The organism is bacterium (assembly GCA_008933615.1).
Taxonomy (GTDB): domain Bacteria; phylum CLD3; class CLD3; order SB21; family SB21; genus SB21.
Genome location: WBUR01000028.1, coordinates 1 through 54,742 on the forward strand (window position 1 = coordinate 1; position 54,742 = coordinate 54,742).

Consider the following 54,742-nt stretch of genomic DNA (forward strand, 5'->3'; position numbering starts at 1 on the left):
GGTAAATTCGGCTCGACCAATAAAAACATTGGAGTTGACAAAGAACAGATCCGGGTTGAATTAAAAAACTTGTTGGACGATTGCCGCTATTGGATTGAAAATAAGATATTTCCTGAAGATGAGATCGCAATTCGATTTAGTCATCGTATCGTTTCTATTCATCCTTTTGTGAACGGGAACGGAAGGCATGCGCGCCTTACCGCGGACATTCTAGTGAGTCACGGATTTGGCCTGTCTTACTTCACGTGGGGAAGCGTTTCATTAACAGTAAAAGGAACGGCAAGGACCGCTTACCTCAAAGCATTACGCGATGCGGATGAAAATGATTACAAAGAGCTGATTGAATTTGCGAGAAAGTAGATTGAAAAGATTGTCTCAAACGACCAGGTTTGTTTTCGTTTTTCCACCCGCTCTCATTTCTGATCATTTATTCTCCGACAACTCCTTAAACAGCATCAATTGTTTCCGGTGCATGATAAGGTTTGCCCAAGGCAAGAAATAACGCATAAAAAACCCCAACGGCCCGCGATTGAATTTTCGTTTGATTTTGACGAGAAGCCGTGAAGAGTGGTCATCGATGGAAATGATCCGGTAGCTAAGCAAAATATCACCGAAAAGAAATTTTCCGAATGAACGAGATTTTACACGCAGCGTAAGGTCGTAAGAAGGATTGAATTGCACGACATCAAAAATATGCATCATGGTCTGTCCGAATCGCAGATCAGGCTGATCTTTCAATAAACGGCGCGGACTGGTACGGCCGAGATTATTGATCCAGTCATAACTGTACGGAGCGATTCGCATTTGAGTGAGCCATTGGAATATGACAGCCGGTTCGGCGTGAATGGTTATTCCGCGAAAATAGATTCCGTCAAATGTGTCCGCGACGGCATCGCATGGAAACGGCAGAGATTCTTCCCCAAATAACATTCCCCATGAGGTATGACTAGGCATGGGTCAAAGGCCAATCCGCATTAAGACATTCGAATATTCTTCCACGAAATACCCAAAAAACACAATCACAATAACAAAAGACTTCCCTGAATTGGTTTTCGTGTTGTTTCGTGTGTTTTGTGGAAACATTTGTATTGAACTACACGACCTTCGCATTCTCCACCATGATCTTGGACATGGTTTTTGAAAACGCAACAGGGTCTTTGAGTTTAGAGCCTTCCAGTAATAAAGCCTGATCGTAAAGTAACCTTGCGTATTCTTTCAGTATCGGATGATTTTTATCTTTTTCAAAAACGGCATTCATCGACTCGATCAGCGCGTGCGCAGGATTGATTTCCAAAATTCGCTTGCTTTGCGGCATCGCCTGCCCCATAGCCTTCATCATGCGTTCTAAATTCTGATCCATATCCCCTTCATCGGCAACGAGACAGCAGGCGGAATCTTTTAATCGTCCGGAAACACGAATGTCTTTGATGTCGTCCTTGAGTTCGTCCCGAATAAGATCAATGACTTTTTTGAATTTTTTCTCTGCATCTTTTTTGTCCGAATTATTATCCTTATCGAGTTCTACGTCGCCTTTAGTCACGGATTTGAGTTTCTTGCCTCCGTACTCCAGATCGGGCGCGATAAAATCATCGATCTCATCGAGCATCAGAAGCACGTTATAATCTTTGTCTTTAAACGCCTCCAGATACGGCGACGATTCCATCTCTGCGCGGGAAGTACCGGTCATATAAAAGATAAACTCCTGATCGGGTTTCATCAGATCTACATACTGTTTGAGTGTCGTAAATTTTCCGGATTCTGTCTTGATTGATTCAAACAGTACCAGATCTTTCAAAACATCTTTTCTTTGATGATCCAGATACAAACCCTCTTTGAGTGATTTATGGAATTCTTTGTAAAATTCGAGATACTTCTCAAATTCCGTATTCTTCATATCGGTCAATGTATCCAGGATCTTTTTCGTGACGTTTTTCTTGATCACTTCGATCTGTTTATTCGATTGCAAAATTTCACGCGAGACATTCAGCGGAAGGTCAGACGATTCCACAACCCCTTTGACAAATCGCAGATATATCGGAATGAGTTCCTCGCAATGATCCATAATTTGCACGCGCTTCACATATAGCGTCGGCCCGATCTTGTAATCTTTGTAAAACATATCGAAGGGAGCTTTGGTAGGGATAAACAACAGCGCTGAAAATTCCCGCGTTCCTTCCGCCTTAAAGTGGATTACCTTAGCCGGATCGGAAAAGTCATGGCTGACGTGCTTGTAGAATTCTTTATATTCTTCCGTCGTTATTTCCGATTTATCTTTCAGCCATATCGCTTTCCTGGAATTTAAAACCTGTTCTTCCGTTTTTTTATCTTTTTCAACGTCCATACAGATCGGATGCTCAATATAATCGGAATATTTTTTGACGACGCTCTTGATTTCCCATTCGTCCAGGTATTTTTTGCCTTCCTCGCTCATAAATAAAATCACGTCCGTTCCGCGTGAGTCTTTTTCAAATGTCTCGACGCTGAAAGTTCCGTCTGCTTTGGATTCCCAGCGAACGGCTTTTTCTTTTGCATCGCCCGCTTTTCTGGAAATAACCACGATACGCTCAGCAACCATGAATGCAGAATAAAATCCGACGCCGAATTGCCCGATCAATTCCGGGTTATCTTTAACCTGCTTCTCAGATAACGTACGTAAAAAATCTTTGGTCCCGGAATGGGCTATCGTGCCAAGCGCACGTACGATCTCTTCCTCATTCATGCCAATCCCGTTATCGCTTACGGTCAAACGATTGTCTTCTTTATTGACCTTGATCCGTATTTTCCAGTTATCGTCTCCTCCGAGCAGAACATTATCCGTCAATGCGACATAACGAACCTTGTCAATTGCGTCGGATGCATTTGACAGCAATTCACGCAAGAAAATTTCCTTATGGGAATACAAAGAATGGATCATCAAATGAAGCAATTCTTTGACTTCAGTTTTAAATTCCAACGTTTGAGAAGACATGGAGATCACCTCGTATTTAAAATGTAGAAATTATGATGGTTTAATTTGCTTGGGAAATTATAAAAATGAATGGAAAAAATCAACCGGGCGTAGAAAAAGAAAAATTATGAATTTTCAAAATCTTCCGGATACAGTTTGCGGGCACAGTCCGGGCAAATTCCGTGCGTAAAATCAGCCTCAGAATGCTTTTCAATGTAGATTTCGAGTTGATTCCAATATCCGGTATCATCACGAATTTTCTTACAGGACGAACATATAGGTAAAAGTCCGGATAGCGTCTTAATATTTGCCAACGCATCTTTTAATTCAGTAATCAGGCGTTCACGTTCACGGCTGTTCTTTTTTCGTTCTGTGATATCACGAACAAATGTAATAATATAATGACGCTCGCCTTGAAAAAAATCAGATACGGAAGCTTCCAATTCAACTAAAACTCCGTTGTCGCGTCTTTTGATCTTGAATTCATACAAATTCGGGGCATGTTCTCCGCGGGAACGTTTTCGGCCGTAGTCAAGCAATCGATCCAGATCTTCCGGTGCAGCCAGTTCCGATATGTGCAGTCCGATGAGTTCTGCCGGACCCCGGCAGCCAAAGAGTTTAGCATAAGCCGTATTCATAAAAATGACGCACTCTTCTTCTTCAACCAATATTCCGTCGCGCGAGGTTTCCAATATCTCCTTAAATCGCTCGCGGTCCCGATGAATGAGTTCCTGCGCGATTTTCTGCTCACGTGCCGCCTTCTCAAGCTGAAGTATATCTCGCCGTAACTCCATCTGATCTTCAACTTGATGAGCCAATGCTTTGAGCGCTTTCAGTTGTTCTACTGAAAGTTGCCTTGGCTGGCGGTCAAGTACGCAAAGCGATCCCAGCGCGAGGCCGTCGTAAGATAAAACGGGCACGCCGGCATAAAAACGCACATGTGGCTTTTCCAACACAAGAGGATTGTCAGCAAATCGGCTGTCCAGAAAAGCGTCTTCGACAACAAGCAGTTCGGGTTCAAGAATAGTATGGGCGCAAAACGAAACATCACGACGTAGAACAAGCGGAGGATAGCCGATACTCGATTTGGTCCACTGACGATCCGAGTCGATTAAACTGATCATTGCAGCCGGTGTTTGACAAATATACGAAGCAAGAAAAGCCAAATCGTCAAAATGTTTATCCGCGCTCGTGTCAAGAATTTGATAATCGGTAAGGCGTTCTAGACGTTGAACTTCGTTGGTTGGTTTTTGTATGTTCATGAATAATTTTTTTACGACTAAATAATAACAACCATAAAATCATTTTACTGCCGGGGACGGTTCCGGTTTTTTTGCGCCGATGTAATTATCTAAAGCATACGATCCGGAACCAAACAAAAAATAGATTATTAAAAGCATAAGTACCAGGGAGGCTAACTCCAGCGACTGCCCGACCGTCATCAGGCCTTGCTGCAGGTGAATGAAAAATACGGCGCCGGCAAGAATCGGAATTTGCAGTAGCGCGGCGAGACGGGTCATAAAACCAACGGCGAGCAAAAAGCCGCCTATCAAATGGCCCGCGATGATATACGAGTACATCATGTACACCTGTTGCGCGCCGGCCAATGTGGTAATGGCAGACGGGTCGGACAGAAGAATCAATCCGCGCAGGAATAAAGCGATTCCGAGATAGATGCGCATAATGGTGTAAGCGTAATCGCGACGGACCTCTAGCCAATTTTTTAGTTCATCAAGTCGTTTCATAATTTCTCCTTGGATAAGTTGATAATTTAAACCCAAATCAGTTTGGCTCTCTTGCAATAATGGCGATCAAAGAAGCGATGAGCAGCGCGCTGTATTCCATTCCACCGGTACTATGTCCTACAACGAACCAGCCGTTCTGAAAATGAACCAACACAATACCCATGATCTGGTGAAAAATGAAAATAACCCCAATGATGCGGGTATATTTTCCCAGAGCAAGTAAAGACCCGCCAAGCAATTCAAAAACAGTAATGCCCCACGCGACGGCTACACCCAGCGGAAATCCCTTTGCAATCAGGAACTCTCCAAACCCCCCCACCGTGCCGGCATAGGTACGAATCGCTCCGTGGGCAACAAAGATAATACCTACTGTAATTCGAAGAATTGCAATAGCATGATTCGTTGTAATAAATGGGAACTTCATAATAGCCTTCGATTAATTTAGTTTCGGATGTTTTTTGTGATGATCGGTAGCATCTTGAAATTGTTTTGCAACGGCTAGTACTTTGGCCTCGCCGAAAAGTTGTCCGTTAAAACAAATACTTTTGGGCAATCCTTTTTCATTGAACCCTACCGGCAAAACGACGCACGGATGTCCGGTTAAGTTTGTCAGTAAAAGGTTTTCGCCTTCAAAAGACGGAGAAAGGTAAACATCTATATTCTTCATGACCGACTGCATGTCCTGAATAACCAACGTTCTGATCCGATTGGCCTGAATGTATTCAACTGCAGGAATGAATCGAGAAGCGCGAAATACGTTGGGCCAGGCGTTCTTGATCTGACGAACAAGCAAATCGTCTTTTCCGCTGCGGGTTAATTCATCAAATGCCGCGCCTGCTTCAGCAGTTAAAATTATCGCGAGATCGTTCATCGGATATTTAGGCAGTTCAATGGGAATTAAAGTCGCGCCTAGCTTTTTTAATTCCGCAAAAACCGCATCGTGATAAACTTTATTTATGCTGTCTTTGTCAAAATCCGTTTTCAAATAGCCGATCTTCAACTGGCTCAGTTTGACGGCCGGGTCATAATTAAACGGCGCTTCATATAAGGTTGGATCGATTCCGTCAGGTCCGTAAATCGCGTTGAACACGATAGCGCAATCTTCGACCGTTCGGCAGATCGGCCCGATCTTATCCATAGACCAACTCAACGCCATGGCGCCGTGACGGCTCACGCGGCCATACGTCGGACGAAGGCCCGTCGTCCCGCATTCCGTTGACGGAGAAACAATAGACCCCCATGTTTCCGTTCCGATCGAAAATGCGACCAGTCCGGCAGAAGTTGCCGAGGCGGAACCGGCGGAGGAACCGCTTGAGCCGCGCTCGGTGTTCCACGGATTACGGGTTTTACCTCCGTACCAGACGTCGCCCCATGCCAGCGCGCCCATGGTAAGTTTTGCGATAAGAACTCCGCCCGCATCTTCCAGACGCTTGACCACCGTAGCGTTTTCGTCGATCACTTGATCTTTATAAGGCATAGCGCCCCAGGTAGTTTTGTAACCTTTCACAGATAGCAGATCCTTCACGCCAAAAGGAATTCCATGCAGCGGTCCGCGGTATTTCCCTCCGGCAATTTCTTCATCGGCAAGTTTAGCCTGTTTAAGCGCGAGTTCTTCTGTAATGGAAATGACGCATTCCAATTTTGGGCCGTATTTTTTTAACCGATCTATATACATTTTAGTTAATTGTTCAGAACTCACTTTTCTATTTTTGATTAGATATGCCAGATCCGATACGGAATAAAACGCCAGATCGTCTAAGTTCGCAGGCAAAACAACGGCGCCGGTCTTACTTTGCTTAAACGCTTTCTTTTCGGATTCAAATTTAAATCCAGATGGGATCGGGTTAAACAGAATCGAAGGTAAAACGTTATTTGCGAGAGGAACTTTCCGCATGTTCTGATAATTCCCGAGCTGTTCCTGCAGTCCGTCGATCATGGAGTCGCGCTTTGCGTCTGAAAATTCAAGCCCGATGATCTTTTCGGCTGAAGCGATAAGATCCCTGGTAATGATTGAGGGCGAATTTTGAACTGCCATTCCTGCCAAAAACGCGATTGCTGCAAATGCAAGCGGCAAGAAACATCCGATTTGTTTTTTCATAATGCATTCCTTTAGTTGTGTAATACGAAAATGAAAATAATTTCTCAAATTTCCAAAGAAAATTCCGCGTCGTCTGCCGCATTAAGAGATTTTTTTCGCTTTATTTTCTGTCTGATAAGTGATACCTTGAGCGCGTTTATGAAACGTTACATTATTTAAAAGGAAATGTCTGTTTATGCCTTTAAAATGCGGAATTGTAGGCTTACCGAATGTCGGAAAATCGACTATTTTTAATGCGCTCACAGCGGCCGGCGCGCTTGCGGCCAATTATCCGTTTGCAACCATTGAACCCAATATTGGCGTGGTACTAGTTCCTGACCCGCGCATCGATCAATTATCCGCATTGCTCAAACCGAAAAAGACTTTGTATACGACTGTTAATTTTGTTGATATAGCAGGACTCGTCAAAGGAGCGAATGAAGGCGAAGGGTTGGGAAATCAATTTCTCAGCCACATACGTGAGGTTGATGCGATCGGCCACGTGGTAAGATGTTTTGATGACACGGAAGTGGTGCACGTAGAGGGAAGCGTAAATCCGGAACGGGATATGGCCATTATTGATACAGAACTGGTTCTCAAAGATATGGAAAGCGTACAAAAACGTTTTTCACAGATGGAACGTACGGCAAAAACCGGGGATAAAGACGCCAAAGCCGCATTGGAAGTTTATGGCAAAGTAAAACAGCAATTGGACGACGGCAAACCCGTTCGCCACATGAATCTTTCGGAACACGAACAAAAAGTAATCGCCGATCTTTTTTTGCTGACCGTCAAGCCCGTGCTTTACATTTGCAACGTGAATGAAAACGATGTGCTTAAAGAAAACGATTACGTAAAACAGGTTCGCGCTATTGCGGCCAAAGAGAACGCACGCGTTGTTGTTATTTCCGGAAAAATCGAAGCGGAAATTGTGGAGTTGCCCGAAGAAGAGCGAAAAGGATTTCTGGAAAGCCTCGGGTTAAAGGAGCCCGGCCTGCACAAGCTCATTCATGAAACTTACGCCCTGCTTGACCTTGTCAGTTTCTTGACAGCCGGGCCGGACGAAGTACGGGCCTGGACGATTCACCGTGGAACCAAGTGTCCGCAAGCCGCAGGCACCATTCATACGGATTTCGAACATGGGTTTATTTGCGCCGATGTGATCTGGTGGGAAGATTACGTCAAATACCGCACGGAACAAGCGTGTAAGGACAAAGGCCTGTTGCGCACAGAAGGAAAAGAATATGTGGTTCGTGACGGCGATGTAATGCATTTCAAGTTTAACGTATAATAAGTTTTGATATAATTTTTAGAAACAACGGCGGACTTATAGAGAATAATCCGGCATGGCATTGAAAAAATCATGAATACGCTTCAAATAAATCTCGGCGAACGTAGCTATCCTATTTTTCTCTCTCATGACCGGCTGGAAACGTTACCGGACAATTTTCAGCAGCAATTTGCGGAAAAACAGTTATTTTTTATAACGGATACCATCGTTGCGGGGTATTATGAGAAGAAAATCCGCAACGTATTCAAATCGTTAAGCCGGCGCATTCATGTGATCATTATTCAGGAAGGTGAAGATTACAAAAACCTGACAACGGCGGAAAAAATATTTACCGAACTCATTCAACAGGGCGCCGATCGGAAATCAGTGATTGTTGGTTTTGGCGGAGGAGTGGTTGGCGATATTTCCGGATTCGTAGCTTCCACTTACATGCGCGGAGTTCCGTTTGTACAGATCCCGACCACATTGCTCGCGATGGTGGACAGTTCCGTCGGCGGCAAAGTTGCGGTAAATCATGTTTTAGGAAAAAACATGATCGGCGTTTTTTACCAGCCAAAATTCGTTTTCATCGACGATATTTTCCTGCGAACGATTTCACGACGAGAAATAATTTGCGGACTTGCCGAAATAATGAAATACGGACTCATCCTGGATAAAACGTTTTTTGAATGGACTGCCGCAAATTATGAAAAACTTTTTTCATTCGATAAAGCCGCAGTGGAATACGCTATAAGTCGTTCGTGCGAACTCAAAGCTCAAGTTGTAGAAAAAGACGAAAAAGAAAACGATATCCGTGCGATACTTAATTTCGGACACACGTGGGCCCATGCCCTTGAAAACCTGGGAAATTACCGCATCCTCAAACACGGGGAAGCGGTTTTTTTCGGTATGCTGGCCGCTTCACACGTTTCATGGATGAATTACAGGCTTAATGATAAAGAGTTTAAAGAGATTGAAAAGACGCTCCTGAGCTTTCTCAAAGAAATTCTTGCAGACAAGGACATAACCCAATTCTTGGATTCTGTAACATGGGACCGGGTTTGGAATAAAATGTTGTCAGATAAAAAAGCGTATCAGAATAAATTACGCTGGGTTGTATTAAATCGTATCGGCGAAGCCGCAACCGAAGAAAACATTGACCCGACGCTTGTCGAAAAGAGTTTTGTATACCTTAAGTCGACTATCCAAAAAGCAGATCATGTCATCCACAATTAAAATTCCGTTGTTTCCATTAGGTGTCGTTCTGTTTCCGGCCATGCCTTTGCCGCTGCACATATTTGAAGAACGTTACAAACTTATGATCAGCGAATGTATCGAATCGGATTCGGTATTCGGCGTGGTATATTATACCGGAGAAAACTTTTATCGGATCGGATGCACATCCATGATCAAACAGATTCTGAAAAAATTTGATGACGGACGTATGAATATTCTTGCCGAAGGGCGGGAGCGTTTTTCGATTCACCACATTACAAACGATAAACCGTATCTTCAGGGTGAAGTGGAAATATTTGATGACAAAACATCGGAGAATAAGACGGAATTACGAGATCTCTCGGCCGCCGCATCGCAACTGTACAAACAGACAGTTAAAAATCTCACTCCGCAGGAGAGTCTCGAACTGATCGGGAGCCTTGAGCCTAAAGAATTTTCATTTTTGATTGCGGCCAGTTCCGGATTTAGCCTTAATGAAAAACAAGCCTTTCTTGAAATGACTTCAACCGCGGAGCGGCTGAAGAAATCAACCTCTGCGTTGATGCGCATGAGCGAACGCCAAAAAACAACCAAAGAAATTGAAGGCATGATCAGCGGTAACGGGTATTTGCACAATAAAATTTTATAACGGCGGTTCGGCGTGCAGTTTCTTTCTGTACCAGCCGATAACTTGAAATTTAAGTCATGAATTAATCCGATGCTGTTGTTACGAAAAGATCGCCGATGACCGGAAAAAATAAAATTACGGAAACTAACCCAAAGCACAAAGTCTTCAGGACACAACAGGCCGGCATGGCCGCGCTCTTTGTGACTCTGGCGACTCTGCTGAGCACAGTGCTGGGACTCGTTCGCGGCAAAGTGATGGCGCATTATTTTGGCGCAGGACTTGAGACCGATTTTTATAATTACGGAACCACCATTCCGGACTCTCTTCAGAATATTTTGATCATGGGCGTTACGTCAGCGTCTTTCATTCCGGTTTTTGCGGAACACGTAGCAAACTATTCAAAAGAAGAAGCGAACAAACTGGCGAGCAGTTTCCTGAATATCACGTTGATCGTATTTTCCGCCGTTTGCTTGCTGGTTGGAATTTTCATGCCTCAGATCACGGACGTCTGGCTTACGCAGGATATTCCGATTGAAAACAAAACCGCTATCGTAGAGATCACCCGGCTGTTTCTTTTGGCACAAATCGCATTTGCCATGAGTAAGGTATTTAGCGGTATCTTACAAACACATAAACATTTTACGGCGTATGCGCTCGCGCTTCTCGTTTATAATCCTGCAATTATACTGGGTATGATACTGTTCCATAAGGAACACGGCATTTATTCCGCCGCCTACGGAGCTGTAGCCGGCGCATGTTTAGTTATGGCGGTTAACCTGCTTGACTTGAGGGGAACGGATTATCGATATAATTTTTCTTTCGACTATAAAAGCGCCGGAATAAAAAACATTTACAGTTTGGCAATCCCGAATTTTCTGAATATGGCTCTATTGCAGATAGTTTTCATTGCCTATTCAAAGATTTCAATTGATCTGGAACCGGGCAGTTACTCCGCCTTTCGTTATGCACTGGATTTTGAGAACTTTCCGGTGAATATTTTCGGAATCTCTTTTGTCACCGCGATTTTCCCTTTTCTGGCAGAAAATGCGAGTAAGAAAAATTTTGTTAATTTTAATTACAATATTCAAAACTCCATTCGGCAGATATTATATTTGACGCTGCCGGCAGGAGCCGGAATGGCGGTTTTGTCAACTGAGATCATCGGCCTCATTTTGGGCGGGGGTAGGTTTGGCGCAAACGAAATCGAAGTTACGGCGTCAATTTTATTCTTCTATGCGTTGATCGTTCCGCTTGAAAGTTTATGGTATCTGTATGCCCGCGCATTTTATGCAATGAAAGACACGTGGACGCCGTTTTATTACCGGTTGGCCGGAACCGTGATTAACCTGGCAATAAGTTATATCCTGGCGTATAAAATAGGTCCTTCGGCTTTTTCGATTGGTTTGCTCGTGGCATTCCTTATTCAAATTGGATTATTTACTTTCGGGTTGAAGCGCAAAGTAACGGAATTTGATCTAAAACATGCGGCAACCGTATCTTTGAAACTACTTGGATGTACGGCGGCCATGGTCATTCTGGTTATGTTATGTAATTACTACTTACAGCACACGGCTTGGGTGCAGCCGTACTCCGGCCGTATGCAATACCTGTTGCGTACACTGATCGGCATCGTCATCGGCAGCGTATCGTATATTGGTTTAACGGTTGTATTCAAATGCGCTGATTTTTCTGTGTTAACACGGGTCATGGGAAGAATATTTAAAAAAGATGTAAAATAATTATCCGGAGGTTTTGTGAGCAATATTCTGATCGTTGATGACGAAAAAAACATCCGCCGGTCCGTTGAAATGATTTTGCAGCATGAGGACCATTCCATTTTTCTCGCGGAAAACGGTAAAGAAGCCGTAACAGTCGTCGGCGAGAAGAAAATGAATCTGGTCTTTTTAGATTTGCTGATGCCGGAAATGAACGGTATTGAGACGTTGAAACAAATCAAACTTAATGATCCGGATGTAGTCATTGTAATGATGTCCGGGCACGGCACGATCGAAAATGCGGTTGAAGCGGTTAAACTCGGCGCGTATGATTTTATTGAAAAACCGTTGACCAAAGAAAAAGTTTTGATCACGGCCAAGAATGCATTGGAGCGAGTAAATCTGCGCAACGAGAACCGTAATTTAAAATCCGAAATCTCAAAACAGTTCGAAATGGTCGGTGAAAGCTCCGCCATGCATGACGTTAAAATTCAAATAGCCAAAATCGCGGCAACCAACGTGCGCGTGCTGATTCTCGGAGAAAGCGGGACGGGGAAAGAACTAGTTGCCCGGGCGATTCACGAGCTCAGCCCTAGAAAAATCAAGCCGTTTGTTAAAGTCAATTGCGCGGCCATTCCGGAAGAACTGATCGAGAGTGAACTTTTCGGCGCAGTCAAGGGCGCTTATACCGGTTCCGTAGCCGATCGGGACGGCAAGTTTTCTCAGGCGCATTCCGGAACGATTTTTCTTGATGAGATCGGCGATATGAGTTTAAAAGTTCAGGCGAAAGTTCTGCGCGCACTGCAGGAAGGCGAGTTTGAAAAAGTCGGTGGAACCAAAACGATCAAAGTTGACGTACGCGTTCTTGCGGCAACCAATAAGGATCTTAAGACTGAAGTTCAAAAAGGTACTTTTCGTGATGACCTTTTTTTCCGTTTAAATGTGGTGCCGATAGTCATGCCGGCTTTGCGTCAACGTAAGACGGATATCCCCCTTTTGATTCAACATTTTATTAAACAGTGCTGCGAAGAAAGTGTTTTGAAGAAAAAATCATTTTCTGATTCGGCTGTGAAGCTGATGATAGAGTATGAATGGCCCGGCAATATTCGGGAACTGCGTAACGTGGTCGAACGAATGATGATTTTGGGCGCCGGAGACGTTGTGCAGGGTGAAGAACTGCCGGTCAATTTTTTTAAAAGCGAATCAACCTACATTAAGAACGCAAGCGGGAATAAATCATTAAAAGATTTAAAGGAAGAAGTCGAACGTTCACATATAATAGCGGTGATGGAAAAAAATAACTGGAACGTCACACGTGCGGCTCAGGAACTGGATATTGAGCGAACCAACTTGCACAAAAAATTAAAATATTATAATATTACATCAGAAAAGATATCGGAAAACGAAAACAAACTCTAGATTTTCTTATTTGTAATATTTGTGCATAACAAATAAGGTTCCGCAAAAAAAGAGGAATAAAGACACGAGCAGAATTAACAGCAACATTTCGTTGAATTCAGACATGAAACAGTGCGGTTTTTTAAAAAGTTGAATAGCTTGTGAGTTAGTTAATTATACAAAAGGAATGACCATTCGGTCAGCAGACAATATCGATGCGGCAATGTCTGAATGCATAGCGAGGTATCATCAATATAAACCTATTCAACCGTAACACTTTTTGCCAAATTCCTCGGCTGATCCACATTGCATCCGCGCAAAACGGCCATGTGGTAGGATAAAAGCTGCAAAGGAATGACCGCCAGGATCGGGCTCAAAAAATCATGTGTTTTAGGGATGTAGATCACATGATCGGCTTTTTCATTGATCTCGTTATTGCCTTCAGTCGTAATTGCAATGATCTTTCCGCCCCGCGCCTTTACTTCTTCTAAATTACTCATCACCTTATCATAAATAGCGTCTTTTGGGGCAATGATCACCGTCGGCATATCGTCGTCGATAAGCGCGATAGGGCCGTGCTTCATTTCTGCCGCAGGATAGCCTTCCGCATGAATGTATGAAATTTCTTTCAGTTTAAGCGCGCCTTCAAGCGCAACCGGAAAATTATATCCTCTGCCTAAATACAGAAAATTTCTCTTGTCCATATACGTTTCAGCAATCTCCCGGATATAATCCGAATTCGTCAATATGGACTTAACTTTTTCAGGAATGGCGAGAAGTTCTTCAATGATCTGTTTGCCTTCCACGGCGGACATGTTACGTAAACGGGCAAAAAGAAGCGTGATAAGCGCAATAACCGTAAGCTGTGACGTAAACGCTTTCGTCGAAGCTACGCCGATTTCCGGGCCCGCGTGAATGTAAACGCCCGCATCGGATTCTCGTGCAATAGAACTGCCGACCACGTTGCAAATTCCGAATACGGCCGCGCCGCGGCGCTTGGCTTCACGCATGGCGGCAAGCGTATCGGCGGTTTCACCCGACTGACTGATGACGAAGACCACGGTATTTTTTTCAATGATCGGATTTCGGTAACGAAATTCCGACGCGTATTCGACTTCAACGTTGATACGCGCGAATTCCTCCAGCATGTATTCTCCGACCAAAGCGGCATGCCATGACGTTCCGCAGGCGATAAAAATTATTTTTTTCGCCTTAACCAGCGTATCCATATGTTCTGCCAGCCCGCCAAGCCGCGGCAATCCTTCATCCGGAACCGTACGTCCGCGCATTGAATCAAGAATGGTGCTTGGCTGCTCAAAAATTTCCTTAAGCATGAAGTGGGCGTACCCGCTTTTTTCGATCTGACTGATATCGTAGGTGATCTCTTCGACTTTTTTTACAACGGGCTGATTGTCGATCGTCGTGATCTTAATGCCTCTCGGTGAAAGGATTGCCATCTCATGATCGTCCATGTAGGTCACCTGGCGTGTATGCGTGACGATGGCGGACGCATCGGAAGCAACGAAAAATTCATCCTTGCCATAACCCAATACCAGCGGGCTTCCCTGACGGGCCGCGATGATCTTATCAGGCTCGTGTCTGCATAAAAACACAAAACCGTACGCGCCGGTTATGCAGTACAGGGCTTCGCGAACGGCCTTTTCAAAATCATGGTTAGCTTCATAAAACTCTTCTACTAAATGAACGACGGTTTCCGTATCCGTGTCGGTATGAAAGGTATGCCCTTTGGATTCGAGTTCAATCTTTAAGGAAGCATAGTTTTCAATGATACCGTTATGAATAACGGCAAAGTTACCGGATTCCCCCGTGTGCGGATGCGCATTGGTTTTGTTGGGTACGCCATGCGTCGCCCAGCGCGTATGTCCCATGCCGACGGTACCGTGAAGCTGAACGCCATCGACCAGTTTTTCAAGTTCGCCTAATTTGCCCGCTTCTTTGATTATCTCAAGGCTGTTGTTCTCAACTATAGCAATACCGGCGGAATCGTATCCGCGATATTCCATCCGTTTCAATCCATTCATCACGATCGGTAGGGCTTGCTTTTTACCGACGTATCCTATAATTCCACACATGGTATCCTCCGAAATAGTACATGACCAATCAATGGTTCATTATACAAAAAAAGTATCTGATTGGTTGTGCCCATGATACTAAAAAACGTATGTGTAATCAAGGTTTATTATAACTCCGTGTGCATATCCGCTTTACTCACCATGATGTATGTGATTCAAGCAGATATGCATGTAACTCAGACACAAGAAAACGCTTGTTTAAACATTGTTCATGTAATATATTAATTTTAGTGAATTTTTTCCTGAAAAAGGAATAAGTCTAAGCTATTGTACGTTTAAATTTATGTTAAGCGGCGCGCCAAATAACCAACCGTAAAGAGGCAGAAAAAAACGGCATGTTAGAGACCCGATCAAAAAAACCTCAAATCAGGAAAGCCAAAACCGCAGAGTCGTCGCGCGAAAGCATGAAACCTCAAAAAGACAAATCCGTTTTGCCTGAGGATCCTGCCGCAGAAAAAAAATACGATAAAAAGTATTATGATCAGAAATTTCTTGGTATCATCCGTGAATACCGCTCCTATTCGAAGAATACGGAGATGTCTTTGCTTCAGCAGGCATTTGATTACAGCTATAATTCACATGAGGGACAATTTAGAAAATCGGGACTTCCTTACTTTGACCATATCATCGAAGTCGTGCAGATCCTTGTCGATCAAAACATGGATCAAACCACGCTGGTAGCGGCTTTTCTTCATGACACCATAGAAGACACGGGAAAGACCTATGACGAAATCTCCGCTAAATTCGGCGAAGACGTTGCCAGGCTGGTGGACGGACTTACGAAAATAAGCGGGTTTGAATTCGGCAGCCTCGAGATCAAGCAGGCTGAAAATTACCGAAAAATGCTTCTGTCGATTGTCAAAGATATTCGCGTGATCATTATTAAATTTGCCGATCGGCTGCACAATATGCGTACCATCGATTCACTTCCTCCAAAAAAACAGGAACGGATTGCCATTGAAACGCGTGATGTTTATGCGCCGCTTGCCCACCGATTTGGTATGGCGCGAATTCGATGGGAACTGGAAGATCTTGTTTTAAAGACGCTGGATCAGGAAGTGTACTGGGAGTTATCAAAACTAATATCCGATAAGCGGGAGGAACGCCAGGAGTATATTGAAAAGATAGCAAAACCTCTGAGGGAGAAATTAGCGGAAAATGAAACCCCCGCACAAATAATCGGAAGGCCAAAACATTTTTTCAGTATTTACAACAAAATGAAAAAACGCGGCAAACCATTTCATGAAATTTATGATTTGCTGGCGATTCGAATCCTGGTAGAATCCAAAGAGGATTGTTATAAAGCGCTAGGCGTCGTACACAGCACGTACACGCCTGTGACAGAGCGGTTTAAAGACTACGTTGCCGTGCCGAAGATCAACGGGTATCAATCCATTCATACGACGGTCATCGGCCCGGACGGGAAAATGGTCGAAATACAAATTCGTACCAAAGAAATGAATCAGGTTGCGGAAGAAGGTATCGCAGCGCACTGGCTCTATAAGGAAGGAAAACTGCAAATGGATCAGCTGGATCGGCAAATCGGGTGGATACGCCAGTTGATCGATCGGCAGCAGGACAACAGCGATCCGGGTGAGTTTCTTGAAGATCTAAAGATCGATCTCTTTCAAGATGAAGTTTTTGTTTTCACTCCGAAAGGCGATCTTTTCAATTTGCCAAGAACGGCAGGTCCGATCGATTTTGCATTTGCAGTTCACTCGGAAGTGGGGCTTCATTGCATCGGGGCAAAAGTGAACGGAAAAATGGTTCCGCTGCACAGCGAACTTTCCAGCGGCGATATGATAGAAATTCTCACATCGGAACAGCAGACGCCAAGCCTGCATTGGCTTGAAATTGCAAAAACTACCAAAGCGCGAAATCATATTAAGCGCCATTTTCGAAATATTGAACTTGAACAAAGCGTGTCTCTTGGACGGAACTTACTGGAGCAGGAACTCAGGGATCTACTGCAAAAGAAACAGCTGCCGGATTTCAAGGGCGAATTAGACAGAATGGTCGAAGAATTAAAATTTGACAACAAAGACATGTTATTGTCATCTATAGGGAGGGGCAACGTTTCCGCTCAAAGCGTAGCCCAGAAAATCGCCGCGCGTGTCATTCCCAAAGAACAAATACAACCGGACCAGTCCTTCTTTACGCGTTTTATCAAACGGGCACGAACGGAATCGAAGGGAATTGCGATCAACGGGATGGATAATATGATGATCCATTTTGCCAAATGCTGTAATCCGATTCCCGGAGATGATGTCTTGGGATATGTAACGAAGGGACGCGGAATTAATATTCATCGGGCCGACTGCACCAACATTAATGAAGCGATAAAAAAAGAACCCGAGCGGTCCATGCCTGCGCGATGGCAGGTAGATGAATCAAAAAATTTTATGGTACAAATTCGTATTCTCGGCTATGATCGAAAAAATTTCCTCAACGATATCACGCAGAAAATATCTTCAGCCGACACCAATATTGTAAGCGCCGACGTCAAAACCACAGGCCATGAGACCGTCAATATGTTTGTTATCCAAGTTCGCAATATATCTCATCTCAACCTCATATTGGATAAGATTCGAAAAATACAGGGCGTGATAAGCGCAACACGCGTAGATGCGAGTTTGTTGAATAAATAGTACTTTTTAGTAATAAAGGCTTCATGGAAATTCTTTTTCTTGGTACAGGGACATCACATGGAATTCCTGTTATTGGCTGTGCCTGCGCTACATGTGCGTCTACCAACGAGAAAAACAAGCGCTTACGTTCCTCGGTATTAATTACGGTGGATCAACGGAACATTCTTATCGATACATCAATCGATTTCAGGCAGCAGTCACTTCGGTATCGTATTGAACGCGTGGATGCAGTTCTCTTTACACACCATCATGTGGATCATATTTTTGGCTTGGATGACACACGGGTATTTAACAAGATGTATAAAAAGAAGATTCCGTGTTATGCCGGCCGGGAAACCACACAGAAGCTAAAACACATTTTTTCTTATATTTTTGATTATCCCGATATACCCGGCGGAATTCCGATGCTTGAATTTACGACCGTGGATGACCGGCCTTTTGATGTGCTTGGAACGCAAATCATTCCGATTGAGATCATGCATGGAACGATGCCGATCAATGCCTATCGAGTTGGAGACACTATTTACGCTACGGATTGCAGTTCTATTCCCGATCGTTCCATGGAGAAATTTATGAATGCGGATATTCTCATTCTCGACTGTCTTCGGATAAGAAAACACCCAACGCATTTCAATTTAGACCAGGCGTTGAGCGTTGCACAAAAAATCGGAGCGAAACAAACTTATTTTACGCACATGTCTCATGAAATTGAACACGAAGCCGTGACCAAATCATTGCCTGACCGTATCGCGTTAGCCTATGACGGTTTAAAATTAATTATTTAGGACGGAAAACATGTTTCGAAAAAAGATATTAATATTCACGATACTTTTATCGCCGTATGCGTCAGGCTGCGCTTTTTTTAACACATTTTATCATGCCCGTAAATCCTATAATAACGCGGTCGATATCATTGATCATAATAAAGAAAAGAACCAGCCTCAGCTGAGCAGCGCCGACGTTCCTGTCGATCGTTTTTCGGTAGAACTGAAAACAATTTCACCGGATGCAAATCAGTTTCTTGATGTAGCTATAGAAAAGGCCAATAAAGTTGTAGTATTGTACCCCAAAAGCGGCTGGGCGGAGGACGCGACGCTGCTCCTCGGTAAAGCTCATTATTTACGCGCCTATACGAATGATTTATACGACGCCAAGAATCGGTTGGAAGTTTTCATGGCACGTTATCCTGAAAGCAAAAAATTAGAAGAGGCGAAACTATGGTACGGTAAAACACTTTGGAAACTAAATCTGATCGATGAAGCAGAAGAACAATTTCGTCAAGTGTCTGAGTTTGCTGAAAAATCGAACCTTAAGGCCGAGTCGTTGATTTTCCTGGGCGATATTGCTGTTAACGATGAGGACTATATAGCTGCGTGTAAGTACTATGCCGCGGCTTCGGATATGGCGAAAGTCAAAGGCGTCAGGAAATCTGCACTGTATAAAGCTTTTTATGCTTATTTCCATACCGGTAACTTTAAGCTGGCCGCCGGTTACTTAAATGTATTAACCAGAATGGATCTTGAAGTAAGTGAAAAGTTCGATGTCTTTTTTATGATGGCGAGAACTTTAAAAATGGCAGGGCAATATGATGAAGCCATCCGGGTTCTTAACGGATTTATTGGAAACTTGCGATACAAAAACTATTTTGTCAAAGCTGAATTCGAAATTGCAGATGCGCTTCGTCTGGCGGGAAAAAATAGTGAAGCAGTAGAACAATTTAACTACGTCATTGACACGTACAAAAATCCGAATTTTACCGGAGACAGTTACTATTTTTTAGGAATCATTAATGATAAGCCGATCGTGTCACAAACCGAAAGTTTTGTTTCAGACGCTGAACTGGCAAGAAAATATTATTATCTTGTAAAAACAAAATATACCAACTCACCCTTCTTTTCTAAAGCCTCAGAGCGCTTTGACTATTTGGCAAAAATGGATATGCTCAAGGGTTCGATACGATGGGACGAAACCCTGCTTCACGTGATCGACAGGAGAATCCAGGACAGCGCCTTTGTCATGGATAGTTATTTTTTAGCCGAGGATACGGCATCGCTCGCAGATTTGGATATGAATGTCGGATCTGAGCCGGTAAAAACCAAGGCTAGTGTCGATTCGAAAAATGAAGTTTTAAATGTTTTGCTTTCTAATACAGAGCTGGACGAAAAAATTCAGCAAGTTCAAGTGGAGTTATTAGATGTTGGGCAAACAACCAACCCCGACACGCTGGCCGGAAAAAGAAGCATCGCGTTCGATGCGTTAGCGTCTGATCACATTCTTTTGGCCGATTATTTTTATTTTAATCTTTCAGAATACGATTCCGCCGACTTCTATTATCAATACGTAATTGATCATTTTAAAGAAAGTTCTATGTTGGAATTTGCTTTGTATGGCCATGCGCGAATTCAACACAAGAAAAACAACCCGAACTATTTATCATTGTATGAATTTGCTTATAATAAGTTTCCCAATGGAAAACTTGCCGATATTGGACGAAAGGTTTTGAGTTTAGAAGAAAATGTGACGGACAGTATTCAGGTGTATTTCAAACAGGCGGAGGATCAATTTTTGCGGAAACAGAATTATACGGAAGCCCTTCAGAGTTATACCAAGATCGCTCTCAGCGGCAGTACAGTTCACAAACTACAGGCCCTGTATGCCATGGGAATTTTGTACGAAAAGCACTTGAACAATTCGTTCGAAGCTTTTCGAACTTTTAACACGTTGATATTTGCCGGCCCTAATTCGGATTTCGCTAAAAAGGCAAAACCGAAAGTCGATGCGTACGCCAAAGAGAATAAAATTACACAGGATTCATTGGCGTTCTGGGTTAACAGTGATTTTTTTAAAATAACGATTCCTAAAGTAAAACCGGATACAATGAATTCAAAAGCGGACGCAGTAACAGCAATTCAAAAGGATTCGTTGATTGATTCAACCCTTAGCCGCATTCCCGGAGAAAATTTACTTCGGGACGAGGAGGTGATGCCTGCGGACACTGTACGGGCGAATAAAAACAAAAAAAACAGAAACATTAAATCTCCAATCAAGTCGGACGAAGCAATAAGGGAAAAAGAAAATGATAATATTATCGAAGAGTAATTCTGTTTTAATAATTTTGACGTCCGTAATTCTAATTTCAGGCTGTGTACCGCAGCCTATCTATAAATCCATTTCCACACCGGTGATAACCCGTAGCGGAGAGGTATCAGAAAAAATCACCGAATCGTTTACAGGAACGGCTTCGTACTATGCCGACAAATTTCACGGAAGAAAAACTGCGAGCGGTGAAACGTTTAATATGCACGATCTGACAGCTGCGCATAAAACATTGCCGTTTGGTACGATTGTAAAAGTTACCAATCTAAAAAACGACAAATCGGTAAAACTTAAAATCAATGATCGCGGGCCGTTTGTAAAAGATCGCATTATAGATGTGTCGCTCGCCGCAGCCAAGGAGCTTGACATGCTGGGAACCGGTACTGCGGAAGTTCGTGTCGATATTGTCGGAACTGAAAAATAACGCAACCATTAATCATTTGTGTTTATTATGTTTACGCTATAATAAAGTTTTTTTTCATTTTTCATACCCGCAAAATACCTTGACTTGTCCTGCTAAGTTCGGTACATTATAAAGTAATGTGCTTATCGGGTTTACTCACATACGTCATGGTGAGCGGAGTCGAACCATGACCAAGTTTAGTAAAATCAGTCTTCGACTTCGCTCAGACTGAAGTATTCCCTTCCTTTTGTGATCCAACCCGATAAGCACGTAAAGTAATCAGATTGATTTTTTATCAGCAAGGCGGCACCACAGCATAATGAGAGCCCATCTTGATCAATTTCTCAGGTACCTTGACGCCGAACGAAACTATTCCAACAAAACAATATCAGCCTATCATATTGATTTAGATGAATTTATAAGTTTTGTTGAACAACGCTTCGACTCCCGTTCATTTAGTTTGAAAGAGATTTCCAAGAATGAAATCCGTTCGTTTTTAGGTCACCTTGCGCGAAAAAAATTAGAAAAGAAGAGTATCGCAAGAAAATTGTCCGCAGTGAAGTCTTTTTTTCGTTATCTAATGAAAAACCAATTTGTTGATTCAAATCCGTCAAAACTGATTTCCACGCCTAAATATGAAACAAAAGTTCCTTCCTTTTTTACACAAGAGCAGATAACGGCGTTATTTGATCTGATAGACACAACGACCGTTGAAGGGTGCAGGGACAAAACGATACTGGAGCTTTTTTATACATCAGGAATGCGATTAAGCGAATTGATTCGTCTCGATCTGCGCGACATTAATTTTTCAAACCGTACCATTTCCGTTTTCGGGAAGGGAAGTAAACAGCGAATCATTCCGATCGGATCGAAAGCTTTGAGCGAGTTAAAAAATTATATATCCATACGTTCAACCGTTTCAAAATACGCCGAAAGTACGGACCCGCAAGCTTTATTTATTGTGCCGTCCGGCAAGAGAATCACGCCGTTGGCAGTTCAGAGACTCGTCAAAAAATATTTGTTACGGATATCGGACGCAAAAAAATTAAGTCCTCATGTTCTGCGCCATTCTTTTGCTACTCATTTGCTCGACAACGGAGCCGACATGCTTGCAGTAAAGGAACTTCTGGGCCATGAAAATCTATCGACAACACAGATATATACTCACGTCACCATGGATCGGCTGAAAAATGCTTATAAAAAAGCTCATCCACGGGCTGTCAAATAATTCCTTTTATTTTACTCATCTACAAAAGGAGAACCACATGAAAATCCGAATCACTTCCCGCCATCAGAAATTAGCCCCCAAATTGAGAGAATATATAGAGGAAAAACTGGATCGAGTAGAACGGTACTATGATCGTATCATTGATTGTGAAGTGGTTATTGTTAAAGAAAAAATTGCAGAAAAAGTCGAAATTAGTATCAAAGTATACGGTAAGTCCCTCAATGTTAAAGCGAAAGATCCCGATTTAACCAAGGCAATTGATCTGTGTATGGACAAGCTGGAGGTTCAATTGAAAAAATTCAAAGGTAAAATGAAGAGCCGTCCGCATGTACGCATATCCGAGGTTTTAGCCGGTACGGCGGAAGAATAACATTGAAAAAATAAATTATCTTCGTACATTCAACAGGTCAGAAGAATTCTGGCCTGTTTTTTTTCATCACACCTGATCAATAATACCACTATATGGAAAAAGTTATTCAAAGCTATGAGGTTGTAAAACAGATAGGCGCCGGCGGTATGGCGACGGTTTTTATGGGGCGTCATCCGACGTTGGATAGGCTGGTTGCGATCAAAGTTGTCAAAGGCGACAATAAAGATAAGATCAAGCGATTCGAACGGGAAGCAATTCTCTCCGCGTCGCTGAAGCAGGAAAACCTGCCGTCGATTTACGACTATTTCATGGATGCACAGAAAAATCACTATTTGGTAATGGAATACGTGGAAGGGATTGACGTAAGCGAAATTCTGAAATCGCGCGGACCGCTGCCGCCTGGAATTTGCGCGATGATCATTCGCGAAGCGGCGCGCGGGCTGGAACATATGCATGAAAACGGCATTATTCACCGTGACATCAAACCCAGTAATGTTCGGCTCGGAAATGACGGCCAGGTCAAGCTGATGGATTTCGGGATTGCGAAACAGGAAGACGACGATGCGCATAGAAATCTTACGTCAACGGGTATCATCGTCGGCACACCGTCGTACATGTCGCCGGAGCAAGCTTCAGGAGACAAACTAACCGTTCAAAGCGATATATTCAGCCTCGGCACGATGATGTATGAACTCCTTTCCGGCAAGAAGCCGTTTGCGGCGGATAGCAATCTGACCCTGATCACTCTGATCGCACAGGGCAAGTTTGAGTCGCTGTATCACATAAATGCGCAGCTTCCGCATGCATTGGTGGAGATAGTTCACAAAGCAATGTCGAAGAATCTGCATAACCGATATCAGCTAATAGGCCATCTGATCAAGGATTTGAACAATTTCCTTCAGGCTATTTCGCAATCTCAGATCAAGGATTATCTGACCAAATACTACGGCGCCGTTACTTCCAAAGATAAAAAAATAGATTTGGCTAAATTTGATATTCCCGTAAATGCGGATTTTACATCTACGGCCGTTGATCTTTCCTATTCAAGTTTGTCTTTTACTTCCTATTTCAAGCACATCAGAAAATTTCGATGGTTTTACACATCTTCAGCCGCTTTCGTATTAGCCGTATTCCTGTTGATTTTCCTCTATGCAAATGAGATGATTTTTCAGGAACCGCCGTTCGGGAAAGTAGAAATCGGCCTAAAATCCAAACGACAAAATATTTTGCGTGATACGAAATTATATATTAACGACAGAGAATATGCATTGGGCGACGCCTTCAACGGATCTGTATCATTAAACAAATTTCAATACGGCAAAAACACTATTCGTTTCAAATTTCCTGTCATGTACAGTACACAGGAATTTCATTTTACGCTTAAGGAGGAAACGGATAGTCTGAATTTCAATTTTGACGTAGATAAAGCGATTGATGATATGGACATTTATGCTCCCGAAAACAAAAAAATAGGCGTTAATGTGTCCAGTATTCCTCAAGGCGCGGCAGTTTATGTAAATAACGATTTGAAGGGCACATCGCTCAGAACTCCGTATTCGCAGAACTGGGGGAGTTTTAGAACTCCGGTACAAAGTTTTATTCTGAAAAAGGAAAATTTTCTGACTATGAAGATTTTAGGCCCGTTTCCCTCTAATGAGAGCTTCGGTCTTCATGTATATTTAGAGCCTAATAAAAAGTAGTATTATGGAGAAGGTAGCACATCTTGAATTGAAAAAAGGCGATGAAGTTGAGATAACTATTGATTCGGTATCATTCGGCGGGCAAGGGGTTGGCCGCATCGATGATTTTGTCGTTTTTGTAAACGGCGCCATTACAGGCGACACGGTCCGGGCCAAAATATTCAAAAAGAAAAAAAGCTTTGCTGAGGCTAAGACTCTTGAAATAGTAATACCATCCCCTAACCGGACGGCAGCCAAATGTCAATATTTCGGAACCTGCGGCGGTTGCAAAATGCAGGATGTAGATTATGCGGCGCAGCTTGAATTTAAACGTCTCAATATACAGGATGTATTTCAACGAATCGGCGGCTTCGATCAATTATCCATCCCGCCTCCGCTAGGATCCCCTAAAATATTTCATTATCGCAACAAAATGGAGTTTACGTTCGGTGATCGGGCTTGGCTTACGGAACGGCATATTGACACGGAACCGTCGCAGTTTGTTTTAGGCATGCACGTGCCTCAGCGGTACGACAAGGTGCTGGATATAAACGAATGTTATTTGCAATCCTCATTGGCGTCGGAAATAGTTAATTGGATTCGAACGTTTGCGCAGCAAAGCGGTCTGCCGCCTTATTCGGTGCGCACGTACGATGGATTCTGGCGGTTCCTCGTGATTCGTCAATGTGAACACACGCCGGGATTGATGATAAATATCATTACCAAAGAAGAGAACTTGCAGCTGATGTCCCGATTAAAAAATGAAATCCTGAAATTCTTTCCGCAAATAACATCTTTAATTAACGGGGTGAGCAAAAAACAATCGCAAGTTGCTTTTAGCGATTACGAAGTGTTGTTATTCGGACAGCCGGTGATTGTTGAAAAACTCGGCAGCTATGAGTTTGAAATCTCTTCCAATTCATTTTTTCAAACCAATACGTTGGCCGCTGAAGTATTGTATAAAACCATTCTGGAGTTATCACAATTGCAGGGAGACGAAGTGTTGTATGATCTGTACTGCGGAACCGGAAGCATTGCCTTATATCTCAGCAGTTATGTCAGGAAAGTCATAGGAATAGAATTGATCGAAAACGCCGTTGAAAACGCGAAGAAGAATATGATGCATAACCAAGTCGGTAATTGTGAATTTATCAGCGGCGATATGCGGATTACCCTTAAAACGTTGAATCACCGGCCCGATGTGATTGTCTTGGATCCGCCTCGTTCGGGCATGCACGACGACGTCACACAGACACTGCTGGAAATTCACGCGCCTAGGATCGTATATGTAAGTTGCAATCCAAGCACGCAAGCGCGCGACCTGGCCATACTATGCAAAGAAAAATACCGTATTGATAATATCCAGCCTGTTGATATGTTTCCCCATACCTATCATATCGAGAATGTTGTTTTGTTGCTGAGGAATTAAATTATGAATGCTCAAAGAGTACCGCTTTCCATTCTATGCGTCGATGATGAGCCGTCCATTTTGAGTGTCTTACGTAAATTGCTTGAAGAGGACTATAACGTTTATACTGCGTCCAACGGCCTTGAAGCATTGAATATATTGAACGATCACGAAATCGCAGTCGCATTAGTTGATCAGAAAATGCCGAACATGACGGGTATCGAACTTCTCACGAAGATCAAAGATTTATATCCCAATACCGTCCGCATTATTTTGACCGCTCATACGGAAGTTCACGATCTGGTAGATTCGATTAATGTGGGCGAGATTTTCAGACATATCAACAAACCGTGGGAACCCGACGTATTGACCGATTGCATCCGGGAAGCGGTTCTGAAGTTTGAACAACACCGCGCCATTATTAAACATAAAGACGAATATGAAAAATTAGCAACCGAAAAAGCTAATCTCGAGCGTGAAATAGTTCTTCTAAAATCCGAGATTGAAAAAGAGTATTCTCTCGATAACATCATCAGTATCAGCCCGGAAATGAATAACGTGCGCCGGCTGATTAATGCCGCGTCTCTGAGCGATGAAACCGTACTCGTACAAGGCGAAAGCGGAACGGGAAAAGAATTGGTAGCGCGCGCGATTCATTATAACAGCAAACGACACCACAAAAAATTCCTTGCCGTCGATTGCGGCGCGCTGACCGAAACGCTGCTGGAGGGAGAACTCTTTGGCCATAAAAAAGGGGCGTTTACAGGAGCCGTTCAGGATCAAAAAGGGCTGATCGAAGATGCCGTAGGTGGAACGGTCTTTCTAGACGAAATTTCTAATACCAGTTTGTCTTTACAGGCCAAATTGCTGCGCGTGATCCAGGAAAAGGAAATTCGGCGAGTAGGTGAAACTCAATACCGGCAGGTCGACGTCCGCATCATAGCCGCAACCAACAAGGATTTACTGGAAGAAGTTCAGAAATCAAATTTCCGGATGGATCTGTATTATCGTCTTAATGTTCTAAATGTGCAATTACCCGCGCTGAGGGACAGGCGTTCGGATATTCCGCTTCTGATTAACCATATCATCAACGAATACAATCAAAAATCCGAAAAAAAAATCAAATCCATTTCCAGGGAGGCTCTGAATCTTTTGTCATCTTTGCCGTGGAACGGAAATATACGTGAATTAAAAAACATTATTAACCGTATGATCATATTCACGCATGCCGAACATCTCGATATTCATGACGTTCCTGATGAAATTCGAACGGGCGGCCTTCCGACAGCGCAGCCCAGCTTCTCTTCCGATGCCGGCAGCTTTAATTTTTCAGTGTCTGCTCCAAAAACAATGGACGAATTGGAAAAAGAATATATCAGATTCATATTAGCTAAAACTTCTTCCAATAAAGCCGAGGCAGCTAAATTACTTGGGCTTAAAAGAACAACCCTGATCATGCGCATGAAAAAACTAGGGCTTTGATATAAAAGGATGCACCGCACCATCAGATCATATATCCTTTTCTACAAGCCGTATGGTGTGCATTCCCGATTTACAGCCGATTCGGGTCAGGTGACGTTAAAAGATTACGGTTTTCCGAAAGGCGTTTATTCTATAGGACGTCTTGATGCGGACAGCGAAGGCCTTTTAATTCTTACGAATGACGGGCAGTTTAAACACCTGCTTATTGAACCGAAATATGATCACTCGCGTACGTATGCCGTTCAAATTGAAAATATTCCGGAGGAGCGCAGTATGGAATCGTTGCGAGCGGGTATAGTGATTAATGGGAAAAAAACAAAACTGGCACAGGTTAGATTTCTGAGTCCCGATCCGCTTTTTCCTCCCCGTTCAAAACCGATTCGTTACCGCGCTAATATTCCAACGTGCTGGATTGAAATTATTCTGACTGAAGGAAGAAATAAACAAATACGTAAAATGACGGCAGCCGTGGGTCATCCTACTTTACGGCTGATTAGAACGCATATTTTGTCGCTAAGTCTGGACGGTTTATCGCCCGGGGAATGGCGGAATATGGAGGACGCAGAAGTGGAAAAAACAATAATGACGCTGCGCAAAAAACTATAAACCCGGCGGAAAGGTTTTGGTTTGAACCTGCCCGCGATGGCATGTATAACAATTAATCTCTTCCTTGGCGTTTTTGAAATAGGAGTCGTTTAACGCGTACATCATCTTAATCATGTCGCGGGCAATATCTTTTTCCTTTTTCTCATCGCTCGCATAATCATCGGTGTTATGGCAATATTCACATTCGACGCCAAGTGACAAGGTAAAATTCCGCATAAATTCTTTCATTTCTTCGGTGCTCATATCCGTATCTTTGATAACCTTAAGATTTTTTGGTTTGTTAGTCTGGCAGCTTACCATGGTGTAAAACGACAGCCCCATAACTAAAAGAATAAATAAAAATACGGATACCTTTTTCATCATACACCTCACGGATGTTTTGTTGAATACTTTCTAATTCAGGAAATGAAGCTAATACCGGCAGGATAAGCAGAAATGAATTATGATCAATCTAAAAAACGAGTTTACTTTAGTCAAGATAAAAACCAAAAAGGCACATCTGAAACGCCTAATGGCGCAGGATAAGTGAACTGAGCAAAAACAACCCTACTCCGATAAATACCATCAAAGGCATCCACCGCTGGTGAGAATCATTAATGCGTGGAATGAGATCAGTCGTGGCGACGTGGATGAATGTTCCCGCCGACATGGCGAGGGCGAAGTCTTTAAAGAACCACTCTTTATTCTGAAATACAAAAACCAATAGCGTTCCCAAAACAGAACTTAGCGCCAGTAACACCGTGCCCATTAATGCGTATCGTTTGCGGTGATGAGAGGCAAACATAATCGAAGAGATGGTAAATCCTTCCGGAAGTTTGTGTAAAACGGTTCCGATGAAAATGATCCAGCCTATCGCTTCACCGGTCAACATGCCTGAGCCTATAGCTACGCCGCTGAAAAAATTATGCACCATCAGGCCGATCAAGGCTGTAGTACTGACGATATTGGACACCAGATGGTGATGCGTCTCTTCTCCATAGTGAAAGTGCGGAGTAAAAACATGTTCAAATAAATGAACGATCAAATAACCGACAATCACAAAATGCATAGAATAAGGACTGGTGTGAAACGCTTCCGGTATCATGTCAAGAAACGCGACGGCAAGTATGTATCCCGCGCCTAACGCTATAAACAAGTCGAGATGTTTATCGTTCCATGTGCGCCGTGACGCAAATATCCAACCGCCCAGCATAATAATAAGACCGGAGATCAGGCTCAGCGTAAAAGGAAGTAGAAAATTTTCCATCAAGAACGGATGTTAAAAACAGCAGATTAGTCGCCAAAGAGCTTTAGATCAACTTTCATACCCTTTTGACGAACAAGGGTTATTAAAGAATCAAATTGAGCGGCAGCGTTGTTTAGCCGAAGATAAACCGATTCGTCATACACCATCTTTCCAAGATTACCTTCTCCGCGGCGAACTTTACTGACGATACTGTCTAAGGATGAGGTTACATTTTCAATAGACGCAGTGACATGTGACATATTATTAAATGTCGTGTCAAGGCGAACATCAGTTTTTTCAATGACCGTTCTGAGAATTCTGGTTGATGTTGCCAAACGGGTGAGAATCGAATCGATCTTTGTATCACTTTTGTTGACAATGATTTTCAGTCGCGCGGTAGTGGAATCTAAATTAAAAATAGCTTTCTTCAGCGACACAATAACCGATTTATCGCCGACGAAACTGTGGACGCCGATCAGCACGCTGTCTACTTTTTCCAAAGTACCCTTTACGTCGCTGGCTATTTCCCTCAGTTGGCTCGTCAGTTCTGTCAAGTCAGGCTCACGTACACCATACAGCCGCTTGGATTTATCAAAGGTTTTATCCGACCGTCCGGTATTCAATTCGATTCGTTTTCCCCCGAAAAAATCAACGGTAGTCATCGTCGCGGATGCGTCAAATTGCAGAGTAACGGAATTGGATAAACTAACGGATACGATGACGGAATCGGCCTCAAGTTCGATATCCGTGACCTTCCCCACCTTTAAGCCGCTGACGGTGACCGCATCGCCGATTTGTAATCCCGCGGTATTGCGAAATACAATAGTTGTCTCGAATGTGTTTGGTTTGAATGTAATTCCCTTTAACCATACGATAGCCAGAACAAATAGGGTCAATCCGACTAAAATAGTTATACCAACTTTGATCTCTAGAACTTTGGTGTCGTTCAATCAATCCTCTCTCGTTTCCAGATTATTCGAAGTCTTTCTCGAGATAATTCTGGAGGTTTTTCTTTTTTGCGTTCTTATTTTGTATTTCCTGCATCAACTTGTCGCTGAATTCCTTAGCGGCATCGTATCCGTAAATTTTTAATAAAAGATTCAATGCTATCGCCTCGGCAATAACGGTGATGTTTTTTCCAGGATAAATGGGCAATTTTATGGTAGGAATATCTACGTTGAGCACTTTGCCGGTCTGTTCATCCAGCCCCAGGCGTTCATATTCTTCTTTGCCGTCCCATAATTGCAGATCAACCTGGACTTCCAGCCGTTTTTGTACTCGTACAGCGCGTATGCCGAACATCTCCCGGATATCCAGAATTCCCACGCCGCGAATTTCAATAAAATGACGCAAATTATTATGGCCGCGGGCCATTAAGATGTTTTCAGAAATTCGTCGGATCTTTACGGTATCATCGGCAACCATCCGATGTCCCCTTTCAACCAAATCGAGGGCAATTTCGCTTTTTCCGATACCGCTTTTTCCTGTAAACATCATACCGATTCCGTATACATCCACCATGGAACCGTGAACAGAAATTTCCGGAGCAAATATTTCATCCAGATAGCCCGTTATAAGATGGATCGCATCCGTTGAAGATACATCTGTTACTGCCAGCGGAATGGATTTTTGTTTGCAAAATTCCAACATATACGGGATAACTTTATTTCCGTTCGTAATAATAATGCACGGCATATCAAAACGAAATACTTTTTCAAGCGACTGCTTGAGTTCTGATTCGGATAAACTGAGTAAGTAATAATTTTCTGTATTGCCCAGGATCTGGATTTTATCGTGAGTAAAAAGTTCAACAAATCCCGCTAACGCCAATCCGGGACGGTGCAGGTCACGTTGAGTAAGATAACGGGTTTCTAAACCTTCGGTAACCAGAAAGTTGAAATGAAGCTTTTCGCGCAAATCTTCGAAAAGTTTGCTCACAAGCATCTTTTCAACGATCCGTATGTTGCCGCTTTCGGTTTTGTAAACGATTTCATCCATAACTTAATAATGTAAAGAATTCAATATAATCTTTCAATCTTTAATTCATTTGACGAATTCGGTTAAGCTCTTTCTTCAGAAATTGTCCGGTGTATGATCTTTTAATCGTTGCAATTTTTTCAGGCGTTCCGGATGCGACGATATCGCCGCCATTTTTCCCGCCCTCAGGGCCCAGATCAATGATCCAGTCGCAGCATTTAATGACATCCATGTTATGTTCGATGATAATAACGGTGTTCCCTTTGTCAACTAATTTTCCAAGAACGTCCATCAGCATCTTAATATCCTCGAAATGCAACCCCGTTGTGGGTTCGTCAAGTATATACAATGTTTTGCCTGTGCTGCTTTTTGACAATTCCTCGGCAAGTTTTACGCGTTGGGCTTCTCCGCCTGACAGCGTCGTTGCCTGCTGGCCTAAATGAATGTAGTCCAATCCGACATCGTGGAGGGTTTGTATCTTTCTCTTTATTTTAGGAATAGCGTCAAAAAAATTCAGCGCCTCCGCGACGGTCATTTCCAAAACTTCAGAAATGTTCTTATTTTTGTATCTGATCTCTAAGGTTTCCCTGTTATATCTTTTTCCTTCGCACGTTTCGCAATGAACGTAGACGTCAGGCAAAAAATTCATTTCAATTTTTTTAAGACCTGCGCCCTGGCAGCCTTCGCAGCGGCCGCCCGGTACATTGAAACTGAAACGGCCGACTTTATACCCGCGAATTTTGGATTCTTGTAAACCCGCGTACAGATCTCGAATGAGCGAAAACAGGTTCGTATATGTTGCAGGGTTACTTCGCGGCGTTCGCCCGATAGGCGATTGGTCAATATCGATAACCTTGTCAATTTCATCTAATCCCGAAACGGATTTGTAGGGCAGCGGAGCGGTGGTCGCATTATAGAAATGTCTTGCTAGTACACGGTAGAGCGTTTCGTTGATCAGGGAACTTTTGCCTGAGCCGCTCACGCCGGTGATACAAACGAGTTTCCCGAGCGGAATTTCGAGATTTACATTTCTCAAATTATTACCGCTGGAATTTTTCAGAACGATTGTTTTTCCGTTTCCGGTTCTCCGTTGTGCAGGAATATCGATTCGTTTTTCGTAACGCATGTACGCTCCGGTAACGGATAGCGGGAATTTAATAAATTCCTCAGGTCGGCCTTGCGCAACGATAAGTCCGCCTAACCGTCCTGCGCCGGGCCCGAGATCGATCAAATGATCGGCATGTTCCATCGTGTCTCTGTCATGTTCCACAACAAGCACGGTGTTGCCGAGATCGCGCAGATCCATAAGGGCATGAATTAGTTTTTCGTTATCCCGCTGATGAAGGCCGATACTGGGCTCGTCGAGAATGTACAAAACGCCGACCAACTGAGAACCTACTTGTGTGGCGAGACGAATGCGCTGCGATTCTCCGCCGGAAAGCGTTCGCGCGGAACGGTTTAGCGTCAGATAGTCCAGGCCGACTTTAAGCAAAAACCCCAGCCGTTCATTTATTTCTTTGAGGACCGGCTCGCCTATTTTTTTGATACGTTCCGGCAATCTAATAGACGAAAAGAAATCGCGCGCTTCGGCAATAGACAGATTGACGGCATCGTTGATATTACGATTATCGATTTTATACGACAGCGCCTCTTTTTTTAAGCGGCCGCCGTTGCATGTTGGGCAGGTTTTTTCTGACATAAAACCTTCCGCCCAATTACGCATATGGTCGGACATAGTCGAACCGAAATAATGTTTAACGATGCCTACGACGCCTTTGAAAGCGCCCTTGTAATTTTTCTTTTTATTGCCTGAATAATAGTAAAAATGGTGTTTAGTGGAGCCGGTTCCGTGCAGCAGCGCGTCATACGCTTTGACGGACAGTTTTTTGATCGGAGTGTCAAAATCAAAACCAAACGAATTGAGAATAATTTCCATTTGCAGATAAAACCATGTCTCGGTTTTTGGATTATCGTAAGGCTTTATTGCGCCTTGACGCACGGAGAGATTCTTATCGGGAATCACAAGATCTTCATCAATTTCACGAATGACGCCCAGGCCTTCGCAGGCCGGGCACGCGCCGTAAGGGCTGTTGAACGAGAAGGCTTTAGGAAACGGTTCGTCGAAGCTGATGCCGCATTTCAAACAGGCAAGATGCTGACTGTACGTGATATCGGCATTTTTTGAGGATTTAGATTCTTCCAATACCCGTACCATCATTACGCCTTCGCCCAATTCCAGAGCTTGTTCGACGGAATCGATCAATCGTTGTTTATTTTTCTCGTCGATCTCCATACGGTCGACCACCACTTCAATGTTGTGTATATGGTACCGGGAGACTTTGTCCACGGATTCCAGTTCTTTAACTTCGCCGTCAATTCGAACTCGGACAAATCCGCTTTTTCTGAGTTTTTCGAATAATTCCTTGTAGTGGCCTTTTCTTCCGCGAACGACCGGCGCAAGGATCAGAATTTTCGCGCCGCTTTTGTTCTTTGAAATCGTTTCGATGATCTGATCCCGCGTTTGTTTTTTTATTTCATCCCCGCAATTATAACAGTACGGCGTGGCGATCTTGGCGAAAAGCAAACGGAGGTAGTCGTAAATTTCCGTCACAGTTCCTACGGTAGAGCGCGGATTGCGGCTGGCTGTTTTCTGTTCAATGCTGATAGCGGGGCTCAGGCCGTCGACGAGATCGACGTCGGGTTTTTCCATCATGTTAAGAAATTGGCGCGCGTACGCTGAAAGCGATTCCACATAACGCCGCTGTCCTTCCGCATAAATAGTATCAAAGGCGAGAGAGGATTTACCGGAGCCGGATAATCCGGTGATAACGGTGAGTTTATCTCTGGGAATTTCGATGTCGATATTCTTGAGGTTGTGTACACGCGCGCCGCGAACAATGATCTTGTCTTTAAACGACGTAGTATCGAACTCCTCAGGCTCAACCCGGACGGGCGACGAACCGGGATTATCAAAAAGAGATAATGTCATGCGCCATTAGTCTTGTTATGAAGGTTATGAATTTGCGGGACAATATATTAAGCGAAGCAGTGAATATCAAGCATGCAAAATAGGATAAAAAAAGCCCCGAACGCGTCGGGGCTATTAGAAACGAGTAATTAGTCTGCTACTTCTTTTTTCCTGCTTTCTTTTTCAAGATACCGATATTCTTTTTGATGATACTTGCGTCGGGCTGATCCGGGTCCAGTTCCAGGCATTTTTGTAAATACAGCGCGGCCAACGAAGCTTCCTTTTTATCATTCATCAGCAGAATTCCAAGATTACGGTGCGCGGCCGCGTTATGGGGATCATATTGCACGGCCAATTCGTATTCCTTACGCGCGCCGGCAAGGTCTTTCTGTAGTTTGAGTAGAATACCCAAATTCAAGTGGGCTGCCGCCAATGTATTATCCAGTTCAATGGCGCGGCGATAGTATTTGGCGGCATTGACGGCGTCGCCGTTTTTATCATAAGCCAAACCGGCATAATAGTGTGACGTTGCCTTTTTATCATCGACGGAGAGGGCTTTTAGATATGCGGCGACGGCTTCAGAGCTCCTGCCCTCCTCCATACAAACAAAACCGATATTCCTATACGCGTCAAGGTTAGTAGAATCTATGGCAAGGGACCGGCGATAATTGGTTATCGCATTGTCATAATCTTTTTTATTTTTGTATACGTTACCGAGATTATAATAAGCTTCGCTGCTCTTCGGATTAAGCTGAATTGATTTGGTATAATCACCCGCGGCTTCGTCCCATTTGCTTTGTCCGTACAATTGGTTTCCGCGCAGCAAATAGGTTTTAGATAATACGGATCCCAAGTTTAGCGCATTGGATTCGTCCAGGATCTTCGCAGTTTCGAAAAAACGAACGGCGTCCTCGTACTTATTGAGACTGCTTGCCGCAATACCGTCGTCATAATTTCGCAGAGCCATCCAGCTTTTGATGTAAGCCTTATATCCATCGTAGTCTGCCGCCAATTGCCGCGTCTTATCACGGCTGTTCGTTACCGCATCCCGGGTGAGATTTACATCAAAAGAAATGAGTAGATCATACAGCGATTCCGTCAACTGCGCCATCAGGAAATAAAACCCCTTGAAGTCATGAAAAGCGCCTTGAACCGTAACAGGCGAACTGCAAGAGCTCCGGATAAGATTGCAAACGCGGGCCTGAATGATGAGCGTATCCGCGTTCACGGTGAAACTGCCGATTATGAAAATATTGGTATTCCATGTTGACTGGTACTTTGCAAAAACGAGATTTGGTTTCCCGTCTAAAACGGAATCCAAATTGATTCCGGGATCTGAGACGGCTTTATGAATCTGATCCTGAGGAACGGCATTGAAAATTCCGGTGTTATTCATGCTTTCCGTGACCATATAACTCAGCCCGTAGGTCAGCCACTCGTACTTTTTATCCGTTTTGTTTTGGAAAGGAAAAACCGAAATCGCGGTTTTCTCCTGTGCGGCAAGTGTTTGCACAAACAAAAATATGCATACGATCGCATTTTTAAGTTTCATAATAACCTCCTGATAATTCAAAGATATTTTAAGGTATAAATTTAGGTAACGGATTACAATAAAAAAACCCAAGACGAGCTGTTTAGCAATAATTAGCTGATTTGTTTAAACTTACGGCATAAAAATACGATTTCCTGTGCGAAAAAAGTTCAAACTGCTTTACAGGAAGACGCCCACGCATTAAGGAAACCAACCCTGCGCGGAAAGGAACCGACTTTGCGCATTAAGGAACCAACCCTGCGCACTCAATGCCAAACTTTGGCATTAAGGAACCTGACTTGCGCACGAAGAAACCGACTCGCGGAATAAAGGAACCGGGTCGCGGAACGAAGGAATCAACCTTGCGCGGAAAGGAACCGACTCTGCGAACGAAGGAACCGAACCTGTGCACGTAGGACTCAGGGCTAAAACTCACTTCCACCAAAAAAAACATGACCATTGTCATTGACATTTGATATCCGGCTTAGTACATTTTCTTGCAATTCGTAGTCTAAGCTATGGGGTTCAAAATGACCGTTTTAACCAGTCGATCACTGAAATTACGTTAAAAGACGAATGCAAAGTGATGTTCTTGCAACATCGATAACAAAACATATGATAAAATATTTTTATCTCTTCCTCATGTTTCCTGTTCTACTTGTTGCTCAGGATCAAAAAATAAGATTTGAACCCCATCTGGCATTCTTTTTTCAGAAGATCGATTTTCCGGTTAATCAGTTCAAGCACGAGTATCAGCCGGGGCCGGGATTGAATCTGAGAATACCGTTTTATCAGGTCGATAATTTAGGATTTGCTTTTGTCACCGGTTACAAGTACCTGCCTCTGAAAGAGATCAAACTGAACATAATCATATCTCAGGACGGCGACTCCTTTGATTATTATACGCGAAACGGTTCGCTGGTGATTATTCCGATCTTATTCGATGGCCGAATTGCCGCTCAATCAGGCCGGATAAGGCCGTATGCCGGGGTCAGCGCCGGTTTTCACAGGATATCTATGAGTATGAAGAACAGGCAGTATAACACCAATACCTATGAATTATCAACTTCTGTAGACGGCTCGGATGCGTCTTACATAAAAACTTTCGCCGGCTACGGGGGAATTGCTTACCATTTCAACGATCGTTTGAATATTTTCACCATGATAAACGCAGATTACTACATGTGGGAGCATGAGGAGTTTAGCTATACGATAAAGCGACATAGTGGTGGTTCCTGGATTGGATACGATCAAAATCATCCGACCTATGAGGTTGATCAAAATGAGGTTAATGTATATTTCACCTTCGGTATTGGCTACAGATTTTAATAGTAAGCAAAGGATGTTTGTTAACCCGCCCTTGGCAAAAAAGATTACCGTTGTCTGCAGCGGACCGAGTCGGTTCAAACCTATCAGTCACGAAGACCTTTTAGGTTTCTACTAATAAAAAATCCCCTGCAGAAATTCTGCAAGGGATTAATTAAAAAAACGATTTGGATAACTTTACTTCGGATTACCGATCATCACATACGGCGCCCAGAAAAACGGGTGAATGTGAAAATCGCCTTTTCTGATCAGCGCGATCTGCGCCTGACGCATAGCTTCGGCTTTCGTAAGCCCTTTTTTTAGCCCGTCATAGAAATTGATCATGATGATCTTCGTTGACTCGTCGTCCACCGGCCACAGCGTAGCAACTATCGTGGGCGAACCCGCAATGGCAAATGCGCGCGATAAGCTGATCAGTTCCACACCGGTTGCGCTTTTGCCCATCGACGTATTGCAGGCGGATAATACGATAAGTTCATTTGCATCTTTCAGAGGCAGTTTCAGGATTTCACTGATGGTCAATTTATCGTCTTCGTTTTTTGCCGCGTTAGGGGCCATAAGTAAAAAGGACTTCTGCGGCTCATCGCTCGAGAGAAATCCGTGCGTTGCAAAATGGACCACGTCCGTCGTTCCGGCAAGTTGTTTGGCTTTGTCTTTGGTTGCTTCCAGATTCTTGTACAATTTAGCATTCGTATAGGACGCCTGGATCACCTTTGCTTCTTCTTCCGCGCCGGGTAAACTTCCGTCAGGATTGCCAAATACCAGCACATTCGAAATGCCTTTTGATTTTTTCTTCGAAACCAGATCCATCAGCGTTGCGGCTGTAAGGTAATTCACCGCTTTTTTCTCTACCAGAAAACTGATATCGCCGTCTTTCGTTTCCGTTGCGAGACACTGGAATGGAATGTAATATAAACTTGCCGCCGGAATGATCGTCACGTTCTTGATCTTGTCGTCTTTGATATTATCCCAGACAGGCAAGATCAGGTAGTCGGACAATTGAACCATAATATCACGAAGCGGCTTAGAGTGCCGTTCGTAAAACCGATCGTCGCCGCCCGGTTTCCAGTTGGCCATCTTGGTATCAAACCGGCCGCGCTTCATCAGCGAGGTCACATCGTTGATATAATAGCGGAACTTATTGACCAGTGAATCAAGTTGTGTGGCCGCAACGGGTACCGATTTCGCTTCGATCTTATCTTTGGTGATCATGAATATATACAAGGCATCGTCGGCAGGAAAATACTGAAGCAGGACCACGTCGTCATCGAGCTGTTTCTGTAAGTCGCTGAGTTGGATCGGATCAACTTTGATCACCTGGTAAATATTGGGATATTTCGTTTCCAGGTCGATCATCAACGCATTAAAATCACCCTGACTTTGCGTAAGCGTTTTGCTCAGATTATCAATTTTGCTTAAATCCTGTTTGTCGGCCGGTTTCGCTTTTTCTTCGGCTAACTGCTTCTGCAAATCTTCATTTTGTTTTTGAAGATCCTGAATTTTGTCTAATTTCTTTTGTTCGTTCTTGTCCGTGACCTGCAGTTTAGTAGCGTTCAGGACATCGTTGGACATTTTCGCTTTGCTGCGTTCAATATACTGGAAAGCTTCGGCGTTATTGCCCGCTTGTTTTAACAAGGAAATTAATTTTCGGTAAACCGGATTCTTGTCTTTCAAAAAGCTGTCGAAGAATTCCTTGTTGGTGAAATTGCCGCGCATGCTTTCAATGTGCTCAACCGATTTTTTCAGAGCGGTAATAGCATTCTGGCGGTCGGCGGCGGCTTTCTGATCGTCGCCCAGAATTTGACTTTCCTTCATTGCGCTTTCATAAAGCGTTCCAATGAAAGAATACGTCCGCCACAATCCTTCACGGTCACCGATCTCTTCCAGAATGCCCGCGCTGCGCTGATATAATTTCAATGCGCTGGCCTGATCTCCGATTTTCATATTCAACCGGGCCATATTGGCAAGATCGTACGCAATGCCGCCTTTGGAATTAATTTCTGTGTGCAGCTTCAACGCTCTATTCAAATAATCGGTGGCTTCGTCATAAAACTCGCCTTCAAAATACATGGTGGAAATATTGGTCAGGTCGTTTCCTACGCCGACTTTATCTTTAAGTTGTTCGTGATACTGCATGGCTTTAGTGTGGAAGGCGATGATTTTTCCGATGTCGTCCAGCGTGAGTTTTTTATTTTGCTGTCGGGCTTCGGCTTCCTTTACGCGAAATGAAGAAATGCCCCAATTGGCCAACGCGCTCGCGGCGCCGGATTTATTGCCGGTCTGCAAAAATTGCGTGACGGCCTCATTAAAATATCCCGCTGCTTTTGCGTGCTGATTCAAAATCTGATGCAGTAATCCGAGATAATTATTAGCGTCACCCATCTTTGCTTTATTCTGGGCTGCCGTGTAGGCTGACAGAGCGGAATTAAAAGAAGTGACCGCTTGTTCGTATTGGCCGTTTTCATAGGCAGCGACTCCGTTCCTAAAATCGGTGTCTCCGTTTTGAGAAAATGCCATCGAGGTGACGGCGAAAAGACAGACGATGGTGGTGAACAGTTTATTCATGGCGAGTGACCTTTATATTTTAATATGGTATAGGCTTATGATTTTGCCATTAATTCAACCTAACTTGGTATGGTAAGCAGCTTTTTTTTCTCCGCCATAAAGAACTCATGAAAGTTCTTTTTGAACGATTCCTCAGCGCCTTCTTTCAGGTAATGTGATTTGGTGCCGACGGTTACAACAGCCGTCTCGATCACATCGTACCCGGCCATGAGCGGCATTTCCATATACGCAAATGTCGTATCTTCTTTTTGGGACCTTTTGTATTCGGAAACGGAACTGCCTTTGAGCTGAATACTTTCTTTTCCAAAATATTCTATTATGCCTTTGGCAAATGCCGCCGTATCAAGGTCTCCGGCAAAGAGATCTTTCTGAATGACGGAGAATTCTCTCATCAGCAGAACGGCGTCATGGGTCAGGGCCTTTATGATATCGACGCGTCCTTTAAGTTCCGCCTGTGAACGCGCCGTCGATTCCATTTTCAAGACGGAAACGCCGACTCCTTCATACACCAGGTCATCCATCGTGGTTTCCGATTTTTCGGTGGTTTCTGTAGATTCAGAAACTTCTTTTTTTTCAGCCGCTTCTTCTTTTTTGACATCTTGTTTTTTTGCCTCGCCGCAATTCAAGGAGAACAAGGTGAAAACGAACGAAAACATCCACGTAATTTGTTTCATGGCAACTCCACTAAAATTTAGAACTATTTGAGTGCTTTGTTTAATCCTTCGAGGATCTCTTTGGACGCTTCTTTGCTCAAATTGGTTAAAGCAATGATACCCGCTTTTTCAGCGGCGCCGATCGAGATGCCTTTGACCTGCTGTTTGTCGCTGTTGGCGATGGTCTTACCCGTCTCCAGATCGATAGCGCGAATGGAACAACTTGCCCATGCGGATACACGGTTACTTGATCCGCCGCCGTAGGGATTAGTGGAGCCACCGACCGATTCCATCGCTTTCACGTTGCCGATAATAAGCACGTCGGCGACGCTTTTCAATGCGGCCGATACGGCGTCATCGTTACTGCTTTCCGCGGAAGCCTTAGCCTGCTCACGGCTCACGGCCTTGTACACTTCATTTTTGTCAATGACCTTGAATTTGTTGGAGACCAATTGTTTTACAATATCGCCTTCAACGATGGAGTTGGCCTGTTCTTTCCCGATATTTTCTTCAAAAAGTAATATGACGATTTTTGTGATGGCGGAACCTTTGGCGGTGAAAGTAAACTCCTTAAACACTAATTTTGCTTTTTCGACCGCGCCGGGGAGTTGCTGCCTGAAGGCTTCAAAATCTTTTAAGTTTAGTCCGATTTTGACTTTGTTAACGCCGCTGGGATTTACAGATTCCACGGAATGAACGGTAAATTTTGCAAGTCCTTCGCCGTCGGCTTGCGCTTCTTCATCGGCTTTGACCACGGTGGGCGCAACGGAGGATGAAACTAAATTGGCATTTTTAACGGCCGAGACGACGCCGTTATTATCATAGACAAGTTTGGCAACGAGCGGCTGTGCCAGCGGCTCGCCTTTGACGCCGCGCTGTCCGTCGCCGCCGGCGATCTCAACGCGCATTTTTCCGAGTAAGTTTTTCAATTTCGTGTCAAAACTTGCTTTGATCGAAACCTTTGCTCCGGTTCCTTCAATATCGCCTTCGATCGGCTCTTTATTGATCATTTCCGCCAAAACAACTTCCTTTGCGCCGGCAAGATACTGGCTCAACGCGAGATAATAATCGCCGGTGGATTCAGCTGATTTGCCGGACTGATAATACGTTTTTGCGATATTAACCGCTTTTTTTAATCGTTCTGCAAATTGTCTTTCCACTTCGGCAATGGAAATTTCGCAGTAGGCATAATGCTTTTTACCTTTTTTCTCGTCTCGGTGAAACTGAACTTTGAGGTTTTTTAACGTCTCGCTGGAAAACGACTCGGTAACTTCGTTGAAACTTTCCGACATAGAACTCGCTCCGCCCACGGTCGTTTCCTCGACCACATTGGTTACTTTGTTTGTAATTTCGGAACGGATCGCACGAACGACCATGGCGCGCGCATCGGCTTCCGCCTTGTTGGCGTCGTCCGATTGATTTTTTGTAACGGGCACTGCGCCTAATCCCTGATAATACCCGTCTTTGATCGGCATATTCGGTAAACTTTTTATCCAATCGCCGCCGCCGCCTTTGGATCCTTTAGCGTTTTTCTTTTGTGCCGCGGTATCTCCCGCGGGTAAAAGCATCAGTGCCATGATGATAACCGATAACATCATCGATAACTTTTTCATTGACAATTCCTCCTTAGTGAATGAGACCTATATAGATTATTGCAGTTAAATTTAGTTTTGTATGTATCGCAGCAACAAGAAATTAGAAATGAAAAATTAGAAATCAAAAAAACAAATTAAAAATTAGAAAATTACAGGACTATTTTTTTCTGATCGGCCTCGTGTCATACTGAAAGAATCTTTTTTGAGTAAAGCAAAATCTATAATTCAAAAAAGATTCTTTCAGAATGACAACCACCTCGGGTTAGTTCATTTAATCCACAAAATTCCCCGATGCCTTTACCGGTTTTGTCTTCAAAAGCTATTTCTATCGCAGAAATAAAGTTCATCAGTCTAACTGATCAAGCGCTGCGTTGAGTTTTTCAAGAGCCGCCTTGGCGCTTTCACGCCCGGATGATAATATTTTTTGTGCATTATCTTCCTGCGAAGTTGCTTCAGGAACTTTTATGGTTTGCGATGCTTTCCGTTTTATTTTTGCAAGCATGCCGCCGGTGTAAAGCCGCGACAAGGCATAAAACGTTTGTTTGCCGGCCTTATCCGTTGCAACAAAAGTGGCCATGATCTGCGAGCCTTCCAGAGAAACATCGGTGGCCTCTTTTGTTATTTCCGACATGTAATCGTTGAGAGGTTCGCCCCCGAATGAACTGCCCTCAGATTCAATCCAGGTTTTGGTAATGTTTTCGATCTGAACGCCGATCGTTTTGGCTAACTTTGTTCGAGCCGATTCTTTAGCTTTTTCAATTCCTTTTGTTTGCGAAAAATATTTCCCTTCATCCATACCTACGGCAAATACGGCGCCTTTGTCTTTTGGAATTTTGTTGATCCACACCGGATATCCGTTTTGCATCTTCAAATAATCACGATTGATCAATTTTCCTAACTTGTCACTCAGGCCTTTGAGTTTTTTCGGATCTTTAACTTTTTCTTTGGCCTTCTCATTTACGTGACTGATCACCTGCGATAACGACATGCGTGTTAGCGCGTAATGCCATTTTGAACTTCTATCATACCAGGTTTCGACAATCTGGGAGCCGCTGAGCGTTGCTTCAGAAACGGAATTGGTCATTTCTTCGATAAAACTTTGTCCGGCGGCGCCCGACGCTTCGCCGGAATTAACCTCATACCAGTCGGTGAGTATGGCCTGAACTTCGCTTTTGATCGTTTGCCCCAATTCACCCCGTGATTTATCTTTTGCGGCTTCTCGGCCGTTCACATAAAAATAATAACCTTCGGCAATGCCTACGGCGTAGATGGCGTCGTCCTCTTCGGGAAGCGCTTTGATCCAATCCGGCTTGTCTTTCCGAACGTACGACTTTGGATCTTTTAAGCCTTTTAAGGAAACTTCTAATTTCTCAATTTTTTTTGGATCTTTCTTACCGGCAGTTTTTTTAGCTTCGTCGACCACTTTCTTTTGGATAGCGCTGACCGCGCCTGCGAGCGGCAATTCGGCAAGTGCATACGTCAGACCTTCAGGGTCCACCCATGTTTCCAGAATTTTGGCATTTTGCACGGAGGCAAGAACGTCTTCATCAATACTTTTTTCGAGCGAAGATACTAAACCTGAAGCCGAGGAGCCCGACCATGTGCTGGTAATTGTTTTGACGTTCACTTTGATCGTTTGAGCGAGTTCCGCTCTGGCTGATTGCGCCGCCGCTTCTTCGCCGGCTTTTTTGTCAAAATACCGGTTTACCATTCCGACGGCAAAGATGGAACCCGGGGACATCGGCAACTCATTTACCCATTTGGGCGCATCTTTTTTCCCGGTTTCCTTGCTCTGCGAATAGACCGGGCTGCTGCTCAGGGCTATGATCAGAAATAATTTTATCAGGCCATGTTCAGAGCCGATATACATGATCTCTCCTCCTTCAGTGGTAACGCTGGACAAGATGATAAGAGCGGGGACACATCTAAAAAGTGAGATTTTATAGTAAAAGAATCAATAGTTAATACCATTCAGTAAGAATGCTCCGCTGATAACCACTAGCCCACGAAACACACGAAATAACACAGAAAAAATTAAACTAGAATCTACAATCAAAAAATAGAGTGACAATCCATAAAAAAATTTTTGTGTCCGTTCTTGTATTCTGTGGGCAACGAGCCCTTAATTCGGCGATTGTTCCCATTTGCCAATCGCTTTGTCGAGAGCCTTCAATGCATCTTCCGCGCTGGCTTTTACGGCCTTTATCCGTTTTTTAGCAATATCGGATTGTACTTTTTTCTTAAACTCATCCACCAAAGATTCTTTCTTTAAAACGACTTTGGCGTAAAATTTGAATTTAGTGTCCGATTTTTTTTTGGCAGATAATTTAAACTTTTGCGGTTTTTCTGTGTACGGCGGCCAATAATCTTCAGCGGCAGAATTTTTCATAACTGTATTAGTGATACTTTCCTTGATTTTCTCAAAATATTCCTTCGCTACTACTATTTTGTTTCTATCATCGATAGTTCCAACTTCTTCGATAAAACTTGTTGTCAGGTTTTTGATATATGTCTGAATCATTTCTTCTATGTATTCACGACCGTTTTCTTCGGCTTGTATTATTGCTTTTTGCGCATCGGTACTCTCTCCTACCCCTACCCCGACAAAAATATTACCATACAGACCGCTTCTTGAAAGCCATTCGGGCATTTCGCTCTTTTCCGCCGACACACCGCCGCTTTCATCTACTGTTTTCCTAGTCGATACTGACGAATTTTTATCAGTCAAAGTCTTGGTAGTTGTTTTAGCCGGAGCTGTTTTACCCGATACTGTATATGCCAAGGCTTCGATCATGTCGAGTAGACCTTCTTTTTTCCCTTCATAATTCTCGGATTTAGTTCTAACAATCTTACCGGTAGTTACATCAATAATTCGAATATCAATGGTATAAACCTGCCCAAATTGACCTACTTTTCCGGCAACCATGAGTTCCACTCCTAACAGTTGTCCAATCTGGATCGCACACTCTGCGGAATTGCAATTGTCCGTCATGGTGAAGTCTTGAGCTTTCAGGATTGCATCCATTTTCTCTCGTTCCAATACCGTATAAACGTCAGTATTGACAAGATAATTGTTAAAACGGTCGGTTAGAATGGAAATTTCATTCTGATCAACTCCACCGGAATTTACAAAATTCAATACGGCTATAGTACTCTTCTTTTCCTGCGCAAATGCACTTGTCCACAGAGCACCACAAAACATGATTAGAACGTAATAATTTTTCATATGAATTTTCCAATCTGAACATGTATGGTGAAATTAATTGTCCAGCGACTGTTCCCATTGCCCGATGGCTTTGTCTAGAGCCTTCAATGCATCTTCCGCATTGGCTTTTACAGCCTTTATCCGTTTTTCAGCAATATCGGATTGAACTTTTTTCTTGAATTCGTCAGCCAAAGATTCTTTCTTTAAAACAATTTTCGCGTAAAATTTGATTCGATTACCTGTCATTTCGCCGTTAGGTGGCCAATAGTCCATTACGCTAGCCTGTTTTAACAACGCCTTAGTAATACCTTTAATAATTTCTTGAAAATATTGTTGTGTGGTGACATCAGTTATTTTTTCTTCGCCTATCGCGCTGACTTCTTCCATAAAATTGGATGTAAGGTCTTTGATCATCTTTTGAATCGTTTCTTCAATTTTCTTTCGACCAGCAATCTGTGCTCGACTTTTACCAATTTGGACTGATGTGCCTTCACCAATTCCAACACCTATAATGACCCTGTCATATAATCCTGTTTTCGAAATCCAGCTTGGAATTCCGTCGGTTAATGTTGATTCCTCGTCAACATAATTAGTTGTTTTCCTAGTCGATACTGACGAATTTTTATCAGTCAAAGTCTTGGTAGTTGTGTTAGCCGGAGCTGTTTTACCCGATACTGTATATGCCAAGGCTTCGATCATGTCGAGTAGACCTTCTTTTTTCCCTTCATAATTCTCGGATTTAGTTCTAATAATCTTACCGGTAGTTACATCAATAATTCGAATATCAATGGTATAAACCTGCCCAAATTGACCTACTTTTCCGGCAACCATGAGTTCCACTCCTAGCAGTTGTCCAATCTGGATCGCACACTCTGCGGAATTGCAATTGTCCGTCATGGTGAAGTCTTGAGCTTTCAGGATTGCATCCATTTTCTCTCGTTCCAATACCGTATAAACGTCAGTATTGACAAGATAATTGTTAAAACGGTCGGTTAGAATGGAAATTTCATTCTGATCAACTCCACCGGAATTTACAAAATTCAATACGGCTATAGTACTCTTCTTTTCCTGCGCAAATGCACTTGTCCACAGAGCACCACAAAACATGATTAGAACGTAATAATTTTTCATATGAATTTTCCAATCTGAACATGTATGGTGAAATTAATTGTCCAGCGACTGTTCCCATTGCCCGATGGCTTTGTCTAGAGCCTTCAATGCATCTTCCGCATTGGCTTTTACGGCCTTTATCCGTTTTTCAGCAATATCGGATTGAACTTTTTTCTTGAATTCATCGGCCAAAACTTCTTTTTTGAAAACGACTTTGGCGTAAAATTTATAACGATTATCCGTTTTTTCGCCGTAGGGCGGCCAGTATTCTTCTACAGCTGCGCCTTTTACCAATACATCGGTGATACTTTGCGTGATTTCCTGAAAATATTCCTGCGCGGCGGCTGTTTTGCTTTTTTCATCGATCGTGCCGGCTTCTTCCATAAAATTAGTTGTCAGGCTCTTAATTTGCGTCTGGATCGTTTCTGCAATACGTTTACGGCCGTTAAGGTCGGCCTGCGATTTTGCCTTTTGCTCGCTTAATCCCTCGCCGATTCCCACGCCGATAATAATATCTTCATACAAACCGGCCTTGGAAATCCACTCGGGAGCTTTGTTCTTGTCGGTAGATCCGCTGCCGCCGGCGCATCCTGTCATTGCAAACATTACGATCGAAAAAACGAATAGCTGAAAATTCTGTTTCATATGGTTTCCTATCGTATTTTGATGGTTTTAAAAAAAAATAACCGTAGTCCCGATACGCCAGGACTACGGTTTTCTGTTTAACAGGTCACAAGCTTATTCTACAGCTTCTTCGCCTTCGTCAGAACTGATAGGGCCATTGTTGCTCGTCTTTTCCCATTTTTCAATGGCTTTATCGAGCGCGCCTAAAGCATCTTCAGCAGACGCTTTGACACCGGCGATTTTCTTTTTGGCAATTCCATCCGCCATTTGCTTCTTATATTCGTCGATCAGAACGGATTTCTTTAACACCATTTTGGCGTAAACTTTATATTTTCCGTTCGTGCCTTTTTCCAGAGGGCGGCCCGGCCAATATTCTTCGGCTTTAGAGCCTTCCAAATATTGTTTTGTCATACCGGTTGTAATTTCAGAAAAGTACTGCTGAGCGGCTCCGCTTTCGCCTTCTTCAGTCGTTGTGCTGGCTTCTTCCATGAAATTAGTGCTTAAACTCTTAATTTCAGTTCCGAGCGTAGCTGCAATCTGTTTACGTCCGTCTAGTTCAGAACGGCTGATCGCTATGTTTTCGCTCGTGGCTTCGCCGACACCGGCTGCAACGATCACATCTTCATACAGGCCCGGTTTGTTGATCCATTCCGGAGTGGAATTTTTCTTCTTTTTTTTCTTTCCTTTCTTTTGAGCCATGGCGTCATTGCTCATTAATGAGAATGATAGTAATGCCACGAAAGAGTAAAAAAGTATTTGACCTAAATACCTTTTCATACCGTTCCTCCTTAGAGTTAAATGATGAGAGATCCTAAGAGTTTGAACAACCCTTGTTTATTTAAAAGAAAAAAATTGTTCTAAATGATATATCGTATAGCGTTAATATAAATTTTATTAAAGAGGTAAGTGATTTGAGAGTGACCTAAATTTATTTAAGGTGCTGTCCAAAGTCAAGTAAAACATTTTTCGGTTCTTTTTGATTGTTTCCTTAAAGCAGAATGAATATGGGATAGAAAAAAAAGGTAAACGGTGATAATTAAAAGTGTTATATTTTTCAATCCTTGAAGGCGGAGGGCGTATGCCGTATTTTACGGATAAGAAACCCGAAACAACCGATGTCTGAATTTAATCTCTACATTCATATTCCGTTCTGCGAACGCGTCTGTATCTATTGTGATTTTTACGTGACGACCGCGCGCAAGCACATGGACGGTTTCACACAGGCGATGACGAAGGAAATAACTCTTTACGCGCAGCGTTACCCGGGCGCGAAACTACGCACCGTTTATTTTGGAGGAGGAACGCCTTCTTATTTACCTGCTGAAAATCTCACTACAATAATGAATCAACTGCGATCTTCATTTAACATAGATCAGAATGCCGAAATCACGTTGGAAGCTAACCCGAATAACCTTTCTCATGAAAAACTGAAAAATTTGCAGGATATCGGAATTAACCGCCTCAGTATCGGTGTCCAGTCGTTTAGGGAAGAAGACTTGAAATTTTTGACGAGAAATCATAACGTGAATCAGGCGCGTGAATCAATTACTTACGCAAAAGCAGCAGGGTTTGATAATATCAGCATCGACCTGATCTTCGGTTTGCCTGAACAAACGCTAAGTACATGGGAACAAAATATCACGGAAGCGCTGGTTTTCAGCCCTGAACATATCTCCGTTTACAATCTTACCGTGGAGGAAAGAACGCATCTGAGCAAAATGGTTCAGCAAAAAAAGGTCAACCTGCAGGACGAGAAGATTGAATTGGAGATGTTTTTGAAAACGATTCAGTTACTGACGCAGGCAGGATACGAACATTATGAAATTTCCAATTACGGGAAGTCCGGCTTCTATTCACGCCACAACAGCAGTTACTGGCAAGGCTCGAGTTATCTTGGCCTGGGCCCGTCGGCGCATTCATTTGAAGGCAAACGCCGATGGTGGAATGTCAGCGATATCAGAAAATACATCGAAATTTTAGAAACAGGTAACACGCTGCCGGTAGACGTTACGGAGGAATTGAACGTACAACAAAAATGTATGGAATATATCTTTTTGAATTTACGCAAGAAAGAAGGTTTGGATATTCGTGAGTTTGAAAAAATAGGCGGGTTTAGTTTTTTTGTCAAATTCAATAAAGCGCTGGAGAAAAGCAGAGAATTTATTATTCAGGAGAACGGGCGAATACGATTGTCGGATAAAGGATTTTTCTTATATAATAAAATTTGTGAAGAGTTTGTTTCTGAACTATAAACACGTTTCCTTAAGCGGCAAATTGTATTTCCCGCGAAACAGGCGAAATAACAAAACATAAAATAACTTTTCTTTCGGTTTTTTGTGGGCAAGACTTTTCACGCCCCATTCCTTTACTAATGCCAAATAATTTTTACGTGTGAGATAGTATCGCCCACCTGTATTGCATCCGCAACGTCTAACCCATTTCGAACTCGTGCAAATATCGTATAACGCCCGTCCAGATGCGGCTGAGGGGAATGGGTGATAAACCACTGGCACCCCTCGGTATCTTTGCCGGCGCTGGCCATACCGATGGTGCCGCGCTCGTAGCGAAGCGAACTAAATTCCGACCGGATAGAATAACCCGGCCCGCCCCAACCTGTGCCCAGAGGGTCGCCGCCCTGAATAACAAAATTAGGAACCACGCGGTGAAAATGTAACTGCTCAAAAAACTTTTTCTCGGATAGTCGAACAAAATTTATCACTGTCATTGGCGCATCGTCAATATAAAACTCGATTTCGATCCGGCCTTTACTGGTTTCGATCACTGCCGTCGGTTTATGCTCTTTTAGCTTTAGGAAATATGCAAAATCAATCGGATTGATTTTCTTGCCGGCCGTTACAGCCCTATTCTGTTTTTCTCCGGTAATCTTCTCCGTATTTTTGGCTGCGTTTGCCGCAACAACGTAATTGGTATCGGCGAGATATGACCTAAGGAATTCCGCTGAGACGGGACTTTTAAGATCGCCCAGCGCGTCAAATACTGCCGACTGCGATTCTACGTCGATCGGCGGTTTGATTTGCTGAAAAGAACGAATAATTAATTGTGACAGCGTGTCGCATTTTATCTGGTTTTTCTTAACCGCTTCATCAGCCGATAATATTCCGGCCGCGATAGAAAGCAAGGTAATATCTTTTGTATGCAATGATTGAACGATCAGATGTTCTGCCCGGCTGTCTTTGATCTTGCTCAACGCATCCAACGCATTGTTCTGTACTAATCCAAATGTGTCGTGCAAAGCTTGTTCCAGATAGACTAGAGCGGTCGGCGAATTAGTGTTTCCCAATGCTTCAACAACACGGGATCGCAGATAACCGTCGGGGCTTTTCAACAGCGCTTCAATTTGCGCACCCAGTGTTTCATCGGACAGTATTTTTTCGTTTAACATCGTAGCAAGCGCAATGAGAATTTCTCCTTTTTCCTGCCGTTCTGAGTTCTGCAAAAACCGCCCGGTAAACTGCTTAAGAAAACCTCCGACATCTTTCACATCGCTATCATAGCTCTTTGCCATCGCGCGGATCGCCGAGATCCGGACGTGAAGGTTTGAGTCTTTTTTCCCTTCGAAAGCAACGAGAAAATATATTTTCTTGAGATCATCGAGTTTAAATTTGAAATTGCTTAGCGCATTGACGGCATTCACGCGAACTTTCCAATCTGCATCATTGAATACACTGACAATCAATTCCTGAACGATTTCTTTATACTTCAGGTCTTTTGGCTCCAGTTTCATCAAACCCAGCGCTCGCACGGTCTCCATTCGAACGCGATCATCGTTGTCTTTCAGTGACGACAGAATAGCCGACGCAGTTTTTTTATCATGAATTCGCATCAACGCGTACATATTTACCCACCGTACCGTCGCATTCGGGTGCTGTAAGTTTTGAATCAAACCCGGATAGGTTTTCTCATTTCGCAAATTTCGTATCGCCATACGCGCGCAAGCAAGGGCGGATTCTTTGCTGACTGAAACAGAGGTATCGTTTAAAGTTTGTTCGATCAAATCAAATGAACGATCAGAACCGGTTTTGCCAAGCGCTTCGAGAATGGAAGTTTTTATCGATGTGCTTTTAGTATTATCAAACAATTCCTGAAGGGCCGTTTCAATTTTTAGTTGCGCCGATACACCGGGAGAAACCATCCCGATCTGCCCGAGAGCAAAAACCGATTTTGGGGATATTTCAGGTAATAAATGCCGCGCGAAAAAAATCAAACTGTCAATCGCGTTTGTGTCCTGTAATTGACCCATTGCCGCGACGGTACGTATGTTTAGAAACGGATCCGGATGCCGGAGAAAAGGATATAGACTGTCAGGTGAAGTTCGGTTATCCAGAAACGTCAAAATTTTTTCAAGCTCCGTATTCGATTTTTTGTCCTGTGTCGCACATGCGGCGCAGAGTAAAATCAATACTGCATATAATGTTTTCATAACAACCTCATTACTTATTTTCCCGTTCGATAAGCAGCGCCAAACCCAGCCCTCCGCTAATGCACAAGGTGGCAAGTCCCAAACGGGAATCACGTTTAATCATTTCGTGAACCAGCGTCGTTGTAATTCTGGCGCCGGTGCAGCCGGTCGGGTGACCGAGTGCGATCGCGCCGCCGTTGACATTCAGTTTAGCGCGTTCGAACTTCAGGTCTCGGTCGCAGGCCAAAACCTGCGCGGCGAATGCCTCGTTGAGTTCGATCAGGTCGATATCTGATAATTTCAATTTCGTTTTTTCCAGCAGTGTGCGTACGGCAGGTACGGGCGCAATCCCCATATCGTGCGGATCGACTCCGGCAGAACTGTAAGCGACTATTTTCGCCAACGGTTTTAGGCCAAGCTCTTTCACCGCGTTTCCTCCGGCCAATATAATAGATGAAGATGCATCAGTGACTCCCGAAGAACTGCCTGCGGTGATCGTTCCGTCCTTTTTAAAGACCGGTTTAAGTTTTTTCAAGTCGTCTAATGTTGTTCCGAAACGGGGATGTTCATCCTGATCAATAACCGTAATTCCTTTTTTTGAAGTGAGTTCAATCGGAACGATTTCGTCCTTTAATTTGCCGTTTTTTATCGCTGCTTCGGCGCGATGTTGTGATTCCACCGCATATGCATCCTGCTCTTGTCTTGAAATTCCATATTTTTGCGCGAGTTCTTCTGCAGTAGCGCCCATCAGTTTATCTGCCATCGGGCAAAAATATCCGTCGAGATGATTGGAGTCAATAATTTCGCCGTGTCCCATGCGATAACCCCAGCGAGCCTGCATAAGAAGATACGGAATATTACTCATGCTCTCGACGCCGCCGGCGAGGACAAGTTCGTTGTCGCCAAGCACAATAGAAGTGTAGCCATTGATAATGGCTTTCAATCCCGAGCCGCAGGCTTTGTTGATCGTGTAAGCCGGTTTGGACGAAGGCACACCGGAATTAAATGCGATTTGCCGGGCGATATTTGGGCCTATGCCGGCCTGGCGCGCACAGCCGAAAATAGATTCGTCTATCTGCTCGGGAACAAGTCCTGCCCTGCGAATTGCATCTTTTGCCGAAAGAACACCCAATTCATTTGCTTTTAGTGACGATAAACTGCCTCCAAATTTACCAATGGGCGTTCGTACGGCACTGATAATATATACCTGATTCAAAGTAATCTTAATTGTAGGGTGAGGAAAATTTAGTGTTTCAATTTACTTGTGAAACGTCATTTATACAAGTTAAAAATATTTAGTTCTAATAATTGCTTTAAAGTCAATGTTTTCAACATATTGAACCATCCAAATTGATGTAAGCATATAAGAGAAAAACCTTGCTTTTTCAACGCTTGATTCGTATATTGCGAGCGAATTTTTAATCCAAGTTTTTGTATTTTAACCCTCAAAACACAAAACAAAAAACCCTCGACTAAGGTAGATTTAATGTGTTTGGTATCCTTCGTCGAATAATTAAGGAGAATGAAAATGGTAAAGAGAACATTATTGGCGCTGGGCCTAGCAGCATTCGTATTAATCGGCTGCGGCGGTCCTCCAAAAGAAGACATCGAAAAAGCCGGCAAAGCTAAAGTTGCTGCCGATGCTGCGAAAGCCGCTGATTACGCAAAAGAGAACTATGATGCTGCTGCCAAGTCGATGAACGATGGCGCCGAAGCCGTCAAGAAGAGCGAGTGGGAAAAAGCCAAAAAAGCTTATATGGACGCCACTGCTAAATTCACAGCCGCTGCTGCTGAAGCTCCTGCCAAAATGGAAGAAATGAAGACGGCCGCTACTGCTAAAGTTGACGAACTGAAGAAGATGATGGAAGCTACCGGTAAAGACAAAATGGTTATGGCTGCAATGAGAGGTAAAGACAAAGCCAAATTTCAGGCGATGACCAAAGAAGCCGGCGATATGATCACTGAAGGCGAAGGTATGATCGCTGAGAACGCAATGGGCGCTATGGAAAAACTGACTGCTGCCGCTGCGAAGTTAGATGAAATCAAGATGATGGCGAATCCCGGTAAGAAGTAATCTGATTTAATTTTTATTAAAAAACCCCCGTGAGCCAGTGGCATGCGGGGGTTTTTGTTTTTTACACTGCTGGAAACATTTCTTAGATTTACAATTTTCTAAGTTTCACGTATTCTACTCTGTGATTATGGCCTTTTTTCAGAATGAGCTGCGCGCGGTTGCGTGTCGGCAGAATGTTTTCCCGTAGATTGAGCCCGTTAATCTCTGTCCATATTTTTCGGGCAAGGAGCCTTGACCCTGCGACAGACAGTTTTGAGAACCGGTGAAAATACGACGCACTATCGCGAAAGATCGTTCGTCTGAGGGTCAGAAAGCGGTCAATGTACCAACGGATAATATCTTTTTCCTCTGCATCCACGTAAATCGAAAAATCAAAAAAATCTGATAAAAAAACCTGCGGTTTGTGCCGTCGTTTTACGCCATTACTTTGGAGTACATTAAGCCCTTCGATTATCATAATATCAGGCTGACGGATGGTTTGCATTTTTGCAGGTATAATATCATACGTGACATGGGAATACATGGGAGCGGTCACTTCGGCGCATCCGGATTTTACGTCCGCAACAAACTGTATCAGCCTTTTCTGGTCATAACTCTCCGGGAATCCCTTTCGGTTCATGATACCCTTTTTATCTAAAGTACGATTGGGGTACAAAAACCCATCCGTTGTTACAAGATCGACTTTGGGATGATGAGGCCACCTGGCCAAAAGCGCCTGTAGAATGCGCCCCGCCGTGCTTTTACCGACAGCAACGCTTCCGGCAATCCCGATCACGTAAGGAACTTTTGCAGAACGGTTGGAAATAAATGTGTCAGTGACTTTATATAACTCCTGGGAAGCGGCGACGTAAAGATTGAGCAGGCGTGAAAGGGGTAAATAGATATCGACCACCTCTTTCAATGAAACTTTTTCATTGATACCGTGAAGTTCGCTCAAGTCGGCTTCAGATAATGTCATCGGGGTGTTTGCGCGGAGTTTAGCCCACGCGCTTCTGGAAAACTGCTGATAGGGAGAAAATTGTTTGTCAGAAGGAGTTCGTCTGGTCATATTAGGCTTCCCGTATGTGGGCATAGTATAACCGGATGACGATTGACTTTCAAGTGAATATTTACCCGATCAAAATTCGATTGTGATTTCTAATGAAAATACATTATATTTTTTTCAAGTAGTTGAATAATTGGATCCGCTTAGCTCCGCTCTCAGTACATTCAAAAAAACCGAGATTGCATGTTTAGCCAAAAACCGCTTCATACATATGCTGAACTCATATTACTTTTTTTTGTATTTGTCCCCGGGCAATTATTCGGGCAAGTGAACACAGAAAAATTGAGAAATTACGAAGCACAAAAGGGATTTCAGAATACCGCCGGACTCGGATTTGGATTTTTAGCCGGTAACTCCGAACAATATCGTGTTGCCGCTAATTATCGTTTGGATTGGCTGACGACCAATTATTATTC

Annotated in this window: 44 protein-coding genes; 20 read left to right on the forward strand and 24 right to left on the reverse strand. The window is 43.4% G+C overall.

From position 1 onward, the window contains the following. A partial coding sequence (locus F9K33_11145) for a mobile mystery protein B (GenBank protein KAB2878913.1) occupies positions 1 to 360 on the forward strand: 360 nt, incomplete at its 5' end. 63 nt (positions 361 to 423) lie between these two features. On the opposite strand, the gene F9K33_11150 is transcribed toward F9K33_11145, so the two are convergent. The 6 genes from F9K33_11150 to F9K33_11175 form a co-directional block, all read right to left on the reverse strand. Further along, the gene (locus F9K33_11150; protein ID KAB2878914.1) at positions 424 to 954 is read right to left on the reverse strand and encodes a hypothetical protein; all 531 of its coding nucleotides are present in this window, start codon (positions 952 to 954) and stop codon (positions 424 to 426) included. Between the two features lie 139 nt (positions 955 to 1,093). Beyond that, positions 1,094 to 2,968 (reverse strand): molecular chaperone HtpG, encoded by a 1,875-nt coding sequence (gene htpG / locus F9K33_11155; GenBank protein ID KAB2878915.1) that lies wholly within the window; start codon positions 2,966 to 2,968, stop codon positions 1,094 to 1,096. Positions 2,969 to 3,072: 104 nt separating this feature from the next. Beyond that, positions 3,073 to 4,209, reverse strand: a complete 1,137-nt coding sequence (locus tag F9K33_11160; protein KAB2878916.1) for a PAS domain S-box protein — start codon at positions 4,207 to 4,209, stop codon at positions 3,073 to 3,075. 39 nt (positions 4,210 to 4,248) lie between these two features. Beyond that, positions 4,249 to 4,692 carry a DoxX family protein gene (locus tag F9K33_11165; protein ID KAB2878917.1) on the reverse strand — a complete coding sequence of 148 codons (444 nt, stop codon included), beginning with the start codon at positions 4,690 to 4,692 and terminating at the stop codon, positions 4,249 to 4,251. Positions 4,693 to 4,729: 37 nt separating this feature from the next. After that, the gene (locus F9K33_11170) at positions 4,730 to 5,116 is read right to left on the reverse strand and encodes a DoxX family membrane protein (protein KAB2878918.1); all 387 of its coding nucleotides are present in this window, start codon (positions 5,114 to 5,116) and stop codon (positions 4,730 to 4,732) included. 12 nt (positions 5,117 to 5,128) lie between these two features. Further along, entirely contained in the window at positions 5,129 to 6,790 is a 1,662-nt protein-coding gene (locus F9K33_11175) for an amidase (GenBank protein ID KAB2878919.1), read from the reverse strand. A gap of 175 nt (positions 6,791 to 6,965) precedes the next feature. On the opposite strand from F9K33_11175, the gene ychF reads away from it, so the two are divergent. The 5 genes from ychF (at position 6,966) to F9K33_11200 (ending at position 13,016) form a co-directional block, all read left to right on the forward strand. Then, on the forward strand, positions 6,966 to 8,060 hold the full coding sequence (ychF, locus tag F9K33_11180) for a redox-regulated ATPase YchF (GenBank protein KAB2878920.1): 1,095 nt from the start codon (positions 6,966 to 6,968) through the stop codon (positions 8,058 to 8,060). 72 nt (positions 8,061 to 8,132) lie between these two features. Then, positions 8,133 to 9,275: a 3-dehydroquinate synthase gene (gene aroB, locus F9K33_11185; GenBank protein ID KAB2878921.1), complete on the forward strand. Its 1,143-nt coding sequence runs from the start codon at positions 8,133 to 8,135 to the stop codon at positions 9,273 to 9,275. Next, complete coding sequence (locus F9K33_11190; protein ID KAB2878922.1) at positions 9,259 to 9,903, forward strand: hypothetical protein; 645 nt, start codon at positions 9,259 to 9,261, stop codon at positions 9,901 to 9,903. Before aroB ends, F9K33_11190 begins: the two co-directional genes overlap by 17 nt. Before the next feature lie 95 nt (positions 9,904 to 9,998). After that, positions 9,999 to 11,621, forward strand: a complete 1,623-nt coding sequence (murJ, locus tag F9K33_11195; GenBank protein KAB2878923.1) for a murein biosynthesis integral membrane protein MurJ — start codon at positions 9,999 to 10,001, stop codon at positions 11,619 to 11,621. Between the two features lie 15 nt (positions 11,622 to 11,636). Then, positions 11,637 to 13,016, forward strand: coding sequence for a sigma-54-dependent Fis family transcriptional regulator (locus F9K33_11200; protein KAB2878924.1), 1,380 nt, complete (start codon positions 11,637 to 11,639; stop codon positions 13,014 to 13,016). A 239-nt stretch (positions 13,017 to 13,255) separates the two neighbouring features. Here F9K33_11200 and glmS read toward each other — a convergent pair whose 3' ends face one another. After that, positions 13,256 to 15,088 carry a glutamine--fructose-6-phosphate transaminase (isomerizing) gene (glmS, locus tag F9K33_11205; GenBank protein ID KAB2878925.1) on the reverse strand — a complete coding sequence of 611 codons (1,833 nt, stop codon included), beginning with the start codon at positions 15,086 to 15,088 and terminating at the stop codon, positions 13,256 to 13,258. A 335-nt stretch (positions 15,089 to 15,423) separates the two neighbouring features. On the opposite strand from glmS, the gene F9K33_11210 reads away from it, so the two are divergent. The 10 genes from F9K33_11210 (at position 15,424) to F9K33_11255 (ending at position 28,008) form a co-directional block, all read left to right on the forward strand. Beyond that, positions 15,424 to 17,736 (forward strand): bifunctional (p)ppGpp synthetase/guanosine-3',5'-bis(diphosphate) 3'-pyrophosphohydrolase, encoded by a 2,313-nt coding sequence (locus F9K33_11210; GenBank protein KAB2878926.1) that lies wholly within the window; start codon positions 15,424 to 15,426, stop codon positions 17,734 to 17,736. A 23-nt stretch (positions 17,737 to 17,759) separates the two neighbouring features. Next, positions 17,760 to 18,521, forward strand: a complete 762-nt coding sequence (locus F9K33_11215) for an MBL fold metallo-hydrolase (GenBank protein KAB2878927.1) — start codon at positions 17,760 to 17,762, stop codon at positions 18,519 to 18,521. Positions 18,522 to 18,531: 10 nt separating this feature from the next. Beyond that, on the forward strand, positions 18,532 to 20,835 hold the full coding sequence (locus F9K33_11220) for a hypothetical protein (protein ID KAB2878928.1): 2,304 nt from the start codon (positions 18,532 to 18,534) through the stop codon (positions 20,833 to 20,835). After that, positions 20,813 to 21,256 (forward strand): septal ring lytic transglycosylase RlpA family protein, encoded by a 444-nt coding sequence (locus F9K33_11225; GenBank protein KAB2878929.1) that lies wholly within the window; start codon positions 20,813 to 20,815, stop codon positions 21,254 to 21,256. Before F9K33_11220 ends, F9K33_11225 begins: the two co-directional genes overlap by 23 nt. A 298-nt stretch (positions 21,257 to 21,554) precedes the next feature. After that, positions 21,555 to 22,463, forward strand: coding sequence for a tyrosine recombinase XerC (gene xerC / locus F9K33_11230; GenBank protein KAB2878930.1), 909 nt, complete (start codon positions 21,555 to 21,557; stop codon positions 22,461 to 22,463). Continuing rightward, complete coding sequence (gene raiA / locus F9K33_11235) at positions 22,426 to 22,833, forward strand: ribosome-associated translation inhibitor RaiA (protein ID KAB2878931.1); 408 nt, start codon at positions 22,426 to 22,428, stop codon at positions 22,831 to 22,833. Before xerC ends, raiA begins: the two co-directional genes overlap by 38 nt. Before the next feature lie 92 nt (positions 22,834 to 22,925). Next, positions 22,926 to 24,533, forward strand: coding sequence for a serine/threonine protein kinase (locus tag F9K33_11240; GenBank protein ID KAB2878932.1), 1,608 nt, complete (start codon positions 22,926 to 22,928; stop codon positions 24,531 to 24,533). A 4-nt stretch (positions 24,534 to 24,537) separates the two neighbouring features. Beyond that, positions 24,538 to 25,941, forward strand: a complete 1,404-nt coding sequence (rlmD, locus tag F9K33_11245; protein KAB2878933.1) for a 23S rRNA (uracil(1939)-C(5))-methyltransferase RlmD — start codon at positions 24,538 to 24,540, stop codon at positions 25,939 to 25,941. 3 nt (positions 25,942 to 25,944) lie between these two features. Further along, positions 25,945 to 27,402, forward strand: coding sequence for a sigma-54-dependent Fis family transcriptional regulator (locus tag F9K33_11250; GenBank protein KAB2878934.1), 1,458 nt, complete (start codon positions 25,945 to 25,947; stop codon positions 27,400 to 27,402). A 9-nt stretch (positions 27,403 to 27,411) separates the two neighbouring features. Continuing rightward, entirely contained in the window at positions 27,412 to 28,008 is a 597-nt protein-coding gene (locus tag F9K33_11255) for a pseudouridine synthase (protein ID KAB2878935.1), read from the forward strand. Here the strand turns inward: F9K33_11255 and F9K33_11260 are convergent. The 6 genes from F9K33_11260 to F9K33_11285 form a co-directional block, all read right to left on the reverse strand. Next, positions 28,003 to 28,371 (reverse strand): c-type cytochrome, encoded by a 369-nt coding sequence (locus F9K33_11260; GenBank protein ID KAB2878936.1) that lies wholly within the window; start codon positions 28,369 to 28,371, stop codon positions 28,003 to 28,005. The two genes, F9K33_11255 and F9K33_11260, sit on opposite strands and share 6 nt — an antisense overlap. Before the next feature lie 145 nt (positions 28,372 to 28,516). Continuing rightward, the gene (locus F9K33_11265; protein KAB2878937.1) at positions 28,517 to 29,254 is read right to left on the reverse strand and encodes a ZIP family magnesium transporter; all 738 of its coding nucleotides are present in this window, start codon (positions 29,252 to 29,254) and stop codon (positions 28,517 to 28,519) included. Positions 29,255 to 29,280: 26 nt separating this feature from the next. Continuing rightward, positions 29,281 to 30,183, reverse strand: a complete 903-nt coding sequence (locus tag F9K33_11270) for an MCE family protein (GenBank protein ID KAB2878938.1) — start codon at positions 30,181 to 30,183, stop codon at positions 29,281 to 29,283. 22 nt (positions 30,184 to 30,205) lie between these two features. Beyond that, positions 30,206 to 31,231, reverse strand: coding sequence for an HPr kinase/phosphorylase (locus F9K33_11275; GenBank protein KAB2878939.1), 1,026 nt, complete (start codon positions 31,229 to 31,231; stop codon positions 30,206 to 30,208). Between the two features lie 40 nt (positions 31,232 to 31,271). Further along, positions 31,272 to 34,199 (reverse strand): excinuclease ABC subunit UvrA, encoded by a 2,928-nt coding sequence (gene uvrA / locus F9K33_11280; GenBank protein KAB2878940.1) that lies wholly within the window; start codon positions 34,197 to 34,199, stop codon positions 31,272 to 31,274. Positions 34,200 to 34,335: 136 nt separating this feature from the next. Continuing rightward, the gene (locus tag F9K33_11285; GenBank protein ID KAB2878941.1) at positions 34,336 to 35,730 is read right to left on the reverse strand and encodes a tetratricopeptide repeat protein; all 1,395 of its coding nucleotides are present in this window, start codon (positions 35,728 to 35,730) and stop codon (positions 34,336 to 34,338) included. Between the two features lie 594 nt (positions 35,731 to 36,324). On the opposite strand from F9K33_11285, the gene F9K33_11290 reads away from it, so the two are divergent. Continuing rightward, complete coding sequence (locus F9K33_11290; protein ID KAB2878942.1) at positions 36,325 to 37,038, forward strand: hypothetical protein; 714 nt, start codon at positions 36,325 to 36,327, stop codon at positions 37,036 to 37,038. Positions 37,039 to 37,212: 174 nt separating this feature from the next. Here the strand turns inward: F9K33_11290 and F9K33_11295 are convergent, their stop codons facing one another. The 8 genes from F9K33_11295 to F9K33_11330 all read right to left on the reverse strand — a co-directional run bounded on the left by F9K33_11295 (position 37,213) and on the right by F9K33_11330 (position 47,564). Then, entirely contained in the window at positions 37,213 to 39,600 is a 2,388-nt protein-coding gene (locus F9K33_11295; protein KAB2878943.1) for a CHAT domain-containing protein, read from the reverse strand. A 59-nt stretch (positions 39,601 to 39,659) separates the two neighbouring features. Continuing rightward, complete coding sequence (locus F9K33_11300; protein ID KAB2878944.1) at positions 39,660 to 40,274, reverse strand: hypothetical protein; 615 nt, start codon at positions 40,272 to 40,274, stop codon at positions 39,660 to 39,662. Between the two features lie 23 nt (positions 40,275 to 40,297). Continuing rightward, on the reverse strand, positions 40,298 to 41,866 hold the full coding sequence (locus F9K33_11305; GenBank protein KAB2878945.1) for a hypothetical protein: 1,569 nt from the start codon (positions 41,864 to 41,866) through the stop codon (positions 40,298 to 40,300). A 328-nt stretch (positions 41,867 to 42,194) separates the two neighbouring features. Continuing rightward, positions 42,195 to 43,718 (reverse strand): hypothetical protein, encoded by a 1,524-nt coding sequence (locus F9K33_11310; protein ID KAB2878946.1) that lies wholly within the window; start codon positions 43,716 to 43,718, stop codon positions 42,195 to 42,197. Between the two features lie 252 nt (positions 43,719 to 43,970). Beyond that, on the reverse strand, positions 43,971 to 45,074 hold the full coding sequence (locus tag F9K33_11315; protein KAB2878947.1) for a hypothetical protein: 1,104 nt from the start codon (positions 45,072 to 45,074) through the stop codon (positions 43,971 to 43,973). Between the two features lie 33 nt (positions 45,075 to 45,107). Further along, complete coding sequence (locus F9K33_11320) at positions 45,108 to 46,184, reverse strand: hypothetical protein (GenBank protein ID KAB2878948.1); 1,077 nt, start codon at positions 46,182 to 46,184, stop codon at positions 45,108 to 45,110. Positions 46,185 to 46,217: 33 nt separating this feature from the next. After that, the gene (locus tag F9K33_11325; GenBank protein KAB2878949.1) at positions 46,218 to 46,808 is read right to left on the reverse strand and encodes a hypothetical protein; all 591 of its coding nucleotides are present in this window, start codon (positions 46,806 to 46,808) and stop codon (positions 46,218 to 46,220) included. A gap of 93 nt (positions 46,809 to 46,901) precedes the next feature. Beyond that, positions 46,902 to 47,564 carry a hypothetical protein gene (locus F9K33_11330; GenBank protein ID KAB2878950.1) on the reverse strand — a complete coding sequence of 221 codons (663 nt, stop codon included), beginning with the start codon at positions 47,562 to 47,564 and terminating at the stop codon, positions 46,902 to 46,904. 338 nt (positions 47,565 to 47,902) lie between these two features. On the opposite strand from F9K33_11330, the gene hemW reads away from it, so the two are divergent. Next, positions 47,903 to 49,039: a radical SAM family heme chaperone HemW gene (gene hemW, locus F9K33_11335; protein ID KAB2878951.1), complete on the forward strand. Its 1,137-nt coding sequence runs from the start codon at positions 47,903 to 47,905 to the stop codon at positions 49,037 to 49,039. A gap of 116 nt (positions 49,040 to 49,155) precedes the next feature. Here the strand turns inward: hemW and F9K33_11340 are convergent, their stop codons facing one another. Beyond that, positions 49,156 to 51,228, reverse strand: a complete 2,073-nt coding sequence (locus F9K33_11340) for a hypothetical protein (protein KAB2878952.1) — start codon at positions 51,226 to 51,228, stop codon at positions 49,156 to 49,158. A 10-nt stretch (positions 51,229 to 51,238) separates the two neighbouring features. Continuing rightward, positions 51,239 to 52,423 carry a thiolase family protein gene (locus F9K33_11345; GenBank protein ID KAB2878953.1) on the reverse strand — a complete coding sequence of 395 codons (1,185 nt, stop codon included), beginning with the start codon at positions 52,421 to 52,423 and terminating at the stop codon, positions 51,239 to 51,241. 312 nt (positions 52,424 to 52,735) lie between these two features. On the opposite strand from F9K33_11345, the gene F9K33_11350 reads away from it, so the two are divergent. Beyond that, a complete protein-coding gene (locus F9K33_11350) occupies positions 52,736 to 53,281 on the forward strand; it encodes a hypothetical protein (GenBank protein ID KAB2878954.1) in 546 nt (181 codons plus the stop codon). A gap of 88 nt (positions 53,282 to 53,369) precedes the next feature. Here F9K33_11350 and F9K33_11355 read toward each other — a convergent pair whose 3' ends face one another. After that, complete coding sequence (locus F9K33_11355) at positions 53,370 to 54,329, reverse strand: type I pantothenate kinase (protein KAB2878955.1); 960 nt, start codon at positions 54,327 to 54,329, stop codon at positions 53,370 to 53,372. Positions 54,330 to 54,509: 180 nt separating this feature from the next. Here F9K33_11355 and F9K33_11360 point away from each other — a divergent pair. After that, positions 54,510 to 54,742 (forward strand): hypothetical protein (locus F9K33_11360; protein KAB2878956.1); only part of this gene is annotated, 233 nt, incomplete at its 3' end.

What these genes read in the sequence shown, in the direction of transcription:
- F9K33_11340 (KAB2878952.1), bottom strand. Translation starts at nt 51,228, where the DNA reads ATGAAAACATTATATGCAGTATTGATTTTACTCTGCGCCGCATGTGCG.
- murJ (KAB2878923.1), top strand. Translation starts at nt 9,999, where the DNA reads ATGACCGGAAAAAATAAAATTACGGAAACTAACCCAAAGCACAAAGTC.
- F9K33_11295 (KAB2878943.1), bottom strand. Translation starts at nt 39,600, where the DNA reads ATGAATAAACTGTTCACCACCATCGTCTGTCTTTTCGCCGTCACCTCG.
- raiA (KAB2878931.1), top strand. Translation starts at nt 22,426, where the DNA reads ATGCTTATAAAAAAGCTCATCCACGGGCTGTCAAATAATTCCTTTTAT.
- F9K33_11250 (KAB2878934.1), top strand. Translation starts at nt 25,945, where the DNA reads ATGAATGCTCAAAGAGTACCGCTTTCCATTCTATGCGTCGATGATGAG.
- F9K33_11175 (KAB2878919.1), bottom strand. Translation starts at nt 6,790, where the DNA reads ATGAAAAAACAAATCGGATGTTTCTTGCCGCTTGCATTTGCAGCAATC.
- F9K33_11150 (KAB2878914.1), bottom strand. Translation starts at nt 954, where the DNA reads ATGCCTAGTCATACCTCATGGGGAATGTTATTTGGGGAAGAATCTCTG.
- F9K33_11190 (KAB2878922.1), top strand. Translation starts at nt 9,259, where the DNA reads ATGTCATCCACAATTAAAATTCCGTTGTTTCCATTAGGTGTCGTTCTG.
- F9K33_11255 (KAB2878935.1), top strand. Translation starts at nt 27,412, where the DNA reads ATGCACCGCACCATCAGATCATATATCCTTTTCTACAAGCCGTATGGT.
- F9K33_11215 (KAB2878927.1), top strand. Translation starts at nt 17,760, where the DNA reads ATGGAAATTCTTTTTCTTGGTACAGGGACATCACATGGAATTCCTGTT.
- F9K33_11305 (KAB2878945.1), bottom strand. Translation starts at nt 41,866, where the DNA reads ATGAAAAAGTTATCGATGATGTTATCGGTTATCATCATGGCACTGATG.
- F9K33_11260 (KAB2878936.1), bottom strand. Translation starts at nt 28,371, where the DNA reads ATGATGAAAAAGGTATCCGTATTTTTATTTATTCTTTTAGTTATGGGG.
- F9K33_11220 (KAB2878928.1), top strand. Translation starts at nt 18,532, where the DNA reads ATGTTTCGAAAAAAGATATTAATATTCACGATACTTTTATCGCCGTAT.
- F9K33_11290 (KAB2878942.1), top strand. Translation starts at nt 36,325, where the DNA reads ATGATAAAATATTTTTATCTCTTCCTCATGTTTCCTGTTCTACTTGTT.
- F9K33_11275 (KAB2878939.1), bottom strand. Translation starts at nt 31,231, where the DNA reads ATGGATGAAATCGTTTACAAAACCGAAAGCGGCAACATACGGATCGTT.
- glmS (KAB2878925.1), bottom strand. Translation starts at nt 15,088, where the DNA reads ATGTGTGGAATTATAGGATACGTCGGTAAAAAGCAAGCCCTACCGATC.
- htpG (KAB2878915.1), bottom strand. Translation starts at nt 2,968, where the DNA reads ATGTCTTCTCAAACGTTGGAATTTAAAACTGAAGTCAAAGAATTGCTT.
- F9K33_11320 (KAB2878948.1), bottom strand. Translation starts at nt 46,184, where the DNA reads ATGAAAAATTATTACGTTCTAATCATGTTTTGTGGTGCTCTGTGGACA.
- F9K33_11160 (KAB2878916.1), bottom strand. Translation starts at nt 4,209, where the DNA reads ATGAACATACAAAAACCAACCAACGAAGTTCAACGTCTAGAACGCCTT.
- F9K33_11310 (KAB2878946.1), bottom strand. Translation starts at nt 43,718, where the DNA reads ATGTATATCGGCTCTGAACATGGCCTGATAAAATTATTTCTGATCATA.
- F9K33_11225 (KAB2878929.1), top strand. Translation starts at nt 20,813, where the DNA reads ATGATAATATTATCGAAGAGTAATTCTGTTTTAATAATTTTGACGTCC.
- aroB (KAB2878921.1), top strand. Translation starts at nt 8,133, where the DNA reads ATGAATACGCTTCAAATAAATCTCGGCGAACGTAGCTATCCTATTTTT.
- F9K33_11355 (KAB2878955.1), bottom strand. Translation starts at nt 54,329, where the DNA reads ATGACCAGACGAACTCCTTCTGACAAACAATTTTCTCCCTATCAGCAG.
- F9K33_11350 (KAB2878954.1), top strand. Translation starts at nt 52,736, where the DNA reads ATGGTAAAGAGAACATTATTGGCGCTGGGCCTAGCAGCATTCGTATTA.
- F9K33_11330 (KAB2878950.1), bottom strand. Translation starts at nt 47,564, where the DNA reads ATGAAAAGGTATTTAGGTCAAATACTTTTTTACTCTTTCGTGGCATTA.
- rlmD (KAB2878933.1), top strand. Translation starts at nt 24,538, where the DNA reads ATGGAGAAGGTAGCACATCTTGAATTGAAAAAAGGCGATGAAGTTGAG.
- F9K33_11315 (KAB2878947.1), bottom strand. Translation starts at nt 45,074, where the DNA reads ATGAAAAATTATTACGTTCTAATCATGTTTTGTGGTGCTCTGTGGACA.
- hemW (KAB2878951.1), top strand. Translation starts at nt 47,903, where the DNA reads ATGTCTGAATTTAATCTCTACATTCATATTCCGTTCTGCGAACGCGTC.
- F9K33_11165 (KAB2878917.1), bottom strand. Translation starts at nt 4,692, where the DNA reads ATGAAACGACTTGATGAACTAAAAAATTGGCTAGAGGTCCGTCGCGAT.
- F9K33_11170 (KAB2878918.1), bottom strand. Translation starts at nt 5,116, where the DNA reads ATGAAGTTCCCATTTATTACAACGAATCATGCTATTGCAATTCTTCGA.
- F9K33_11210 (KAB2878926.1), top strand. Translation starts at nt 15,424, where the DNA reads ATGTTAGAGACCCGATCAAAAAAACCTCAAATCAGGAAAGCCAAAACC.
- F9K33_11265 (KAB2878937.1), bottom strand. Translation starts at nt 29,254, where the DNA reads ATGGAAAATTTTCTACTTCCTTTTACGCTGAGCCTGATCTCCGGTCTT.
- F9K33_11300 (KAB2878944.1), bottom strand. Translation starts at nt 40,274, where the DNA reads ATGAAACAAATTACGTGGATGTTTTCGTTCGTTTTCACCTTGTTCTCC.
- ychF (KAB2878920.1), top strand. Translation starts at nt 6,966, where the DNA reads ATGCCTTTAAAATGCGGAATTGTAGGCTTACCGAATGTCGGAAAATCG.
- F9K33_11325 (KAB2878949.1), bottom strand. Translation starts at nt 46,808, where the DNA reads ATGAAACAGAATTTTCAGCTATTCGTTTTTTCGATCGTAATGTTTGCA.
- xerC (KAB2878930.1), top strand. Translation starts at nt 21,555, where the DNA reads ATGAGAGCCCATCTTGATCAATTTCTCAGGTACCTTGACGCCGAACGA.
- F9K33_11285 (KAB2878941.1), bottom strand. Translation starts at nt 35,730, where the DNA reads ATGAAACTTAAAAATGCGATCGTATGCATATTTTTGTTTGTGCAAACA.
- uvrA (KAB2878940.1), bottom strand. Translation starts at nt 34,199, where the DNA reads ATGACATTATCTCTTTTTGATAATCCCGGTTCGTCGCCCGTCCGGGTT.
- F9K33_11240 (KAB2878932.1), top strand. Translation starts at nt 22,926, where the DNA reads ATGGAAAAAGTTATTCAAAGCTATGAGGTTGTAAAACAGATAGGCGCC.